A 57671-nucleotide genomic window follows, 5' to 3' on the forward strand; every position below is an offset into this window, starting at 1 on the left:
TACCCCCCCCCCCCCCCCCCCCCCCCCCCCCCCCCCCCCCCCCTCCCCCCCCCCCCCTCCCCCCCCCCCCCCCCCCCCCCCCCCCCCCCCCCGCCGCGCGGTCGACGACCGAGGACCTAGATGAACTCGGCCAGCTCGCGCAGCAGCGCGGCCTTCGGGCGGGCACCGGTGATGGACTTCACCGGCTCGCCGTTCTTGTAGACGATCAGGGTCGGGATGGAGATGACGCCGTACTTGGCGGCCGTCTCCTGGTTGGCGTCCACGTCGAGCTTGGCGATGGTGAGCTTGTCGCCGTGCTCGGCCGCGATGTCCTCCAGGACCGGGGCGACCTGGCGGCACGGGCCGCACCAGGTGGCCCAGAAGTCGACCAGAACGGGCTTGCTGCTGTCCAGGACGTCGGCCTGGAAGGTCGCGTCGGTGACGGTGGTGGTGGCGCCGGCCACGGGAACTCCTCGGGATCGGACGGAGGGGGCTGCTGCCAGGAGAACAACGGGTGGGCCCGTTCTGTTTCTGCCCGGCCGGGGCGGGGGTGTTCCACGGGGAACACCCCCTCGGGGTGGGTCGGTGGCCCGGGGTCAGACCGCCACGGCGGCGGCCTTGGCCTCCAGGTCGTCCAGCGCGGCCAGGTAGCGCTCGGCGTCCAGCGCGGCGGAGCAGCCGGTGCCGGCGGCCGTGATGGCCTGGCGGTAGGTGTGGTCCACGACGTCGCCGGCGCCGAAGACGCCCGGGATGTTGGTCCGGGTCGAGGGGGCCTCGACCTTGAGGTAGCCCTCGGCGTCGAGGTCCAGCTGGCCCTTGAACAGCTCGGTGCGCGGATCGTGGCCGATCGCGATGAACAGACCGGTGACGGCCAGCTCGCGGGTCTCGCCGGTGGTGGTGTCGCGCAGGGTCACGCCGGTCAGCTTCGGGTCGCCGTGGATGGCCTCCACCGCGCTGTCCCACTCGAAGCGGATCTTCTCGTCGGCGAAGGCGCGCTCCTGCATCGCCTTGGAGGCGCGCAGGGTGTCCCGGCGGTGGATGATCGTGACGCTCTTGGCGAAGCGGGAGAGGAAGGTGGCCTCCTCCAGGGCGGTGTCACCGCCGCCGACCACCGCGATGTCCTGGTCGCGGAAGAAGAAGCCGTCACAGGTGGCGCACCAGGAGACGCCGCGCCCGGAGAGCTTGTCCTCGTTCGGCAGGCCGAGCTTGCGGTGCTGGGAACCGGTGGTGACGATCACGGCACGCGCCTTGTGCACGTTGCCCTCGGAGTCGGTGACGGTCTTGACGTCACCGGTGAGGTCGACCGCGACGATGTCGTCCGGAATCAGCTCCGCGCCGAAGCGCTCGGCCTGCGCCCGCATGTTGTCCATCAGCTCGGGGCCCATGATGCCGTCCCGGAAGCCCGGGAAGTTCTCGACCTCGGTGGTGTTCATGAGCGCACCACCGGCGGTGACGGCCCCCTCGAAGACCAGCGGCTTGAGGGAGGCACGGGCCGTGTAGAGCGCGGCCGTGTAGCCGGCCGGGCCGGAACCGATGATGATCACGTTACGGACGTCGCTCACTGCTTCTCCTGGTTCGCATCGCGACCCGCGTTTGCTGCGGGGAGGGCGGTCCTGCTCCGCCGCCCGGGACAACGACTGACCAGTGTCTCGCATTCCCAGGCGGATCAGTACCAGGCGCCCGAACTCCGGAAGCGGCGTGCCGCGCTCGACGTGGATCGCATGGGAACCGCTGGTCAGCGGCTGGGAACGCTCTGGTGCAGGACGACCGGACCGCAGTCGGCGGAGCGCAGGTAGACGTCCACCAGGTCGGGGTGGCCCGGCACCGGGTAGACCAGGACGTCGACCGGGGCACCCTCGTAGCTGCCCCGGTCGGTGGCCAGCGGCGGCCCGGAGGCGGGGGCCGGGCAGGCCGCGGAGGGGGAGGGGGCGGTGGGCTCCGGCCGGGCGCCCGCGCCGGGCAGGACGGTGTTGGGCTTGGCGAGCCCGGTCGGGCCCGCTCCCGGGGTCTGCTCCGTGCGGGCCAGCAGCTGCTGGATCTGGGTCGCGAGCCGGTCGGCGCGATAGGCCGTGCCGGCGCTCGTCGTGTGCGGGGTGCGGGCGCTCTGCTCCGCGGCGGCGCTGCTGTCCGCCGGGGCGCCTGCGGTGACCGTCGGGCCCGAGCGGTCGTCGGGGTGCAGCAGCAGCGCTCCGCCGAGGCCGAGGGCGGCGAGGGCGGCGGCCGCGCCGAGCAGCAGGGCGATCCGACGGCGGCGGGGACGGGCGCGGCCGGGGCCGGTGGCCGCGGCGGGACGGCCGACGGGCCGGGAGGGCGGGCCGGAGGGGCCGGTGGCGGGGCGTCCGGCGCCGGTGGGGGCCGTCTGGGGACGGGCGGCGGCCGCGCGGCCGAGGTCGTCCTCGGCGGTGGAGGCGGAGGCGGTGGCGTCCTCGGCGGCGGCCTGGGCCAGCGCGGCGTCCAGCCGGGCGGCGACGTCGGCGGGCATCGGCGGGGTCTCGACGGTACCGAGCAGCGCCTGGACCTCGGCGAGCGCGTCGACGGTCTCCCGGCACTCGGCGCAGCCGTCCAGGTGCCGGTGCAGCGCCTCGACGGCCTCGGGGGAGTCGACCAACCCCTCGGCGAGGTCGGCCAGCTGCTCGACCGGGGGGTGGTTCCCGGCGTGGTCGGGGGAGGAGAGGGGGGCGGTCATCGCGTGCTCGCGTCTCCTTCCAGAATCGTCCGACCGGTGCTCGGGCCTGTCCCTCTGACGGTGCCGGGGGGCTTCGGGTTCCCCGGGGCGGCTCGTCCCGAGGGGGCGGAGCGGGTCGGGTCCGGTGTTTCACGTGAAACATCCGGCCCGTCGTCGCTCTCCCGCAGGTGCCGCACCAGCGGGAGCAGCCGGGCCCGGCCGCGCGCGCAGCGGCTCTTCACGGTGCCCACCGGGACGCCCAGCAGCTCGGCCGCCTCGGCGACCGGGTAGCCCTGCATGTCGACCAGGACCAGTGCGGCCCTCTGCTCGGCGGGCAGTTCGGCGAGCGCTGCGGTCACCTCGCGGTGCAGCTCGGCCCGGACCACGGGGGAGTCGGCCGGCTCGGCGGAGCCCACCAGGGTGTCCAGCCGCTGCGGGTCCTCGTCCAGCGGGGTGGTGCGGCGGGTGGCGCCGCGCCGGGCGCGGTCGAGGCAGGCGTTGACCACGATCCGGTGCAGCCAGGTGGTGACGGCCGAGCGGCCCTGGAAGCCGGCGGCGGCACGGAAGGCGGAGACCAGGGCGTCCTGGAGAGCGTCGGCGGCCTCCTCGCGGTCGCCCAGGGTGCGCAGTGCGACCGCCCAGAGGCGGTCCCGGTGGCGGTTCACCAGCAGGCCGAAGGCGTCCGGATCGCCGGCGACGTGCCGGGCGAGCAGGGCCGCGTCGTCGTCCGCCACTGTCACCCCTCGGCCTTCCGCGTCGTACCGGGTCGGTCGGCCTCGGTCAGCCGGAGACCTTGACCTCGGCGACGCCGCCCTGGAACTTTCCCTCGGAATTCTTCGGCAGGGCGGTCAGCCAGATCAAGAGGTAGCGGGTGGTGACCGGGTTGTCCAGGGCGAAGTCCGCGGTTCCGCCGGTCTTCTTCCCCAGGATGGTGAAGGCGTCCGGCTTGGCCTGCATCGGGTTGGCGGCGGCCGCCGGGGTGGGCACCCGCAGTTCCGCGGTGGTCTCGCCGGAGAACTGGACGTTCACCGAGGAGACCGACTGCTGGGTGCCGAGGTCGATCAGCAGCCCGGTGCCCGGTCGCAGGGCGGGCGGCTTGGGGCCGAACTGGTCGGCGTACCACTGGGTTTCCCACACGGTGCTCGGGTCGCCGTCGACGGTCTTCGCCGGGTCGTCGGACCCCTCCGACCCGGAACCCGGCACGGTGTACGACTGCGCGCCCTTGATGGTGAGCGGTACCGGCGGGTGCGGGGTGGGGTGCGCGGCAGTCGGCGAGGAGCTGGTGACCGAGGGCAGCGGGGCGGGGACGGACGGCCCGGTGTGGCGCAGGCTGCCGACGAACTGCCAGGAGGCGACGCCGATCGCGCCCAGGGCGACCGTCCAGGCGGTGGCCTTGACCGCGCGGCGCAGCCGCCGCCGGGTGCGCCGGGCCGCCGTCGGCCGGGAGGAGGCGGGCAGCGGGGGGACCGCCGGGTCGGCCACCCTGGTCGGGTTGGGCGCGGTGGGCAGGGCGTGGGTGTTGTGCCGGGGCGGTGCCGGGTAGGCGGGCAGCTCCGGCTCGGGCGGCCGGATCCGCGGCATCTGCGCGATCGCCCGGAACAGCTCCTCCGGGGTGGTGATCGGCTCGGCGTGGTGCGGCGGGTGGTCGAACAGGGCCCGTGCGGCGAGCTCGGACAGGCCCTTGTGGACTCCGGCGCGGACCTGGTCGGGGGCGGCGTTCTGGAGGCCCTTCGGCAGGCCCCGGAGGTCGTAGCGGTCCTCCGGGTACGGCCAGCGGTGGGTGAGCGCGGCGAACAGCAGAGCGCCGATCGCGCGGGTGTCGGTGCGCTGGGCGTCCTCGGTGCCCTCGGCGGAGAGCCCGCGCAGGGCGGCGTCCACCGCGATGCCGTTGATCCGGTACTGACCGCTGTCGGTGCGCAGCACGCAGCGCGGGGTGAGCCGCAGGTGGGCCTGGCCGCGCCGGTGGGCGGCCGCGACCGCGTCGGTGACCTGGCGCACCATCTGGTACGCCTCGTGCGGCTCCATCGGGCCGTTCGCGAGCAGCCTGGCCAGGTCGGAGGAGTGCGGCAGCCACTCCCGCACGACGTAGACCAGCTCGCCCTCCTGGACGGCGTCCAGGACCTGGACGAAGCGCGGGTCGCCGAGCAGGGCGGCGGACTTGGCCGCGGCCAGCACCTTGCGGGCCCGCTGGTGGCCGGAGGCCATCAGGTGGACGCCGACGGCGCGGCGCAGCTTCTCGTCGACGGCGCGCCAGCTGCTGAAGGTGTCGGTCTGGGAGATGCACTCCTCCAGCCGGTACCGGTGGCCGATCATGTCGCCGCTGCGCCGCTGCGGGGCGGGGAGGGTGCGGGGGAGGGTGCCGGTGTCGCGGGGGTCGACCGTGGGCTGAGGGTCGGTGGGGCGGCGCTTGGCGGGCGCGGCGGCGGGCTTCTTCCGGGAGGAGCCGGCGGCCAGTTCGGCGGCGATCTCGTGGACCGAGAGCGGCGCGGTGATCTCGGAGGTCTCCTCGCCGGCCCAGGTCTCCGGGGCGCCGGTCCGCGGGCGGCGCCCCGAGCCGGCCTCGGCGGCGTCGGCGTCGTCGCTGCCGTCGGCTTCGTCGGCCGCGTCGGTCTCGTGGGTCTCGTCGGTCTTCGCCGGGACGACGGTGGGGGTGGCGCTCTGCTCGGCGGAGGCGCCGGCGCGCCCGTCGGTGTCCTTCGCGACCGCGAGCTCGTCGATCGCCGCAGCCAGCGCGGCTTCGTCCGCCGCCGCGTCAGCTGCTGACGTGTCGACGACGGCCTTGGTGCCATCAGCCACCGTGGTCCTGCCTCCCCTTGTGTCGCCCCGGCTGAGAGAGTCGCTGGAGCCCGCGGGTTGGCGGCCCTGTGCTCCAGGACAATTGTGCCCACTCTTCTCCCCCGGGTACGACCGCTGAGGCGTCCGCTCGGTTGCCCATCGGTGGAGAGATGTGGTGCAGATAGGACACCGGGTCGCCATCTCGTGGCCGGGGCGGGCCCGGCCACCGGCGACCCGGCACTCGGCCGGACGAGCGGAGGAGCCCTGCGCTCCGGTTGACGCCCGCTCAGGGCGCCGCTCGTCCGGCCGTCGAAAAGGGGCGGTCAGCGGCCCAGTCGGCCGCGGACCATGCCCAGCATGGCGTTCAGTTCCTCGATCCGCAGGCGCTTCGCGATCAGCACGAAGACGGCCATCTGCAGGCCGCCGGCCACGACCAGGGAGGCGATGCTGCCCGCCCAGCCGCCGAGCACCTGCTGGACCCCGAGGCTGGCGCCGAGGCCGACCAGCGCGGCGGGGACGCAGGCGGCGGCCAGCCGGCTGTAGACCCTGCCGATCCGCTTGGTGTCGAGCCCGCCGATCTTCCTCTTCAGCTTCGGCACGGCCACCATCACCCCGACGGCGTACGCGAGGCCGTAGCCGAAGGCGATGCCGACCACGGTCCACTCGGCGGGCAGCAGCAGCCAGCACAGCAGCGAGAAGCCCGCCTGGCAGACCGCGACCCAGACGGTGTTGGAGAACGGCGTCCGGGTGTCCTCGTAGGCGTAGAAGCCACGCAGCATCACGTACTGGGCCGAGTAGGGGATCAGGCCCAGTGCGAAGGCGGAGAGCATCAGACCGACGTTGGTGGCGTCGTTCAGCACCGACTCGTTGCCGCCGACCGCGTAGATCGAACGGCCGATCACCGGGCCGAGCGACAGGAACAGGAACGCGGCCGGGACGACGGCCACCGCCGTGGTGCGCAGTCCGTAGGAGAGGTCGTCGCGGACCGCGCCGGCGTCCTCGTCGGCGGCCGCCCGGGAGAGCCGGGGGAGCACCGCGCTCATGATCGAGACGGTGATCACGGCCTGCGGGAGCTGCCAGATCAGCAGGGCGTTGGAGAACGCGGCCAGACCGACACCGCCGTGGCCGGCCGCCGCGGCGGCGGCCCCCGCCTTGGTGGACAGCTGGGTGATCACCAGGTAGCCGGCCTGGTTGGCGAGCACGAAGAAGAACGTCCACTTGGCCAGTCGGGCGGCCTTGCCCAGGCCGTGGCCGCGCCAGTCGAAGCGCGGACGGTAGTGGAAGTCGGCCGCCCGCAGGTACGGGATCATCGCCAGTGACTGGACGACCAGGCCGATCAGGGTGCCGATGCCGAGCAGCCGGACGCCCTCGGGCGAGATGGACTCGGGGGTGACGTGGGTGGTGCCGAAGCCGCCGTAGACCCAGATGTAGGCCGAGAAGGTGAAGATCACCACGATGTTGTTCAGGACCGGGGTCCACATCATGGCGCCGAACCGGCCGCGGGCGTTGAGGATCTGGCCCATCACCACGTGGATGCCCATGAAGAAGATCGTGGGCAGGCAGTAGCGGGCCAGCGCCACTGTGGTCTCGGCGCGCTCCGGGTTCGCCATCATCGGGTGGGCGATCAGCTGGACCAGGACGGGCGCCCCGAGCACGGCCAGGAACACCACGCCGCCGAGCCCGACCATCACCAGGGTGAGCAGTCGGCTGGCGTACGCGGTGCCGCCGTCCTCGTCGTTCTTCATGCTGCGCACCAGCTGCGGCACGAAGACCGCGTTCAGCGCGCCGCCGCCGATGAGGATGTAGAGCAGGGTCGGCAGGGTGTTCGCGGCGTTGTACGAGTCACCCATCACGCTGACGCCGATGGCGGTGGTGATGACCATGGTGCGGAGGAAGCCGGTACCGCGGGAGACCAGCGTGCCGGCCGCCATGATCGCGCTGGAGTTCAGCAGGCTGGCGACCTTGCCCCCGCCGCCGGCCGCCGGGGCGGGCGCGGTGGCGGGCTGCCGCTCGGCGCGCTCCTCGGCGAGGTCGTCGGCGACGTCCGCCAGCGGCTCGACCGCCGGGGGCACCGCGACGGCGGCCACCTGCTGGGTGGCCTCCTCCTCGGAGAGCGGCGGGTCGAACTCGATCGGGGGCACGAAGGGGCGCTGCCCGCCGGGACCGCCGGGCTGCGGTCGCCCGGGGTGGCCGCCCATCGGCGGGTACGGCGCGGGGCCGCCGGGCGGCACGGCGCCGGGGACGCCCGGCTGCGGCATCGGGGCCGGCTGCGGGGCCTGGGCGGGCTGCGGCACCGGCGGCTGGCCCGCGGCCTCGACCGGGCGGCCGCCGAACAGCGCGTCCACCCCGACGTACTCGGTGGTCTCGGTGTCCCAGGCCGAGTGCGCCGGGCCGGGCTCCCACTGCTGCTGCGGCTGCTGTGACTGCTGCGGATGCTCGGCAGCGCCCCAGGGGCCGCGGGCCGGTGCCGGGGCCGGCTCCTGCTGCCAGTCGCCCTGCGCCGGGGTGTCCCAGCCGGGCTGCACCGGGGGAACCGGCGGCGAGAACTGGTCCGCCGCCGGGTACGGGGCCGGCGGCACCGGCGTCGGGTAGCCGCCGGCCTGCGGCGGCAGCTGCGGCGGCACGTCGTACGCGGTGGCCGGCTGCTGCGGCGCGGCCGGCCGACCGGCCTGCAGACCGTACGGGTCCTGGCCGTCCTGCGCGGTCCCGTAGGCGTCGGCCGCGTACGGGTCCTGGGCGTAGGTGTCGGCCACGTACCAGTCGCCGGACGGCGACTCGGCACCCGGCCGGCTCTCACCGCGGCCCGGCGGCCGCTCCTCGCTGCGCCCGGTCATGTCACCTCTTCGCTGTCGTTGGGGGGAGACCGGCCCGGCGTCGCGGGGGGTCGGCGGTATCAAGGACCAACCTTCTCATCACTGGCGGCCCTATCCCGGCCATCCGGGCTGCTGGCGCGCGGTGTCTGCGCGGGACCGTCACCGGCGGCGTCGTCCGCGGGCCCGTCCGCGGGGGCGCCGTCGGCTCCGCCGGTCGCCGCGGTCCCGTCCGTGGCGCCAGTGCCGTCCGTGGCGCCAGCGCCGTCCGCGCCGTCCGCCGCCGGCTCGCGGGCCGCGGCCCCGTCCGTCGCGGGGGCGTCGCCGACCGGCTGGTCGCCGTCCTCGTGCGGCCGGCCGCCCCGCCGCTTGCGCTGGCGCACGAAGCGCACCGCGGCCAGCAGCAGGAGCAGGCCGGCGCCCGCGAAGACGTACAGCACGCCGTTGGTCACCGAGGTCACCTGGACCGTGAACTGCTGGGCGGGGCCGTACGGCCGCGGGTTGGGGCCGGTGGTCCACAGCTGGGCGGTCATCTGGACCGGCCCGTTGTTGTGCGCCTCGGCCTGGAAGCGGAGGGTGGCGCTCTGCGAAGCGGGGAGGACCAGCTCCTCCTCCTTCTTCACGTTCAGCCTGTTCGGCTGGCTCGACGTGAGCACCAGCTTCAGGTTGGTGACCGTCTGGGTCAGGTCGTTGCGGACGCTGACCTGCAGCAGGCCGGTGTTGCCGGCCAGGGTGACCTCGGTCTTGTGCGGCACCTGGACGGCGCCGGTCAGCTCCTTCAGGTACTGCTTGACGCCCTTGAGGTAGTCCTCGCCCGCCGAGGGCCGGTCGCGCCACTCGGTGGACAGCGAACGGACCATGGCGGCGTTGAACGGACCGCGCACCCGCTGCGGCAGGGTGAGCACCCGCATCAGGGTGTCCAGGTCGTACTGGACGCGGTCGGTGCTGTCCAGGTGGGCCGCCGACAGCTCCGAGGCACGGGCCTTGGTCGGGTAGTCGGTGGCGGCGGGGAGGCCGGTGTTGGCCTTCGCGTCGGGCGGGGTCTGGGCCACCGCGTCCAGCTTGACCGGGGCGATCCACTTGCCGGACGCCGCCTGCAGGGCGTTCGCCAGCACCTTGGCGGTGGTGACGCTCAGCTCGCGCGGCGGCATGACCAGCAGGCCGCGCTGGTTCTGCGGCTGCTCGTGGGTGATCGCGAAGGTCTCGGCGAGGAAGCGCTGGGTGGACTCGGTCTGCTCCTTCGCGGTGCTCAGGTCCTGCTGGAAGAGCCCGGAGACCGTCTCGTCGGCGACCACGGCGTTCTGCCCGTTGCCGACCGGGCGCACCGCGGTGGGGGTGTAGCTCAGCGCGTCCGGCTCTGGCATGCTCGCCCCGCCGGCCAGCAGCAGCCCGCTGCCGGTCTGCTGGGCGAGGGCGGCGATCTGCTGGTCGACGTAGCCCTCGTACGGCCAGGCGACGTCGGCGCGGGTGTCCACGGAGAGTCGGCCCTCGACGGTCAGCCGGCCGGCCGCGGCCGCCTTGTTCAGCGCGGCCGGCATCCCGGACAGGTCGGCGCCGTTGTGCGCGATGGAGGCGATGTCCGGGTCGGCGTAGGGCAGCGCGACCACCTGGCTGTCCGGCTTGGCGACCGCGGCCCGCAGCTTGTCCAGCCAGGCGCCGGCGGCGGCCGAGGCACCGCGGACGACGGTGTTGTCGTCCTTGGCGGGCTTGCCGCCGGCCTCGGTGCCGGGGTTCTGCACCCGGTACGGCTTGGTCATCGCGAGCGCGGCGTCCAACAGGTCCGGGTCGATCATCCAGGTCAGCCCGGGCAGCTTGGCGCCGGTGTCGACCAGCTCGTACAGCCGCCCGCCCGGCGCGAACTCGGTGGCCAGGCTGTCGTCGCGCAGCACCGGGACGGTCTGCTCGTTGTCGGAGGTGGTCTGCGCGGCGAGCACCGGCGCGTGGACCAGCGGCCAGAGCGTGGCGACCTTGGTGGGCTGCGCCTCGGCGCCGCCCGGGTTGTACGGCAGGAAGCTCCGGGCGATGCCCAGGGCCCGGTCGCGCGGGTTGTCGGCGGTCGAGCCCCAGGCGTCCACCGCGAGCTCGTACACGCCGCTCGACGACAGCCCGAGGTCGTTCACCGCGACGCTCAGCGTGTACGGCAGGGTCTGGCCCGGGTTCAGCTCCGGCAGGGCGTACTGCGGACTCTCCAGCTCGACGCCGTCCTTGGCGTCCGGCGCGGAGCGGCCGGCCACGTTGGCCAGGTCGCTGCGCCGGTCCAGCGGCCTGCCGGAGTACGGCTTGCGGACGGCGGCGTGGGCGCCCTTGAGCGCCGACTTGCCGGAGTTGGTGACGTGCCCGGTGATCGTCACGGTGCCGTTGGGGGCGGCCACCTGCGGGGCCAGCGACTCGATGGTCACGACCACCGGGTACTCGGCCGAGGCGGTGGAGTCGCCGCCGGCCCGGAGGTTGCCGCCGCCCGGCAGCGCACCGGCCGGAGCGGCCGTGAAGAGGGTCAGGGCGGCCGCGCAGGCGGCGGCGAGGCGCAGGCCCGCCCGGCGGACCGGATGGCGTCCGTCGGCGGGGCGCTCGGCCCGTCCAGGCTGTCGGTGCGCCCCCAGGCCCGAGTGCCGTGCCGGCTCACTCACTCGCTTCGCCCTCGCCGTTCTCGATCGCTCGCTGCTGATGCTGTTCGTCCCGTCCGGCGCGGTCCACCCGACGGTCTTCGCTTGAAAATCTTGGAACCCTTGAAAATCCCGGAATTCCGGAACGCCCTTCCGGAACGCCCGGAACGCTCCGCCCGGCGCCGTGCCGCACCGCCACCGCAGGAGGTCCGCGGGCCGTGGCGGCACGCGACACCGCGTCCCCTGTCCGGTGCCCGAGACTCGTCCACCGGCATGGTAACGATGCAGCCCGTGGTGCAGTGTTGCGGGCTGTGGGGTGAGACGCCCAAAACGCGCGGGCGGTTGACCTTCCGCGGCACGTACCCTTGTGAGCCGTGTCCACTGCCAATGAGCCCACCACGCGCACCGACCGTCCCAGCACCGCCGTCCGGGCCGTACCAGGCCTGAGCGAGGCCCAGACCCTGGGGCTGCAAGAACTGCTGCGGGTGTCGCCGGTCGCCGACGAGATCGCCCGCCGCTTCCAGGCGGCCGGTCACCGGCTGGCGCTGGTCGGCGGCTCGGTCCGGGACGCGCTGCTCGGCCGGCTCGGCAACGACCTGGACTTCACCACCGACGCCCGCCCGCAGCAGGTGCTCAAGCTGGTCAAGGGCTGGGCGGACGCGGTCTGGGACGTCGGCATCGCCTTCGGCACGGTCGGGGCCCGCAAGGACACCCCCGAGGGCTCCTTCCTGATCGAGATCACCACCTACCGTTCCGAGGCCTACGACCGCACCTCGCGCAAGCCCGAGGTCACCTACGGCGAGACCATCGAGCAGGACCTGGTCCGCCGGGACTTCACGGTCAACGCGATGGCCGTCGACCTGCCCGGCCGCGGCTTCGTCGACCCGCACCACGGCCTGGACGACCTGGAGGCCCGGGTGCTTCGCACCCCCGCCACCCCCGAGGAGTCCTTCTCCGACGACCCGCTGCGGATGATGCGGGCCGCCCGCTTCGCCGCCCAGCTGGACTTCGACCCGGCGCCCGAGGTGGTCGCCGCGATGACGGCGATGGCCGAGCGGATCACCATCGTGTCCGCCGAGCGGGTCCAGGCCGAGCTCAACAAGCTGCTGCTGTCCGCGCACCCGGTGAAGGGCCTGCGGCTGCTGGTGGACACCGGCCTGGCCGACCACGTGCTGCCCGAGCTGCCCGCGCTGCGGCTGGAGCGCGACGAGCACCACCGGCACAAGGACGTCTACGAGCACTCGCTGACCGTGCTGCAGCAGGCCATCGACCTGGAGCAGGACGGCCCGGACCTCACCCTGCGGCTGGCCGCGCTGCTGCACGACATCGGCAAGCCGCGCACCCGCCGCTTCGAGCCGGACGGCCGGGTCTCGTTCCACCACCACGAGGTGGTCGGCGCCAAGATGACCCGCAAGCGGATGCGCGAGCTCAAGTACTCCAAGGAGCTCACCGAGGACGTCTCCCGCCTGGTCGAGCTGCACCTGCGCTTCCACGGCTACGGCGGCGGCGAGTGGACCGACTCCGCGGTGCGCCGCTACGTGGCCGACGCCGGGCCGCTGCTGGAGCGCCTGCACAAGCTGACCCGCTCCGACTGCACCACGCGCAACAAGAAGAAGGCGGCCGCGCTCTCGCGCACCTACGACGGTCTGGAGACCCGGATCGCCGAGCTGAAGGCGCAGGAGGAGCTGGACGCCATCCGCCCGGCGCTGGACGGCAACCAGATCATGGAGCTGCTCGGCCTCAGGCCCGGCCCGCAGGTCGGCAAGGCGTACAAGCACATGCTCGACCTCCGGCTGGAGAACGGCCCGATGGAGCACGAGGAGGCGGTCGCGGCGCTGCGGGCCTGGTGGGCCGGGCAGCAGCAGGGCTGACGCCGGCTGCGGCTTCCGACACGACACGAGGGGTGGTCCCGGCACTCGGCCGGGGCCACCCCTCGCGCGTCCGCCGGGCTACTTGAGCTTCTTGAGGCAGAGCACGTAGTTCAGCGCGGGGAGGTTGGTGTAGGTGCGGGTGTACCAGCTGTCCGCCTTCGACTGCTTCTCGCAGACCTTCTCGTCGGACGTGGCGAGGTACTTCCAGATCACCTTGTACTGGGCCTTGGCGTCCGTGCAGGGCAGCACCGAGACCTTCGGGTGGGTGTCGGTGGTCTCGCCGACCGGGCCGTTCTCGTTGCGCAGGCAGTCGCCCGCCTTGGCCGCGTCCACGGCGTCCGTGTCGTCGGCCGCGGCGCTCGGCGTGGTGATCGGCGGCAGGGTGATGCTCGGCACCGCCGGCATCGTGAAGGTCGGCGACGGGAAGGCCGGCGGCGGCGACGGCGTGAAGGTGAAGCCGGAGGGGGACGGCGCCGGAGCCGCGGTGATCGGGTCGGACGGGGTGTGCTTGGCAGGGCCGAGCACACCGGTGGCGGCCAGCACGAGGGTGACCGCCAGCGAGACCGGCACCAGCAGCATCGCCATGTGCGGCCGGCTGGTCAGCGGCACGCCCGGGTCGAGCTGCGGACCGTGGCTGCCCGGGACGGGCGGCTGCAGCCGCTTGAACTTGTTGTGCGGGACGAGGTTCAGCAGCAGCGTGATCGGGGTCAGGAACCACGACACCAGGCTCCACCAGCCCTGGACCAGCGTCCGGGCGGACATGTCGCGCACGGTGGCCGTCCCGCAGGTGCGGCAGAACGGGCCGGACATCCGCAGCATCCGGTAGGCCACCAGCAGGCCCTGGTGGCCGCGGACGGTGGCGTTCACCGCCGGGTAGCCCCCGCAGAACCGGCAGGTCACCCCGTCCGTCGGGCCCTGCGGCGGGTACCCGTAGCCGTAGCCCGGCGCGGGCTGCGGGTAGCCGTACGGCTGCTCGGGCGGCGGCGGGGCGCTCGGGTAGCCGTACCCGGGCTGGCCGGGCGGCGGGGGCGGAGCGCCGTAGGCACCGCCGGAGGAGTAGGGGTTGCCGTCGCCGGGTGGCGGACCGTACGGCATCTGGGGCGGTGGCGGAACGGACAAGTGGTCCCCCCGGGGACGGAGTGGCGGACGGGGTCAGGACTTCTTCACGGGCGGGAGGCCGGTGGGGGCGGGGGTCATCGGGCCGAGGCAGAGCACGTACCGCTTCTTGTTCCAGCGGCGGCCGCTCTTGCCCGAGACGGCGCTGGTGGTCTGCGGCGTCTGCTTGCAGCGGTTCACATCGGTGGTGCCTTCGAACTTCGACAGTACGCGGTAATTCGCCTGGGAATCAGTGCACTTGACGATCTCGACGTCACGGGACCCGCTCACCCGCACACAGTCGCCGGGCTTGGCGCTGCTGACGCTCGGCCCGGCGACGAAGTACCCGACCGCCAGGGCTATGCCGCCACCGACCAGGCCGACCGCCTTCAGCTTGGACTTGGTGCCGAGCTTCTTCGCGGGGGCGGTGGGCGCGCCCGGGGCCGGAGCGGCGGGCTGCGGGTAGCCGTACGCCCCGGCCGGCGGCTGCGGCGGTCCGTACGGCGCCTGTCCGTAGGCCGGCTGCCCGTACGGCGGTTGCCCGTACGGCGCCTGCCCGTACGCCGGCGGCGCGCCGTAGCCGGCCGGTGCGGGCTGCGGCGGCTGCCCGTGGGCCGGCGGCGCCCCGTACGGGTTGGCCGGCGGCGGAACGGGCGCGCCGTAGGACTGGGCGCCGGGCGGGCCCGGGGGCGCCGGGTGCGGCGGTCCGTACGGGCTGGGCGGTGTGCTCATCAGTTCGTCCCCCGAGACAGAGTGCTGTCGCTGCGACAGGTCTGACACCTTAGCGACTCGGCCTGACGCCCTCCGTTCCGAGGCCCCGGGGGACTCGTGGAGAACCGGTCAGGGAAGTGGGCGACGGCGTACGGCGCGCAGGTAGAGGACGGCCGTGACGGCGTAGACCGCGGCGACCCCGACGACCACCACGACCGAGCGGCCGGACAGCGGCAGCACCAGCGCGGTGACCATGGCGGCGGCCACGAAGGCGACATTGAACAGCACGTCGTAGATGGCGAAGACCCGGCCGCGGTACTCGTCCTCGACCGTCTCCTGCACCACGGTGTCGGCGCAGATCTTGGTGCCCTGGGTCACCACCCCGAGCAGCAGGGCGGCGATCAGGCACGGCACCAGGGAGAAGCTCAGGCCGAGCGCCGGGACGAAGAGCACCGGGGCGACCAGGCAGGCCGTCATCCAGCCGGCCAGGCCGAGCCGACGGGTGCACCACGGGCTGACCACCGCGGCGATGAAGAACCCGGCGGCGGAGAGGCCGACCGCCTGGCCCAGGGTGACCAGGCCGGCCGAGGGGTCGCCCGGATCATTGAAGGTGTACCGGGCGAGCATCACCACGACCACGATCAGCACGCCGTAGCAGAACCGGGCGGCGGTGACGGCGGCCAGCGCGTGCACGGCGGGCCGGCAGTCCCGCACCAGGTGGCGCACCGCGGCGCCGAGTTCGACGGCGGCCCGGACCAGCGCCTGGCCGAGCGGCGGGCGGTCCTCGTGCTGGTCCGGGCCGAGCAGGTCGCGGTCCATCCGGCGGGCGGCCAGCGCGGCCGACAGGTAGAGCAGCGAGGCCACCGTGACCAGTGCGGCGTCCGCCGTCGGGCCGGGGGCGATCACCTGGTGGAGCAGGAAGCCGACGGCGCCGCCCAGGGCGGCGGCGACCGTCCCGAGGGTGGGCGAGAGCGCGTTGGCGGTGACCAGCTGGTCCTGCTCCACCACCCGGGGCAGGGCGGCCGACAGACCGGCCAGGATGAACCGGTTGAGCGCGGTGACCAACAGGGCGGAGGCGATGAACAGCCAGTTCGGTGCCTTGGCCAGGAGCAGCGCCCCGGTGACCAGGCCCAGGCCGAAGCGGGCGAGGTTGCCGACGTACAGGACCTGGCGGCGGCGCCACCGGTCCAGCAGCACCCCGGCGAACGGACCGATCACCGAGAACGGCAGCAGCATCCCGGCCAGCACCGAGGCGATGTCGGCGGGGGAGGACTGCTTCTCGGGGGAGAAGACCACGTAGGCGGCGAGCGAGACCTGGAAGACGCCGTCGGAGAGTTGGGAGAGCACCCGGGCGGTCAGCAGCCGCCGGAAGTCGCGGCCCCGGAGCAGGTCGAGGAGCGTGGCGCGGTGCGCGGGCTGGTGGGTGCTGCCGTTCTCGGTGATCGCCACCCGCCCAGGGTGCCATGGAACCGGTGGTCGTTTCACGTGAAACATCGTCCACGGAAACGTGAAGGGCCCACGATCCGTAGACCGTGGGCCCTTCTCACGCACTGTCGGAGCTCAGCGCTCGGTGCTCAGCGCTCGGTGCTCAGCGCTCGGTGCTCGACATTCGCGAACCTCGCTGCGCTCAGCGCTCGACCTCGCCGCGGATGAACTTCTCGACGTTCTCCTTGGCCTCGTCGTCGAAGTACTGGACCGGCGGGGACTTCATGAAGTACGAGGAGGCCGACAGGATCGGGCCGCCGATGCCGCGGTCCTTGGCGATCTTCGCGGCGCGCACGGCGTCGATGATGACACCGGCGGAGTTCGGGGAGTCCCAGACCTCGAGCTTGTACTCCAGGTTCAGCGGGACGTCGCCGAACGCGCGACCCTCGAGGCGGACGTACGCCCACTTGCGGTCGTCCAGCCAGGCCACGTAGTCCGAGGGGCCGATGTGGACGTTCTTGTCGCCCAGCTCGCGGTCGCGGATCTGCGAGGTGACGGCCTGGGTCTTGGATATCTTCTTGGACTCCAGGCGCTCGCGCTCGAGCATGTTCTTGAAGTCCATGTTGCCGCCGACGTTCAGCTGCATGGTGCGCTCGAGGATGACACCGCGGTCCTCGAACAGCTTGGCCATCACGCGGTGCGTGATGGTGGCGCCGACCTGGGACTTGATGTCGTCACCGACGATCGGCACGCCGGCCTCGGTGAACTTGTCCGCCCACTCCTTGGTGCCCGCGATGAACACCGGCAGGGCGTTCACGAAGGCGACCTTGGCGTCGATGGCGCACTGGGCGTAGAACTTGGCCGCGTCCTCGGAGCCCACCGGCAGGTAGCAGACCAGGACGTCGACCTGCTGGTCCTTCAGGACCTGGACGACGTCGACCGGGGCCTCGTCCGACTCCTCGATGGTCTGCCGGTAGTACTTGCCCAGGCCGTCGAGGGTGTGGCCGCGCTGGACGGTGACGCCGGTCGGCGGCACGTCGCAGATCTTGATGGTGTTGTTCTCGCTGTTGCCGATGGCGTCGGCCAGGTCGAAGCCGACCTTCTTGGCGTCGACGTCGAAGGCCGCGACGAACTCCACGTCACGGACGTGGTAGTCGCCGAACTGGACGTGCATCAGCCCGGGGACCTTGCTCGCCGGGTCGGCGTCCTTGTAGTACTCGACGCCCTGCACCAGCGACGCGGCGCAGTTGCCGACGCCCACGATTGCTACGCGAACCGAACCCATGTCCGGGCTCCCTGTGATCTCATGAGGACCGCCGAGCCCGGCGGCACTCTCGTGCTTCTATCGATGATGCTTCGAAGGGCGCGAGGCGCCCGATCCTTCCGCGCGGCACAGGGCTGGCGCGGTGTCAGCGCTCCTGGTCGGAGCGCCCCGGGCGGTCGTACGGCGGCCCGGACGGGTCGGAGGACCCGCCCTCCCGGCCACGGCCGTCCGAAGTCTTGGGGGGGCCGGCGGTCGCGTTCCCGCCGCCGGCGGGTCCGGTCCGGCCGGTGCGGTTGGACCGCTCGGTCTCGATCAGCTCGTTGAGCCAACGGACCTCGCGCTCCACCGACTCCAGTCCGTGCCGCTGGAGTTCGACGGTGTAGTCGTCGAACCGCTCGCGGGCGCGGGCCAGCGAATTGCGCATCCGCTCCAGGCGCTCCTCCAGCCGACCGCGGCGCCCCTCCAGGACGCGCATCCGCACGGCGCGGTCGGTCTGGCCGAAGAACGCGAAGTGGACGCCGAAGTGCTCGTCCTCCCAGGCGTCCGGCCCGGAGTCGGCCAGCAGTTCCTCGAAGCGCTGCTTCCCCTCGGCGGAGAGCCGGTAGACGATCTTGGACCGCTTGCCGTTGAGGGCCGTGGCCGGGACGTACTCGACGTCCGGGTTGTCCTCGACCAGGAAGCCCTGGGCGACGAGGCTCTTCAGGCAGGGGTAGAGCGTTCCGTAGGAGAGTGCCCGGAAGGTTCCGAGCAGGATGTTGAGCCGCTTGCGCAGCTCGTAGCCGTGCATCGGAGCGTCATGGAGCAGGCCGAGAACGGCGAACTCCAGCACTCCCGAGCGTCTGCCCACTGCTGTCGTCCTCCTCCCTCTCGGCCGCGGCCCGGCCGCCGTATCCGGCAGTATTCCAGCGTGTCCGGCGGTATTCCGCTTCGATGTATCGGCTCGATATATCGAGAACAGTAAACCCGGCCCAGGGAACCGGCAAGTGGGGCTCGCGTGAATGTGATCACAAGCCGACGCGCGGGTGGGCTTGGCAACGGGCTTGTAATGATCTGTCGCCGTTTTGCGGTTATTGGCGAATTATGCCCGATTAGTTGTATTTCGCTGCTGCGTACGCTGTCGCGTGTGCACGAGGACCACCTCCGGGATCAGGGCGGTTGGCGGGCATCGGACGTGAACCCCTGCCTTCAGGTCGGAAACGCCTGGCGAGGAGTAGCTGGAAGATGAGCGAGCGACGGCGAAGGACGCCCGACCCGGGCGGTGACGGGCAGCAGCCCCCGGGAGGCGGCGGCCGTCGGGGAGGGCCGGGCCCTGACGAGCTGAGCTCGGACGGGATCGGCCGCCGACGCCCGTCGGGCGTCCGGGAGACCGCGCAGCAGCCGCGGATGACCCGCGCGGAGATGCGCAAGGCCGCCCAGAAGGGCGGCAAGGGAGCCGGCGGCGGTGGCCGGCGCGGTGCCGCCGGAGCCGCTGCCGCGGCCGCCGGGCCGGGCAAGAAGCGCTTCATCGACTACCCGCGGTTCGGCAAGACCGGGATCCGGCGCTGGCTGCCGTCCTGGAAGCAGTGGCTGAGCGGCTTCCTGTTCGTCTTCGGCTGCTTCGTCGGCCTGGTCTTCTACCTGTACCAGACCACCGAGATCCCCAACATGAACGAGCTGGTCAAGGGCCAGAACACGATCTACTACTGGGCGGACGGCACCGAGATGACCCGCAAGGGTCAGACCAACCGCCAGATCGTGCCGCTCGAGGAGATCAGCCCGAACCTGCAGAACGCCGTCATCGCCGCGGAGAACCAGAGCTTCCGCGACGACCACGGCATCGACCCCAAGGGCATGCTGCGCGCCCTCTACAACATGGCGAAGGGCGGGGAGACCCAGGGCGCCTCGACCATCACCCAGCAGTACGTCAAGAACGCCTACCTGAGCCAGGAGCAGACGATCTCCCGCAAGGTGCGGGAGTTCTTCATCACGCTGAAGGTCGACCAGAAGCTCGAGAAGAACGAGATCCTCAAGGGCTACCTGAACACCAGCTGGTTCGGCCGCGGCGCGAACGGCGCCCAGGCGGCCGCCCAGGCGTACTACGGCATCGACGCCAAGGACCTCGACGTCTGCCAGAGCGCCATGCTGGCCGGTCTGCTCAAGGGGGCGGCGTACTACGACCCCACCAACCCGGCCAACAAGGAGCGGGCCGAGGGGCGGTGGTCCTGGATCCTCGACCAGATGGTGAAGACCAAGGCCATCACCCCCGAGGAGCGGGCCAAGTGCACCGCGTTCCCGCAGCCGATCGCGCTCAAGCCCAGCTCGAACATGAACGGTGAGATCAGCTACCTGGTCGACACCGCCAACAAGTACGTGATGCAGACCGACAAGACGATCACCCAGCAGGTGCTCGACAAGGGCGGTCTGAAGATCTACACGACCTTCGAGAAGGACAAGGTCGACGCCCTGAAGAAGGCCGTGGACGACGTCAAGGCGGAGAACCTCAACCCGCAGAAGCGTCCGGACAACGACACCTTCATCCAGTTCGGCTCCGCCAGCATCCGCCCCGGCGACGGTGCGATCGTCGCCCTCTACGGCGGCGACGGCGTGGAGAACGGCCACTTCGACAACAACGCCGACGCCACCGGTGTCCAGGTCGGCTCGACCTTCAAGCCCTTCGTGCTGGCCACCGCGATGCAGGTCGGCGTGCAGACCGCGAAGGGCGACGACGGCAAGCCCAAGCGCATCAACGCGGACAGCCGCTACCTCGCCGACGACATGTCGGAGATCCGCAAGCCGGACGGCTCGCTGGTGATCGGCGACGACGGCAAGCCCTACCGGCAGAAGAACGAGGACGCCGGCAAGCGCGGCTACGTCTCGCTGCGGCAGGCCATGCAGTACTCGTACAACGTGCCCTTCGTCCAGCTCAACCAGGACGTCGGCGGGCAGAACGTCGCCGACATCGCGGTGCAGATGGGCGTCAAGAAGGAGAGCCTCGCCGACCCGAAGACCGCGACCTTCCCGCTCGGCACCTCCACCATCAGCCCGATCCGGATGGCCACCGCCTACGGCACCCTGGCGGCCAGCGGCAAGGAGGCCGAGCCGTACTCGGTCACCAAGGTCGAGGTGAGCGGCGTGGAGCGCCCGGGCTTCGGCAAGAAGGAGCCGAAGACCGCGCTGGAGCCGGCCGTCGCCGACAACGTCACCGACGTCCTGGTGAACGTGGCGGCGAAGGGCACCGGTACCAAGACCCTCGCGCTGGGCCGTCCGGTGGCGGGCAAGACCGGTACCACCGACCAGAACAAGTCGGCCTGGTGGGTCGGCTACACCCCGCAGCTGGTGACCAGTGTCGCGATGTGGCGAGAGGACCCGAACAAGCACGACCGGCTCTCGCTGAACGGCACCGGCGGCAAGGCGTCCATCCACGGTGGTGACATCCCGACCGACGTCTTCACCCGGTACATGGCGGCCGCGCTGGCCAACGAGAAGAAGCTGGACTTCCCGAACCCGCAGCCGGTCGGCACCGAGGTCGACTCCTCCGGCGCGCCGTCCACGGCCACGGCGGCCCCGACGCCGACCGCGGCCGACAGCCCGTCGGCCCCGGCCCAGACCCAGCAGCCGACGCAGCCGGTCCAGCCGCAGCAGCCGCAGCCCACCGCGACCTGCGTGCCCGGAGTGGACTGCCCCGGCGACCAGCCGACCCACACGCCGACCAAGAAGCCGGGCCCGACCACCACCTGCCTGATCCCCGGGCTGCCCAGCGGCTGCCAGACCCAGCCGACGCCCACGGACACCACCACCCCGGGCGGTGGCGGCAAGCCGGGCGGTGGCGGCGGCAAGCCGACCACCACACCCACCGGCGCACCGGCCGGGTAGCGGTCCGGCGAGAAGCCGACGGCGGTGGCGGTCCTCCTCGGAGGGCCGCCACCGCCGTTTTCGTCACGGTTCGCGGCCCCGGCCGCCGCGGACCGCCGCAGACCGTCGCGGGGTGCTCCTCGTCCCGGCGGGGATGGTGCGGCAGGATGTCCGGCATGACGTCGAGCGATCGTGACGAAACCGCCGGCCCGGTGGGGCCCGGCGCCGCCGCAGGGCCACCCCCGGCTGCCGTCGTTGCGGCCGCGCCGCCGGCCAACACCGTGGTCGTCCCGGCCGACGAGGACCCGGTGGCGGCGGCCGGCAGCGAGGTGATCGGCGGGCCGCCCGGACGCCGGGCGCTGCTCGGCGTCTCCTGGTGGATCCCGGCGCGCTTCCTGGCGCTCGCGGTGATCGTGGTCTCGGTGCTCGGCATGGTGCAGAAGCTGCCCTGCTACCAGCAGGCCTGGTTCCAGCCGGGCTCGCCGCAGTACATCCACGCCTGCTACAGCGACATCCCGCACCTGTTCTCCGGCCGGGGCTTCGCGGCCGGGCTGCACCCGTACGTGGACCGGATCCCGGGCTCCTCGGGGGACCTGCAGTACCTGGAGTACCCGGTGCTGACCGGCCTGTTCATGCAGGTCGCGGCCTGGCTGACGCCCGGCGGGGGTGACCAGCAGAGCCAGGAGCAGTGGTTCTGGGCGATCAACGCCGGACTGCTGATGGCCTGCGCGGTGGTCGCCGTGGTGGCGCTCACCCGGACCCACCGGCGCCGCCCCTGGGACGCCCTGCTGTTCGCGCTGGCGCCCGTCCTGCTGCTCAACGGCACGGTCAACTGGGACCTGCTCGCGGTCGCGCTCGCCGCCGTGGCGATGGCCTGGTGGGCCGGCTCCCGTCCCGGCTGGGCCGGCGTCTTCATCGGCCTGGCCACCGCCGCCAAGCTCTACCCGCTGCTGCTGATCGGGCCGCTGCTGGTGCTCTGCTGGCGGGCCGGCAAGTGGCGCGCGTTCCGGGCCGTGCTGGGCGGTGCGGTGGGCTCCTGGCTGGTGGTCAACCTGCCGATCATGCTCGCCAACTGGCAGGGCTGGTCGACCTTCTACGTGTTCAGCAAGCACCGCGGCGAGGACTACGGCTCGTTCTGGCTGATCCTGATGCAGATCCGCGGCGTCGGACTGGCCGACCTCGACCTCGTCATCGGCGTGCTGATGGTGCTGGGCTGCCTGGCCATAGCGTGGCTCGGCTTCTCGGCGCCGCGCCGGCCGCGCCTCGCCCAGCTGGCCTTCCTGGTGGTCGCGCTGTTCGTGCTGGTCAACAAGGTGTACTCGCCGCAGTACGCGCTCTGGCTGCTGCCGCTCGCGGTGCTGGCCCGGCCCCGCTGGCGGGACTTCCTGATCTGGCAGGCCTGCGAGGTGCTCTACACCCTGGGCATCTGGTCCCACCTGGGCTTCGTCACCGGGCCCAAGCAGCACGGGATCGGCGAGGCCTGGTACCACTTCGCGATCGGGCTGCACCTGGTCGGCACGCTGTACCTGGTCACCCTGGTCGTCCGCGACGTCCTGTACCCGGACCGCGACCCGGTCCGCTGGGACGGCAGCGACGACCCCTCCGGCGGGGTGCTGGACCGCGCCCCCGACGTGTTCGTGCTGGGCACCGCTCGGCGGCTGCGCGAGGAGGAGAGCTACGCCGCGTACGCGCCGGCCGGCCCCGAGCAGTGGCTCAGCGAGCCGCACCCGCCGGAGCCGGCCGAGAAGCCGTGAACCGGGCGTGAGCCCGGTGGAGGCCGGCCCGGTGAGGGCCGGCCCGGTGAGGGCCGGCCCGGCGAAGGGGTGGGCCTAGCGGTCCACCACGCGGTCGAAGTGCGTGGTGGTGTGGCGGACCTGGAGGCCGAGCTCCTCGCCGATCGCCGGGGGCTTGGTCTCGCCGTCCAGGAACAGCAGCGAGACCTGCATGTGCGGCGGCTCGGCGAACCAGAGCTGCTTGCCGGCCCAGTGGAACGGCGACTTGGTCTTGTTGACCGTCGCCAGGCCGGCCCGGGCGATGCCCTTGGCCCGCGCGCCCATGCTCTGCACGTACTTGGGCGCCTCCAGGCCGATGCCGTGCGCCGTGCCGCCGGCGACCACCAGGATGTGGCCGTCGGTCGGCGCCGGGTGCTGGCGGTAGCCGTAGCGGTCGCCCTTCTTCACCGGGGTGACGTCCAGGACGGTGGCCCGGACCTCCAGCGCGGCGTGGTCGCCCAGCCAGAGCCGGGTGCCGATCCGGGCCCGGAAGACGGTCTGCGGGTAGCGCTGGGCCAGCTGCTCCATGCCGGCCGCGCCGAGGTGGCTGACGAACACGGTGTGCACCGGGACGCCGGCCGCGCGGGCGGTGTCCACCCAGTACGCGACCTCCTCGACCGGGCTGGAGCCGTCCGGCCGGTCCATCGGCAGGTGCAGCGCCAGGCCCTCGAAGGCGACGCCCTCCAGCTCGGCGGCGACGGTGCGCAGGTCGGCCGCGCTCACGCCGTGCCGGCGCATGGTGGTCATGCACTCCAGCACCACCCGGGCGCCGTGCAGCGACCGCAGCGCGTCCACGCTCGCCACCGTCCGGATCACCCGGGCGTGCGGCAGCGGCAGCACCTCCTCGCCGACCCGGTACGGGGTGAGCACCAGCAGCTCGCCGCCGTACCACTCGGCGGCGTCGGCCGCCTCGTACGCGGTACCGACGGCGAGCACACCGGTGCCCAGCAGCGTCGCCTCCTCGGCCAGCCGGTGGTTGCCCAGGCCGTAGCCGTTCCCCTTGGCGACCGGCACCAGGCCGGGGAACTCGGCGAGGACGGAGCGCTGGTGGGTGCGCCAGCGTTCGGTGTCGAGGTAGAGCGACAGCGTCATCGGGTCAGCCTCCTCAGCGGCGGGACATGTAGAGGTCGAGGGCCTTGTGCAGCAGCTTGTTCAGCGGGAAGTCCCACTCGCCGAGGTACTCGGCCGCCTGGCCGCCGGTGCCGACCTTGAACTGGATCAGGCCGAACAGGTGGTCGTTCTCGTCCAGGGTGTCGCTGATGCCGCGCAGGTCGTACACCCCGCCGCCGAGGGCGTAGGAGTCGCGCATCATCCGCCACTGGATGGCGTTCGACGGCTTGACCTCGCGCTTGTGGTTGGCCGAGGCGCCGTAGGAGTACCAGACGTGCTCGCCGACCACGAGCATGGTGGTGGCGGCCAGCGGCTCGCCCTCGTGGTAGGCGATGTACAGCCGCATGCGGTTCGGGTCCTCGGCGGTGAGGGCCTTCCACATGCGCTGGAAGTAGGACAGCGGGCGCGGGGTGAAACGGTCGCGCTCGGCGGTGACCAGGTAGAGCTGGTGGAAGATCGGCAGCTCGTCGTAGCCGCCCTGGAACACCTCGACGCCGCTCTTCTCGGCCTTCTTGATGTTGCGGCGCCACAGCTGGTTGAAGTTCTTGTGGATGTCGTCCAGCGAGCGGTTGGCCAGCGGCACCTGGAAGACGTACCGGGGCTGGACGTCGCCGAAGCCGGCGCCGCCGTCCTCGCCCTGCAGCCAGCCCGACTTGCGCAGCCGGTCGGCCACCTCGAAGGCGCGCGCCTCGTACCAGTCGGGCTCGACGTCGCGCAGGCGCTTGGCCTGCTTGCCGGCGATGGCCTCCTTGATGGTGGGGGCGTTCCAGCGGCGGATGACCACCGGCGGGCCCATCTTCACCGAGAACGCGCCCTGCGCCTTCAGGTGCGCCAGCATCGGGGAGAGCCAGCGGTCCAGGTCCCGGTCGAACCAGTCGATGACCGGGCCCTCGGGCAGGTAGGCGAGGTACCGCTTGAGCTTCGGCAGCTGGCGGTAGAGCACCAGGCCGGCGCCGACGATCTGGTCGGCGTCGTCGAACCAGCCGATCGACTCGGACCGCCACTCGGCCTTGACGTCGCCCCACGACGGCACCTGCATGTGGCTGGCCGAGGCGCGGCTCCTGATGAAGGCGAGGTGCTCCTCGCGGGTGATCGTCCTCAGGCGCAGGCTCATTGCTCGGTGCTCCTCGTCGGTCGGGCTGCGGTGGGCCCCGGGTTCTCGGGCTGACCTTATCGTCCGGGGCCCGGGCGTCCGTCGTGGGCGGGCACGACGGCGCCCCCTTCGCGTACCTGTCTCCTTGCAGATACGCGAAGGGGGCGCCGAGGGTTCCGGACGCGCCCGGCGGGGCCGTTCCGCGGGGGCCGGCTCAGCCCCAGAGGCCGCCGCGGGCGACCCCGAGGTAGAAGCCGAGCGCGGACGCGCCGAGCGTGATCATCAGGACGAAGCGCTCGGCGGTGGTCACCGAGACGAACATGCCGTAGAGCCCCGTCACGATGCCGGCCAGGCCGGTCCACGAGGTCAGCACGTGCAGGTTGTAGAAGAACGAGGTGGTGAAGGCGATCACACCCAGGACCGCGGTGAGGGCGACCAGGGTGTTCTCGCGGGGGTGCGGGTGGCCGTCGGTGTTCAGCGTGAGCGCGGGCATGCGGTGGACGGACTGGGCCATGAGTCCCACCTCCTGGCGTGGAGACGAACGGGCAGGAATCCCGTTCCGTCCAGATTGCGGTGCTTGGGTCGCTCTCACAACCCCTATGCGTTTTGTTCGGCCGTACGGGTGCGGGTAGGCTGTGCCGTCTGCACTGGTGTAGTTGTGCCCCCTTGCGCCCTCTTCCGGGTGACACCCCCTTCCGGGTGGACGGGGCCCGACTGTCGGACCCGCCCGCTACGGTGGGCCGGAGTCGTCACTGCTCCGGTGCCGACGCTACGCACAACCCTCCTGCCACGGAGAGACCGTGGCCGTTGAGTCCAAAGGAGGTGGGTTACCCATGCGTCACTACGAGGTGATGGTGATCCTCGACCCGTCGGTCGAGGAGCGCGCTGTCTCCCCCCTGATCGAGAACTTCCTCACTGTCGTCCGCAACGGCGGCGGCAAGGTGGAGAAGGTCGACACCTGGGGTCGTCGCCGTCTGGCTTACGAGATCAACAAGCAGTCCGAGGGCATCTACTCGGTCATCGACCTGAAGGCCACGCCTGAGGTCGTCAAGGAGCTCGACCGCCAGATGGGCCTGAGCGAGTCGGTTCTGCGGACCAAGGTCCTGCGCCCGGACACCCACTGAGCCACCTCTGAGGCCTTCGGGTCTCGGGTAGCTCGCGTCCGCTGTTTCACGTGAAACAGCGGTGAACGGACATCTTCCCGAGAGGTCATCACCACCATGGCAGGCGAGACCGTCATCACCCTCGTCGGCAATCTCGTCGACGACCCCGAGCTGCGCTTCACCCCGTCGGGTGCGGCGGTCGCGAAGTTCCGCATCGCGTCCACCCCCCGCACCTTCGACCGTCAGACGAACGAGTGGAAGGACGGCGAGAGCCTCTTCCTCACGTGCAACGTCTGGCGGCAGCCGGCGGAGAACGTGGCCGAGTCGCTGCAGCGCGGCATGCGCGTCATCGTGCAGGGCCGACTGCGCCAGCGGTCTTACGAGACCAAGGAAGGCGAGAAGCGGACGGTCTTCGAGGTCGAGGTCGACGAGGTCGGCCCGAGCCTGCGGTCGGCGACCGCCAAGGTCACCCGGGCCAACCGGTCCGGCGGCCCCGGTGGCGGCTTCGGCGGCCAGCAGGGCGGCGGCCAGGGCGGTGGCGGCTGGGGCGGCGGTGGCGGCCAGCAGGGCGGCGGCTGGGGTGGCAACTCCGGCGGCCAGTCCGGCCCCTCCGAGGACCCCTGGGCCTCCAGCGCCCCCTCCGGTGGAAACCAGGGCGGCGGCTGGGGTGCCCCGTCCGGTGGTGGCGGCGGCTACTCGGAAGAGCCCCCGTTCTAAGAGCTGACAGATTTCGTGCGGCCCGGCCGCCGGCGTCCCCGGACGCCCGCCGGGCCGTGAACCCCAAATGGAGCACACAATGGCGAAGCCGCCTGCTCGCAAGCCGAAGAAGAAGGTTTGCGTCTTCTGCAAGGACAAGGTCAACTACGTTGACTACAAGGACACGAACCTGCTGCGGAAGTACATCTCCGACCGCGGCAAGATCCGTGCCCGCCGGGTCACCGGCAACTGCACCCAGCACCAGCGTGACGTCGCCACGGCCGTGAAGAACAGCCGTGAGATGGCGCTGCTGCCCTACACCAGCACCGCGCGCTAAGAGAGGGTGACCGAGTAATGAAGATCATCCTCACGCACGAGGTGCCGGGTCTCGGCTCCGCCGGCGAGGTCGTCGAGGTCAAGGACGGCTACGCCCGCAACTACCTGGTCCCGCGTGGCTACGCCATCCGCTGGACCAAGGGCGGTCAGAAGGACGTCGACGCCATCCGTCGCGCCCGCAAGATCCACGAGATCCAGACCCTCGAGGCCGCCAACGAGGTCAAGGGTCAGCTCGAGGGCGTCCAGGTCAAGCTGGCCGTCCGCTCGGGCGACGCCGGCCGTCTGTTCGGCTCGGTGACCCAGGCCGACGTCGTCGAGGCCATCAAGGCCGCCGGCGGCCCGTCGGTGGACAAGCGCGCCGTCGCGATCGCCTCGCCGATCAAGACCGTGGGCACCCACAAGGTCTCGGTCAAGCTGCACTCCGACGTCCAGGCCAACCTGGACATCGCGGTCGTCGCTGCCTGAGTTCCGTAGCAGTGGCCCGAGGGCCGGACTCCTCCCGGAGTCCGGCCCTCGGTCGTTCCCGCGGCAGGCGGGCGGGAAGGTACGCCCCGAGGCGTGTCCGTCAGCCACGCCTCAGCCGCGCACGGCGCCCGTGACCAGCCACTTGCCGCCGCGCGCCCGCGCGACCAGGAAGGCGGCGCGGACCAGCATGAACAGGTTCATCGCCCACCAGAGCCCGGCCAGCCCGGCGCCGGCGGCCGGGACGGCGAAGGCCGCCGGGGCGAACACCGCCAGGGTCGCGAGCGCGGCCCGGGCCAGGTACGGGCCGTCCCCGGCGCCCATCAGCACGCCGTCCAGGACGAAGACCAGGCCGGCCACCGGCTGGCTGAGCGCGAGCAGCAGCAGGGCGGTGTCCAGCTGGGCGTGGACGGCCGGGTCCGGCGTGAACAGCGGGACGTACAGCGGGCGGGCGGCGACCACCAGCAGGCCGAGCACCACCCCCGAGCCGATGCCCCACTCGACCATCCGCCGGGTGGCGGCCCTGGCGCCGGGGACGTCCGAGGCACCCAGGTAGCGGCCGATGATGGCCTGCCCGGCGATCGCGATGGCGTCCAGCGCGAAGGCCAGGAAGCTGAACAGCGTCATGGCGATCTGGTGCGCGGCCACCTGGTCGTCGCCGAGCCGGGCGGCCACCGCGGTGGCGATCATCAGCACCGCGCGCAGGCTGATCGTCCGGACCAGCAGCGGGCCGCCGGCCCTGGCACTGGCCCGGATGCCCGCCGCGTCCGGCCGCAGCGAGGCCCGCTCCCGGCGGGCGCCGCGGACGACCACGACCAGGTAGGCGGCGGCCATCCCGGTCTGCGCGAGCACGGTGCCCCAGGCCGAGCCGGCCACCCCGAGCCCGGCCCCGTACACCAGGCCCGCGTTCAGGCCGATGTTGGCGGTGAACCCCGCGACGGCCACCACCAGCGGTGTCCGGGTGTCCTGGAGGCCGCGCAGCACGCCGGTGGCGGCCAGCACCATGAGCATCGCCGGGATGCCCAGGGAGCTGATCCGCAGGTACGTCACCGCGTAGGGCGCGGCGGTCGGCGAGGCGCCCAGGACCTCGGCCACCCACGGGGCCGCCAGCAGGGCGGCCAGGACCACCGGGACGGCCAGGCCTAGGGCGAGCCAGATGCCGTCCACGCCCTGCTGCACCGCGCCCCGGCGGTCCCCGGCGCCGATCCGGCGGGCGACCGCCGCGGTGGTGGCGTAGGCGAGGAAGACGAACACGCCGGTCGCGGTGGTGAGCGCGGCCGAGGCGACGCCGACCCCGGCCAGCTGGGGGGTGCCGAGGTGCCCGACGATCGCCGAGTCGGCCATCAGGAACAGCGGTTCGGCGACCAGCGCGCCGAAGGCCGGGACGGCCAGGGAGAGGATCTCCCGGTCGTGCCGGCGCCGGGCGGGGGCCGGCCGGGTGTCGTGGGGCGGCGAGGCGGTCATGGGCTCCAGGCTACTCATCCACAGGTAATGGACGGAAGGCCCATGCAACCATTACTCGAAATCTTGAGCGATGCCGCTCGTCCGCTTGGTGCCCACAGCCGTTCGGAGGTGTGTGAAGAATTTCTCATGCACAGGCCCGGGAAGAGGTAATACCAGGTCAGCAAGTTGACGGTGGATCGATCGTCCGGTTATCCACAGGGACGTCCACAGGGGTGTCCACAGCTTTGCGGCAGTTCTCCACAGGCCCGGGCCACTCATCCACACCCCCTGTGGATAACCGTCTTGGCGCAAGGGCGTCCGGCGCCTTAGCGTGGGCCGTCCGCCCGACACTCCCAGCGCCCCGGCGTCCGATTTGTCGGAGCCGTGGCGTACAAAGAGGAGCGGATCCGCTCCACCCAGCCACCGGCAAGGCCCGCTCCAACTCGCACCACTCGCTGATCGGGGAACACGCGTGACCGGCCCCCAGTACGACGACCACGACGCCCCGCCGCCGGAGGAGGACTGGCAGAACGCCGAGGACCCCTTCCCGGCCGGTGCCTTCGACGACGCCCCCTTCCCGGACGGCCCCGGTGACCGGCTCCCGGTCTCGCGCAGCCGCAGTGGCCAGGGCGGCCAGGGCGGTGGCCGCGACGGCTTCCAGAAGGGCGGCTTCCAGGGCGGCAAGGGCGGCCGGAGCGGCTCGGCGCGCGAGGGCGGCCAGCGGGACGGCGGCTGGCAGCGGCGCGGTGAGGGCGACGGCGAGGGCGGCGTGGACGGCTTCGAGCGCGTCCCCCCGCAGGACCTCGCGGCCGAGCAGTCCGTCCTCGGCGGCATGCTGCTGTCCAAGGACGCCATCGCCGACGTGGTCGAGGTGCTCAAGCCGGCCGACTACTACCGGCCCGCGCACGAGATGATCCACGGCGCGATCCTCGACCTCTACGCCCGGGGCGAGCCGGCCGACCCGATCACCGTGGCCGGCGAGCTGACCAAGCGCGGCGAGCTCCAGCGCGTCGGCGGCGCCTCCTACCTGCACACCCTGGTCAACTCCGTCCCGACCGCGGCCAACGCCGAGTACTACGCCCAGATCGTCCACGAGCGTGCCGTGCTGCGTCGCCTGGTCGAGGCGGGCACCCGGATCGCCGGCATGGGCTACGCCGCCGAGGGCGACGTGGACGAGATCGTCAACGCGGCCCAGGCGGAGATCTACGCCGTCACCGAGCAGCGCACCAACGAGGACTACGCGCCGCTCGCCGACATCATGGAGGGCGCGCTCGACGAGATCGAGGCGATCGGCTCCCGCAACGGCCAGATGTCCGGCGTGCCGACCGGCTTCGCCGACTTCGACCAGCTCACCAACGGCCTGCACCCCGGCCAGATGATCGTCATCGCCGCCCGTCCCGCGATGGGCAAGTCCACCCTCGCGCTGGACTTCGCACGGGCCTGCTCGATCCACCACAAGCTGCCGAGCGTGATCTTCTCGCTCGAAATGGGGCGCAACGAGATCGCCATGCGCCTGCTCTCCGCCGAGGCCCGGGTCGCGCTGCACCACATGCGCTCCGGGAACATGACGGACGACGACTGGACCCGGGTCGCCCGGCGGATGCCCGACGTCAGCGAGGCGCCGCTGTTCATCGACGACTCTCCGAACCTGTCGATGATGGAGATCCGCGCCAAGTGCCGCCGGCTCAAGCAGCGCAACGACATCAAGCTGATCGTCATCGACTACCTCCAGCTGATGCAGTCCGGCGGCTCCCGCCGGGCCGAGAACCGCCAGCAGGAGGTCTCGGACATGTCCCGTAACCTCAAGCTGCTGGCCAAGGAACTGGAAGTCCCGGTCATCGCGCTCTCCCAGCTGAACCGTGGCCCCGAGCAGCGCACCGACAAGCGGCCGATGGTCTCCGACCTGCGTGAGTCCGGCTCGATCGAGCAGGACGCCGACATGGTCATCCTGCTGCACCGCGAGGACGCCTACGAGAAGGAGTCCCCGCGCGCGGGCGAGGCGGACCTGATCGTCGCCAAGCACCGCAACGGTCCGACCGCGACCATCACGGTGGCCTTCCAGGGCCACTACTCGCGCTTCGTCGACATGACCCGGGACTGACCGTACGGACAGCGGTTCGTTCGAGCCCGACCCCGGCCGGGCCGGCCCCACCCGAACGGGCCCACGCCCGGCGGCGCGTCGTGGCGTCGTGGTGTCGTGCCGTCGGAGCGGTGGGGTGTCAGAGGGTGACGGTGGCCCGGAAGAGCGTGGTGCCGGTGCCGGTGAGGCGGGTCGGGGTGCCGGTGGCGGGGAGGAAGGCGGACTGGCCGCGGCCGAGGTCCAGGACGGTGCCGTCGGCGGCGGTGAGGCGGGCGGTGCCCTCGGTGCAGAGCAGGATCTGCGGGGTGCGGCCGTCGATCGCGCGCTCGACGCCGTCCAGCACGAAGCGGGAGAGCCGGAACTCGTCGATCGGGACGGGGTAGAGCTCCTCGCCGGGGGTGGCCTCGACCTCGACGGGGGTCTGCACCGCGGGGGCGCCGGACTCGAAGACCACGACCTTCAGCAGCTCCGGCACGTCGATGTGCTTCGGGGTGAGGCCGGCCCGCAGCACGTTGTCGGAGTTGGCCTGCAGCTCGACGCAGGCGCCGGACAGGTAGGCGTGCGGCACCCCGGCGCCCAGGTAGAGCGCCTCGCCGGCCCGCAGCCGGAAGTGGTTGAGCAGCAGGCCGGCGAGCAGCCCTCGGTCGTCCGGGAAGTCCTTGGCGATCCGGGCGTACGGGGCGTAGGACCGGTCCGGACCACCGGTGTCGTGCTCCGCCAGTGCCGACGCGGTCGCCCGGACGGCCCGCAGGGCGGTCTCGTCGTCCATGGTGAGGATGGCGGCCAGCGTGCCGCGCAGCGCCGCGGTCTCGTCCTCGGCCGCCAGCAGGGCGATCAGCGGGTCCAGCTCGGGCACCGAGAGCCGGGCCATCAGCTCGGCCGCCCCGGTGGCCGGGCGGAACCCGCAGAGGCCCTCGAACTCGCCCAGGGCGCAGATCATTTCGGGCTTGTGGTTGGCGTCGCGGTAGCTGCGCTCGGGGGCGTCCAGCGGGATCCCGAGGGCGTTCTCGGCGGCGAAGCCGGCGCGGGCCTGCTCGATCGTGGGGTGGGCCTGGATCGACAGCGGGGTGCCCGCGGCGAGGACCTTGAAGAGGAACGGCAGGGTCGGGCCGAACCGGGCCACGGTCGCGGCGCCCAGCTCGCCCTCGGGGTCGGCCGCGATCAGCTCGTCCAGTCGGCGCGGGCCGTCCCCCCGGTCGGCGCGGGAGGGGTCGCCGGGGTGGGCGCCCATCCACAACTCCGCCTGTGGTTCCCCGGTCGGCTGCTGCCCGAGCAGTTCGGGCAGGGCCGTGAGCGACCCCCAGGCGTACGGGCGGACGGTGTTGACGAGCCTGTCCATGCGCGCGGTCCTACTCCTTCGCGGTCTGGGCCGGTGTGCCGGATAGCCGGGGGCGGGCCCGGCGCTGCGGGCGGTCCGGGCACGGGCAAGGGCATCGACCCTAGCCGAACGGTGTCACCCACGGGGAAACGGTGGGCATCCGGTGGGAGTGCCTCGGTCGGACCGGTGGTTCCCGGGCTCGGTAGTAGGATGCCAGGACGCAGTAGTCTCCGCCCTGCGCGCAGTCCCCCACCGTGGTCACCCCGCCGGAGGGCTGCCGGTGGAGCCGCGTTCCATGGTGCGGGCGACGGTGCTCCGAGATTCCCCGCCTTCGGCCGAGAGGTTTGTACGTGACCGTGAACCAGCAGAGTTTTGCTGATCTCGGCAGGGTCCTGGTGATCATCCCGACCTACAACGAGGCGGAGAACGTCGAGCGGATCGTGGGTCGGGTGCGCGCTTCGGTGCCCGAGGCCCACGTGCTGGTCGCCGACGACAACAGCCCCGACGGCACCGGCGAGCTCGCCGACAAGCTGGCCGTCGAGGACCCGAACGTGCACGTCATGCACCGCAAGGGCAAGGAGGGCCTGGGCGCCGCCTACCTCGCGGGCTTCCGCTGGGGCATCGACAACGGCTACGACGTCCTGGTCGAGATGGACGCCGACGGCTCGCACCAGCCCGAGGAGCTGGACCGGCTGCTGGGCGCCCTGCGCGGCGCCGACCTGGTGCTGGGCTCCCGCTGGGTGCCGGGCGGCCGGGTGGTGAACTGGCCGAAGTCGCGACTGCTGCTCTCGCGCGGCGGCTCGACCTACTCCCGGCTGATGCTGGGCGTGCCGATCAAGGACGTCACCGGCGGCTACCGGGCCTTCCGCAAGGAGACGCTGCTGGGCCTGGGCATGGACGAGGTCGCCTCGGCTGGGTACTGCTTCCAGGTCGACCTGGCCTGGCGCACGGTGAAGGCCGGATTCAAGGTCGCCGAGGTGCCGATCACCTTCGTGGAGCGCGAGCTGGGCGCGTCCAAGATGAGCCGCAACATCGTGGTCGAGGCGCTGTGGCGGGTGACCACCTGGGGTCTGTCCGACCGGCTGGCCCGGCTGCGCGGCGCCGCGAAGCGCTGAGGCGCCGGAGCGCCGAGAAGAGGAGTCCGAGCGAGGGGCCCGTCCGCTGGTGACAGCGGGCGGGCCCCTCGGCATGTCCGGGGGAGGGCCGGCCGGCTTCAGCAGCCGCCCTTGAGGGCGCTCTCCGGCAGGTAGCGGTCGGCCCAGACGGCCAGCTCGTGCAGCGCGGGCTTCAGCGCGATGCCGCCCTCGGTGAGGCGGTAGCTGACCCGCAGCGGCGGGCCGGCGTCGACTTCGCGGACCACCAGCCCGGCCTCGGCCAGTTCGGTGAGCCGGTCGGAGAGCATCCGCTCGCTGATGCCGGGGACGGCGCGGCGCAGCTCGGAGAAGTAGGCCTGGCCGCCGTTGTTCAGCACGCCCAGCAGCATGCCCGTCCAGCGCTTGCCCAGCAGGGTGAAGACCCGGCCGAGGGCCAGGTCGACGTTCTGGCAGGCGCCCTCGGGTACGGCGCCGCAGGGATCGGGGGCGGTCGCTGCTCCGTCGGTCACTACCTGGTCCTGGGCCATGGCTCCAGGGTACTCGACCCGTCACTAGTGACTGCAGAAAAGTAAGCTGCTACCGTACTTTCAGCTGCAGCGAAAAGAGCAGCAACTTATTCTCTGGAGGTCCGCCATGCCCACGCTTCTGCACATCGACTCGTCCGCGGTCGCCGACGGCTCCGTCTCCCGCGAGGTCACCGCCGCCTTCCGGGCCGCCTGGCAGGCCCAGCACCCCGAGGGCACCGTGATCTACCGGGACCTCGCCGCCGCCCCGGTCCCGCACCTGGACGCGCACGGCATCATCGGCGGATTCGCCCCGGCCGGGGCCCGCACCGCCGAGCAGGCCGCCGCCTTCGCGCTGCGTGAGGAGCTGATGGCCGAGCTGGAGAGGGCCGACGCCGTGCTGATCGGCAGCCCGATGTACAACTTCACGATCCCGTCGACCCTCAAGGCCTGGCTGGACCAGGTGATCCTGCTCGGCCGCACCGCCGGCGAGGCACCGTCCGCCAAGGGCACCCCGGTCACCGTGGTCGCCTCCCGCGGCGGCTCGTACGCGCCCGGCGCCCCGCGCGAGCCGTACGAGTTCGTCACCACCTACCTGGGGAAGGTGCTGGGCGAGCTCGGGCTGGAGGTCGACTTCATCGTCCCCGAGTTCACCATGGCGCCGGTCGTTCCGGCGCTTGCCGACTTCATCCCGAACGCCGCCGAGTCCAAGGCCCGCGCCCTGGAGCAGGCGGCCCGCCGGGCCAAGGAGCTCGCCGTCCGGGTCGCGGCGTGACGCGAAGCGGAAGGCGTGCCCCGCCGGGCGCGCCTTCCGCCGAATCGGGCACCGGTACTCCCATGCTGTAGGGCGCAGGAAATCCGACCGCCGAGCAGAGGGAGCAAGCCCGTGACGTCGTCCCCGCCCGAGGACAGCGCCGGCGCGGAGCGTGCGGACGCCTCGCCCGAGCCGTCCGCGGAGACCGAGCGGGCCGCCCGGCCGCTGGAGGTCGCCGTCTTCACCGGCCCCGAGTCGGCCTTCTTCGCCACCTCCACGCTGGTCCTCGGCGAGCGGACCGCGATCCTGGTGGACGCCCAGCTCACCCGCAGCGCCGGACGCGAACTCGCCGAGTGGGTCGCGGGCAAGGGCCGCCGACTGCTCGCCATCGTGGTCACCCACCAGCACCCGGACCACTACTTCGGCGCCGAGGAGGTGCTGAAGCTCTTCCCCGACGCGCAGCTGCTGGCCGCCCCGGCGGTGGTCGAGGGCATCCTGCGCACCGCCGCCGCCAAGGTCGCGCAGTGGAAGCCGGTGTACGGCGACGACATCCCGGACCACCCGCTGGTCCCCGCTCCGCTGCTGCCGCAGCCGCTCATGCTGGACCGGCAGGTGATCCCCGTCCTGCTGCTCGGCCAGGGCGACTGCGGGAACTCCACCGTCGTCCACGTGCCGAGCATCCGGACCGTGATCGCCGGGGACTTCGCCTACAACGGCACCCACGTCTGGACCGCCGACACCACCCCGGCCCAGCGCGTCACCTGGGGGCACAACCTCCGCCGGATCGCCGACCTCGGCGTGGACCGGGTGATCGCCGGGCACCGCGCCCCCGACCAGGGCGACGACGCCGCCCGGGTGCTCGCCTTCACCGCCGAGTACCTGCAGGACTTCGACCGGCTGCTGGCCGTGCACCCGGACGACCCGGAGGCCCTGGTCACCGCGATGAACGAGCGGTACGGGGAGCTGACGCTGCCGGCCATCCTCGACCTCGGCGCGGAGGCCAACACCGCCCGGGCGGCGGCGCAGCAGCCCTCCGAGGACGCGGAGATCGTGGACGCGGAGATCGTCGAGGACGACCCGACCGACTGAGGCCCCGGCTCCGCCGGCCCGCCCCCGGACCACCGCGGCAGGGCCGATACTGGCCGCATGACGCCGTACGACGTGATCGTTCCGGCGGGTGGCGCCGCCCGGCGCCTCGGCGGAGCCGACAAGCCCGGCCTGACCGTGGGCGGGACCACTCTGCTCGACCGGGTGCTCGCCGCCTGCGCGGGCGCCCGCACCACCGTCGTGGTCGGCCCCACCCGGCCCACCGGGCGGCCCGGCGTCCGCTGGACCAGGGAACGGCCTCCCGGTGGCGGCCCGGTCGCCGCCGTCGCCGCCGGACTCGACCTGGTCACCGCGGACACCGTGCTGCTGCTCGCCGCCGACCTGCCGTTCCTGGACCGGCGGACGGTGGAACGGCTGGCCGGCGCGCTGGACCGGGCGGGGGCGGGCGCGGACGCCGCCGTGCTGGTCGACGCGGGCGGGCGCGACCAGCCGCTCGCCGCCGCGTACCGCACCGCCCCGCTGCGCGGTGCGCTGGCCACCCTCGGCGAGCCTGCGGGGCAGCCGCTGCGCCGCCTGGTCGGCGGGCTGGCCCGGCTGCGGGTCGCCGACACCGACGACGTCGCGTACGACTGCGACACCTGGGAGGACCTGGAGCGGGCCCGGGAGCGCGACCGGAGGTGAGACGGCGTCGGAACCGGGTCTCACCGTGCCCGTCGGCGGCCTGTGAGGGAAACGACGCGCCCCGCACACGGCCCGAACACTCCCGGGAAACCGCCGATCAGGCAGCATGGGCGCATGGAGCGCACGCTGGATGACTGGATCGCCGAGGTCAAGGCCGACCTGGGCATCGACCTGGACGTGGACGTCCGAGGTCTGCTCGACCTGGCCCGGGTGGTCGCGCACGGAGTGGCCCGGCCGGCCGCGCCGCTGACCGCCTTCCTGATCGGCTACGCGGCCGCCCAGCAGGGCGGCGGCCCGGAGGCGGTCGCCGCGGCCGCCCGGCGGACCGCGGCCCTCGCCGACGGGTGGGGCACAGCCGACCGGCCGGGCGAGCGGTGAGCACGGTCGGGCAGACCGCCGTGGCCGCCCCGTCGACCCGCCCCGCCGCACTCGGCTGGCCCCGGGCCCGCGAGACCGCGCGCCGGGCCGGGCTGCGCCCGCTGCCCGGCACCGGGCTGCCGCTGGCCGAGGCGCTCGGGCACACCCTCGCCGAGCCGCTGCGCGCGCTGACCGACCTGCCCGCCTTCGACACCTCCGCGATGGACGGGTGGGCGGTCGCCGGGCCGGGCCCGTGGCGGGTGGCGGGCCGTGTGCTGGCCGGTGCGACCGAGCCGGCGCCGCTGGCCGACGGCACCGCGGTGGAGATCGCCACCGGCGCCCGGCTGCCGTCCGGCGCCACCGCCGTCCTGCGCCGCGAGCACGGACTCGCCGACGGCACGCTGCTGCGCGACCGCGAACCGCGCCGGTTGACCACCGGCCAGGACGTCCGGCCGCGCGGCCAGGAGTGCCACCGGGGCGAGGAGTTGCTGCCGGCGGGCACCCCGGTCGGGCCGGCCGTGCTCGGCCTGGCCGCGGCCTGCGGTCACGACCGGCTGGTCGTGCACCGCCGACCCGTGGCGCAACTCCTCGTACTGGGAGACGAGTTGCTCGCCGAGGGGATCCCCGGGCCGGGTCTGGTCCGGGACGCGCTCGGGCCGCTGCTGCCGCCCTGGCTGCGGTCCGCCGGTGCCGAGGTCGCCGAAGTGCGGCACGTGCGGGACGACTTCGGGCTGCTCCGGGACGCCCTGCGGCACTCCACCGCCGACATCGTGGTCACCACCGGCGCGACGGCCGCCGGCCCGGTCGACTTCCTGCATCGGGCGCTCGACGAGGCCGGCGCCCGGCTGCTGGTGGACGGCGTCGCCGTCCGGCCCGGGCACCCCATGCTGCTGGCCGAACTGCCCGGCGGGCGTCACCTGGTCGGCCTGCCGGGCAATCCGCTGGCCGCCGTCGCCGGGATGGTCACCCTGGCCCTGCCGCTGCTGCACGCCCGCAGCGGGCGCACCGGCGGCGCCCCCGTCCTCGCGCCCGCCGCGGCCGCGCTGTCCGGACACCCGGCGGACACCCGGCTGCAGCCCGTCCGGCGCACCGCGCAGGGCGTCGTCCCGCTCGCCTTCGACGGACCGGCCATGCTGCGCGGGCTCGCCCGGGCCGAGGCGCTGGCCGTGGTCCCGCCCGGCGGGGCGGCGGCGGGGGAGACGGTCGAACTGCTGGAGGTCCCGTGAGGACGCGCCGCGGGGCCGGGGCGGCCGGGTGAGCCGGCGGCGGCGCGCTGCGGCACCGGGGACCGAGCCGTGGGCGGACGCCGGGATCGTGCTGCCCGCCCGCCGGGCCGAACCCGCCGTACGGCAGGTCGGCTCGCGGCTGCTGCTGGCGCTCGCCGTCCTGGTCGCCACCACGCTGATCGTCTACGCCGACCGGGACGGGTACAACGACAACGCCGGGGGCGGGGTCGGCTTCCTCGACGCGGCGTACTACGCCACCGTCACGCTCTCCACCACCGGGTACGGCGACATCACGCCGTTCAGTGACACCGCCCGGCTCACCAACATCTTCGTGATCACCCCGCTGCGCGTGCTGTTCCTGATCATCCTGGTCGGCACCACGCTGGAGGTGCTCACCGAACGGACCCGCCAGCAATGGCGGTTGAACCGCTGGAGGTCCACCGTGCGCGAGCACACCGTCGTCATCGGGTACGGGACGAAGGGCCGCAGCGCCGTCGACACCCTGCTCGGCCAAGGGGTGAAGAAGGAGGAGATCGTCGTCGTCGACCCGCAGCGCAAGGTCATCGAGCAGGCCGCGCAGCACGGCCTGGTCGGGGTGGTCGGCGACGCCACCCGCACCGACACGCTGGTGCGGGCCGGCCTCGCCACGGCGACCCGGGTGGTGGTCGCGCCGGAACGGGACGACACAGCCGTACTGGTGACGCTGACGGCGCGGCAGTTGAACAAGGGCGCCACCGTGGTCGCCGCCGTGCGGGAGGACGAGAACGCCCCGTTGCTGCGGCAGAGCGGCGCCGACGTGGTGGTCACCAGCTCCAGCTCGGCCGGACGGCTGCTCGGGCTGTCGATGCTCAGCCCGCACGCCGGCGCGGTGATGGAGGACCTGCTGACGTACGGCAACGGGCTGGACGTGGTGGAGCGGCCGGTCACCCGGGCCGAGGCCGGGCACAGCCCGCGGGCGTGCGAGGACCTGGTGGTCGCGGTGGTCCGCGGTCGACGGGTGCTCAACTACACCGAGCCGGAGGCCGCCGTGCTGCAGCTCACCGACCGGGTGATCGTCATCAGGTCGGCCGACCGGCCCGGTGTCGGCGGGCCGGGCGGGGCCTGATCTCCGAACTGCCGTGACGCGCAGTAGGTTCGGGGCATGCATGCGATGACGATTCCCGTACCCGGCGGCCCCGAGGCACTGGTGTGGGCCGAGGTGCCCGATCCGGTGCCCGGCGAGGGCGAGGTCCTGGTCGAGGTGGCGGCCACCGCCGTCAACCGTGCCGACCTGCTCCAGCGGCAGGGCTTCTACAACCCGCCGCCCGGCGCCTCGCCCTACCCCGGGCTGGAGTGCGCCGGGCGGATCGTCGCGCTCGGGCCGGGGGTGTCCGGCTGGGCGGTCGGCGACGAGGTGTGCGCACTGCTGTCCGGCGGCGGCTACGCGCAGCGGGTCGCGGTGCCCAGCGGGCAGCTGCTGCCGCTGCCCGCTGGGCTGGGCCCGGAGCAGGCCGCGGCGCTGCCGGAGGTCGCCTGCACGGTGTGGTCCAACGTCTTCCTCACCGCGCACCTGCGGCCCGGCGAGACCGTGCTGCTGCACGGCGGTGCCAGCGGCATCGGGACGATGGCGATCCAGCTGGCCAAGGCGGTCGGCGCGCGGGTCGCCGTCACCGCGGGCAGCACCGGGAAGCTGGCGCGGTGCGCCGAGCTGGGCGCGGACATCGTCATCGACTACCGCGAGCAGGACTTCGTCGAGGTGCTCAAGGAGGCCACCGGCGGGGCCGGGGCGGACGTGATCCTGGACATCATGGGCGCCAAGTACCTGCAGCGGAACGTGGACGCACTGGCGGTCAACGGACGGCTGGTGATCATCGGACTGCAGGGCGGGGTGAAGGGCGAGCTCGACCTCAACGCCCTGCTGCGCAAGCGGGCGGCGGTGATCGCCACCAACCTGCGCGGGCGGCCGCTGGCGGAGAAGGCGGCGATCGTGGCGGCGGTGCGCGAGCACGTGTGGCCGCTGGTCGAGTCCGGGGTGGTGAAGCCGGTGGTGGACCGGGTGCTGCCGCTGACCGACGCGGGCGAGGGGCACCGGGTGCTGGAGGCCGGGGAGCAGGTCGGAAAGGTCGTGCTGCGGGCCTGACGGACGGGTCGTCCCGGTGGTGCGGCCGGGGCGGCGGTGGTACGGCGGACGTCCGAAATGCCTGGATCGTCCGATCGTGCGACGCTGGTCCGGAGCTGTCCCGCCGCCGACCCCGCCCCCCGGGCGCGGGCGGCCGTCGGAAGGACTCCGACCGTGGCCGCATCACCGCACGCCTGCCTCGGGCCGCTGCCCGCGGCGCCGCACCACCGTCGTACCCCTCGCCGCCCCCGCCCGGGCCGTGCCCAGCAGCTGTTCGCGGCGGCCGTGCTGGGACTCTCGCTCCCCCTGGCCGCCGCCTCGGTGGCGGTGGCGGTGCCGTCGCCCTCCGCAGGGCTCTCGCCGTCGCCCTCCTCGTCCGCGGCCGCTCCTTCCCAGGCCGCTCCTCCTCCGGGCGCTCCCGCCTCCCCCGCCTCCCCCGCCGCCCCGATGCCCTCGGGGCCGGAGGCGGGGAGTTCCCCGGGCGCGGAGTGGACCGGCCCGGCGAGCCCGGACGCACCCACCCCGGCGCCCGCGCCGCCGCAGCGCGCGCTGTCCCGGGCGCATCCCGACGGCACCTTCCCCCGGGGCCACCGGCACCGCCCGGCCTCGCTGCCGGAGCACCCCGCGGCCGCCGTGGAGCAGGCGCCGGACCAGGCACCGGACCAGGCCGTCGATCAAGCACCGGACCAGGCCGTCGATCAAGCACCGGACCAGGTCGTCGGCCAGGCGCCCGAGCAGGCCCAGGACCAGGCCGTCGAGGGCGCCGCCCGGCCGGAGGCCGAGCCGGACACCCCGGACCCGGACGCCCCCGGGGACGCCGTCGCACCGGACACCGTCACCACCGCCTCCGGCCTGCCCGTCGCGGCCGCCGCCGGCCCGATCGTCCTGCCCGCCCGCTGGCGGGACGCCTCCACGACCCAGCTCCCGCTGGGCGTCGGCCTGGGCCTGATCGGTTGCGGGCTCGGGCTGGTCGGCCTTCGGCTGCGCAAGGGCTGAGGCTGCGCAAGGGGTGAGAACGGGGCCGGGCCGCGGGTGCGGTCGCCGCTGCGCGCCGCGCACCCGCCGCGCACCCGCCGCGCGCCCGCTGCCGGAAGGGCCGCTGCCGCCGTGGCCGGAGCACGGGCGGGTGGAGGTTCGGTGCGGGTTCGGGCGGGGTGGTCGGTGGGCCGGGCGCGGGATCTGAGGAGCCGTACGGATTCCCGCGCGGCGCGCGGCGGCGTACCGTCGTGACGGGTGGCGCAGGCCGGCGGGACACACGGGGGCTTCCGCCCGACCAACCCCAGTGAGAGAGAATGTTGTTCATGACGAATCCGATGAACGAGCGCTCGTCGCAGGAGCCCTACCAGGCGGCCGGCGGGCAGCCGCAGGACAGCCAGAAGGTGCTGATCGTCGGACCGGACGGGATGCCCGTGGGCCAGGGGTTCGGCGGCCACGCCGGGGAGGGCGAGGACGACGGCGACGTGCCGCGTGAGCTCCCGGTGACCGAGATGGTCGAGCAGCCCGCCAAGGTCATGCGCATCGGCAGCATGATCAAGCAGTTGCTGGAGGAGGTCCGGGCGGCGCCCCTCGACGAGGCGAGCCGGGCCCGGCTGAAGGACATCCACGCGAGTTCGATCAAGGAGCTCGAACTCGGCCTGGCCCCGGAGCTGGTCGCCGAGCTGGAGCGGCTGTCCCTGCCGTTCACCGAGGACTCCATCCCGACCGAGGCCGAGCTGCGGATCGCCCAGGCCCAGCTGGTCGGCTGGCTGGAGGGCCTGTTCCACGGCATCCAGACCGCGCTGTTCGCCCAGCAGATGGCGGCGCGGGCCCAGCTGGAGCAGATGCGGCGGGCCCTGCCGCCCGGTCTGCACGGCGGTGAGCAGGACGAGGACGAGCCGGGCCAGGGCCGCGGCATCCGCTCCGGCCCGTACCTGTAGCCGCACCCGCGTCCGGTACCCGCCGGTAGCTCCGGCGGGCCGCCGGACCGGACGTACCACGACCATCCGCCCCGGGCCGTCGTCGCCGGGATCCGGCGCCGACGGCCCGGACCGAGGAACGGCCCTGGGCCGATCACCGTCGGCGCGAGCCGATACCCTGACCCCTGTCGCAGGCCGGTCGAGCCGCCGCGGCAGGGGTTCGCCGGGCCGGTGGGCCGGGTCACCACGCACGGACGAAGACCGAACGTCAGGTTGCGGCAGCACGGCCGCGCCGAGGGGGAGCAGAGGACCATGAGCGAGCACGGCAACGCGGCGGTCGAGGGCTTCTCCCTGGGCAACGGCCGTTATGTGCTGCAGCGGCTGCTGGGCGAGGGCGGCATGGCGTCCGTGCACCTCGCCTACGACAGCGTGCTGGACCGGCAGGTCGCGCTGAAGAGCATGCACAGCGAGCTGGGCCGGGACGACTCGTTCAAGGAGCGGTTCCGCCGTGAGGCCCAGGCGGTGGCCCGGCTGGAGCACCCGAACATCGTCACGGTGTACGACAGCGGCGAGGACATCGCCCCGGACGGCTCCAGCACGCCGTACATCGTCATGCAGCTGATCGACGGCAAGGGCCTGCGCGAGGCGATCAACGAGGCGATCGCCCAGTACGGCGCGATGCCGACCGAGGACGCCCTGAAGGTCACCATCGGCGTGCTGAACGCGCTGGAGGCCTCGCACGACATGGGCCTGGTGCACCGCGACATCAAGCCCGGCAACGTCATGTTCGACCGCAAGGGCAACGTCAAGGTCATGGACTTCGGCATCGCCCGGGCGCTCGAATCCGGCGTCACGTCGATGACGCAGACCGGCATGGTGGTCGGCACCCCGCAGTACCTCTCGCCCGAGCAGGCGCTCGGCAAGCCGGTGGACGCCCGCTCCGACCTGTACTCGGTCGGCGTGATGCTCTTCGAGATGCTCACCGGCCAGCTGGTCTTCGACGGCGACTCGGCGTTCTCGATCGCCTACAAGCACGTCCAGGAGGAGCCGCCGGCGCCCTCCACCCTCAACCGCTCGGTCACCCCCGAGGTGGACGCGTTCGTCGCCCAGGCGCTGCGCAAGGACCCGGCGCACCGGTTCCAGAGCGCGGCCGCGATGCGGGACGAGGCGGAGCGGCTGATCGAGGCCGCGAAGGGCGGCGGCAACGGGCACAAGCTGCAGGCCAGCACCCCGCTGGTGATCAACGAGGGTCCGCGCTCGGTGCACGCCGCCCCGCAGACCCCGCAGGCCCCGCAGACCCCGCACCCGCAGTTCCTCCAGCAGGGGCAGCCGCAGTACCGGACGCCGCCGCCGGCCTACCAGACGCCCGGTCCGCAGGCCCCGCACACCCCGCACCCGCAGTTCCTCCAGCAGGGGCAGCCGCAGTACCAGACGCCGCCGCCGGCCTACCAGACCCCCGCTCCGCAGGCCCCGCACACCCCGCACCCGCAGTTCCTCCGGCCAGGGGGGCCGCAGCAGGCGCACACCCCGCCGCCGCGGCCGATGCCGCAGCCCATGCCGCCGTACCAGCAGCCGAAGCCCTCCGGGGGCGGCTGCTCGACGGCCGTGGTCGTGATCGGGATCATCGTCGGCGTGCTCGTGCTGGCCGGCATCATCATCGCGATCGTGATCAACAACGCCGACAAGAAGACGAACGGCAAGTACAGCCACGGCGCGGGCCCGGCGAACGTGCTGGTGGTCGACGCCCCGGCCGGCCTCCCGGCCGACCGGAATGGCCTGCTCTGACGGCTTCCGGCCGGTTCGGGCGTGTCACGGTGCGGCCCGGAAGCGGTAGCGTTCGGGGATACGTAAGCGACAGGGCACCGCGATCCGAGCGAACGCCCGGGGCGAGGAGCGATGGCACAGACGCATCAGCCGGACGACGACGCCGGTGCCCGAGCGGCCGGCCGGACCGGCGGGACGCCGAGGATCCCCGAGCCCGGCAGCGAGGCCGCGACCTCGGCGCTGCCGCCCGTCATCGGCGCCGGCGGCCCGCACACCCCCGGCCGCGGCACCGCCGCGCCGCTGGGCACCGTCGGTGAGGGCCGCTACCGGCTGACCCACCGGCTGGGCCGCGGTGGCATGGCCGAGGTGTTCGCCGCCGAGGACGTGCGGCTGGGCCGCACCGTCGCCGTCAAGCTGCTGCGCGGCGAGCTGGCCCAGGACGACGTCGCCCGGCTGCGGTTCACCCGCGAGGCGCACGCCGTCGCGGCGCTCAACCACCACTCGATCGTCTCGGTCTACGACACCGGCGAGGAGTACGTCGGGGACGAGTCCACGCCGTACATCGTGATGGAGCTGGTCGAGGGCCGGACTGTCCGGGAGCTGCTGGCGGACGAGGACGCGCCGCCGGTCGACCAGGCGCTGATCATCATCGCCGGAGTGCTGGAGGCGCTCGCCTACAGCCACCGGAACGGCATCGTCCACCGCGACATCAAGCCCGCCAACGTGATCATCACCAACAGCGGCGCGGTCAAGGTGATGGACTTCGGCATCGCCCGGGCGCTCACCGGCGGGGCCACCACGATGACCCAGACCGGCATGGTCATGGGCACCCCGCAGTACCTCTCGCCCGAGCAGGCGCTCGGCAAGCCGGTCGACCACCGCTCCGACCTGTACGCGGCCGGCTGCATGCTGTACGAACTGCTCACGCTGCGCCCGCCGTTCACCGGCGACACCCCGCTCTCGGTGGTCTACCAGCACGTCCAGGACCCGCCGGTGCCGCCCTCGCAGGCCAACAGCCGGGTACCGGTCGGCCTCGACCCGCTGGTGCTGCGCTCGCTCGCCAAGAACCCGGACGACCGCTTCCAGGACGCCGACGAGTTCCGCGCCCACCTGCAGCACGCGCTGCGCGAGATGCACGGCGCGGCCGGGGCGGGCTGGGTCGGCGCGGCCGGCGCCGCGGGCGACACCGGTGCGACCCAGGTGATCCGGCCGGACCAGACCGCGGCCACCGCGGCCTTCGGGGTGGTCCGCCCCGGCGACCAGACCTCCGCGCTGCCCTACCAGGGCGACCAGCAGACCCCCTTCACCCCCTATTCGGGCGGCGGCGGGGCGTACGGCGGTGGCGGCGACGACGACGGGCACGGTCGGCGGCGCGGGCCGTGGGCCTGGGTGGCCGGCGCGATCGCCGTGCTGGTCGCGGCCGGGGCCGGGATCGCGATCGCCCTCAGCGGCGGGGGCGACGACGGCGGCACCAAGGACCACAACCTGCCCTCGACGCCCCCGCCGGCGGTCAGCACGACCGAGCCGGCCACGCAGTCCCAGAGCGGTCTGCCGAGCCCGCCGGCCTCGGTCCCCGGCAGCAGGAAGCCGCAGCAGCCGACCGACAACGGCAACAACGGCGGGAACACCTCGGGGAACAACGGCACCAACGTGTCGCCGTCGCCGAGCGCGGGCAAGCACACCCAGGCCCCGACGCCGACGGCGACCGCCACCCACACGGCGACGGGGACGGCGACGAGCACGCCGACCGGCGGGTCGACCGGCGGCTCGACGCCGACCGCGGGCGGCGGGGGCGGGACGCCCACCAACCCGGTGCCGCCGAGCTCGAAGCCGTCGGCGTCGCAGCCTGCGGGGAACTGACCCGGGTCAGTTGGCGAAGGCGTCCAGGACCTGCTCGTACTCCTGGCACCACCACGCCAGTTGGCCCGCCGAGGCGGGGTACAGCGGGTCGGCCCGGTGGTCGCCCCGCTGGTAGCGCCACTGCAGCATCCAGAAGTCGTTCAGCCGCTCCCACCAGACCCGGTGGGCGGCGGCGGCCAGGTGCTCGGCGGTGGCGGCCCCGGAGGCCCGGTAGGCCTGGGAGTACCGGCGGACCCGGACCAGGTCGAGGACGCCGGACGTCCGGTCGTTGAAGAGCAGCGTGGCGGCCCGGACGGCCTCCTCGGCGCGCGGCTGCGGGCCGAGCTTGTCCCAGTCCAGGACGGCCGCCACCCGGTCGCCCGCCGGGCCGTCGCCGTACAGCAGGTTGAGGCCGTGGAAGTCGCCGTGGGTCCAGCCGGTGGGCGGGGCGGCCTGCGGGGCGGGGCGGCGGTGGGCGTGTTCGGCGAGCAGTTCCAGCCGTTCCGTGAGGCGTTGCTCGACCAGCGCGTCCAGGTCCCCGTACGGGCGGTGCTCCCGGGCGCTGCGCCGCAGGTCGCGGGCGAGCGCCGCGCTGTCGGCGGGGTCGGCGCTGTGGTAGCCGGCGGGCTGGTCGAAGGGGGCGCAGACGTCGTCGAGCGCGCCGTGCAGGCGGCCGAGCAGCGCGCCGAGCCCGTCGCACTGCGGCAGGTCGAGCTCCGTACCGTGCCGGTGTCGGCCATCGGTCCACGGGAAGAGGGCGAACAGCCGGCCGCCCGCCCCGGCCACCGTGCCGGAGCGTTCGGCGCAGGCCAGCGGGGGTGCGACGGGCAGTCCGAGGGTGTGCAGCGCGGCCATCGCGCGGTGGTGGGCGAGGATCTTCGGGCGGCTGGCGGTGGCGGTGTCGACGTAGCACTTCAGGAAGTACCGACCGGCCTCGGTGGTGACCCGGTACCCCCGGTTCAGCAGGCCCTCGGCGACCGGTTCGGCGGTCAGCAGCCGCCCCACCGGGTAACGGGCCAGGACCTCGGCGAGCGCGGTGTGCGGGACGGGTGGGCTGAGTGTCCCCATCGGCGGAGCGGAGAGGTCGGGGCGGGCCGGGGCGCAGGCGAGGGTCTGGCTGAAAGTCACAGCCAGAGGTTAGGGCCCCCTGGCGGGGGCCCTTGACAAGTCGTCAGATGTGTGCAGTCGGCTGGTCAGTACTGGTGGTCGGCCTGGTGCCGCGCCACGAAGGCGGCCGCCTGGGTGCGTCGCTCCATGCCCATCTTGGCGAGCAGACTGGAGACGTAGTTCTTCACCGTCTTCTCGGCCAGGTGCAACTCGTTGCCGATCTGACGATTCGTCATCCCCTCGCCGATCAGATCGAGGATCCGCCGCTCCTGCTTGGTGAGTTGGGCCAGTCGCTCGTCCTCCTTCTCGCCGCCGTCGCGCAGCCGGGCGAGCACCCGGCTGGTGGCGACCGGGTCGAGCAGCGAGCGGCCGGCCGCGACGTCCCGGACGGCGGTGATCAGGTCGGTGCCGCGGATCGCCTTCAGGACGTAGCCGGAGGCGCCCGCCATGATCGAGTCGAACAGCGCCTCGTCGTCCGAGAACGAGGTCAGCATCAGGCACTTGAGCCCCGGCAGCCGGGACCGGATCTCGCGGCAGACCTCGACCCCGTTCCCGTCCGGCAGCCGGACGTCGAGCACGGCGACGTCGGGGTGGACCGCGGGGATCCGGGTGAGCGCCTCGGCGGCAGTGCCGGCCTCGCCGACCACCTCGATGTCGTCCTCGACCGAGAGCAGATCGTGCACGCCCCGCCGGACGACCTCGTGATCGTCGAGCAGGAATACCCTGATTTGTCCGTTATCAGTCACGACCAAAGCCTCCCATATCACCGTAGGAAAGACCTATCGCCCGCCCAGTCGTCACGGCGTGATCCGGCCAGAGCCATCCAAAACCGATATCGAGAACCCCCTTACGCACAGGCGTCCGCCCGGATAACGTGCGCTGGTGTCCTGAAGGCGCTCGAATTGAGAGCTGCGTCACGCCGTCCGTCACCCCCACCCTTCCGACGGCGGTCCGAGCGCGGCACCCTCGGGGTTGTAGGCCCTGAACAAGTAGGACGTCCTAGCGCAAGCGCGCCAAGGGCGGACGCTGGGTAACGTTCTCGTGAGGGTGCCGTCGGAACAGGATCACCACCTGCCCCGCAGTAGGTGCGCACACCCACGCGCGCCCCGCGAGGCGGTGACCGGACCGGTCACCGGCGACCCCGGGCGGCCGGACAGACCGAGGAGTGAACGTGACCGTCAAAAGCACGGCGAGGGCCCGCAAGAAGGCGGCCCCCGCTGTCCCTGACACCCTCCGCGCCACGGGTAAGGACGCCCAGCCGGAGCTCGTCCAGCTGCTCACCCCGGAAGGCGAGCGGGTCGAGCACCCGGACTACCCCCTCACCACCACTCCGGAGGAGCTGCGCTCCCTCTACCGGGACCTGGTGCTGGTGCGCCGGTTCGACGGCGAGGCCACCGCGCTGCAGCGCCAGGGCGAGCTGGGCCTGTGGGCCTCGCTGCTGGGCCAGGAGGCCGCCCAGGTCGGCTCCGGCCGCGCCATGCGCACCGGCGACTACGCCTTCCCCACCTACCGCGAGCACGGCGTGGCCTGGTGCCGCGACGTCGACCCGCTGAACCTGCTCGGCATGTTCCGCGGCGTGAACCACGGCGGCTGGGACCCGAACGAGAAGAACTTCCACCTGTACACCATCGTGATCGGCGCGCAGACCCTGCACGCCACCGGGTACGCGATGGGCATCACCAAGGACGGCGCCGACGACGCGGTCATCGCGTACTTCGGCGACGGCGCCTCCAGCCAGGGCGACGTCAACGAGGCCTTCACCTTCGCCTCGGTCTACAACGCGCCGGTGGTGTTCTTCTGCCAGAACAACCAGTGGGCGATCTCCGAGCCCACCACCACCCAGACCAAGATCCCGCTGTACCGCCGCGCCTCCGGCTTCGGCTTCCCCGGCGTACGGGTCGACGGCAACGACGTGCTGGCCTGCCTCGCGGTCACCCGCTGGGCGCTCGACCACGCCCGCAGCGGCAACGGCCCGGTGCTGATCGAGGCCTTCACCTACCGGATGGGCGCCCACACCACCTCGGACGACCCCACCCGCTACCGGCACTCCGAGGAGACCGAGGCCTGGAAGGCCAAGGACCCGATCAGCCGGCTCCGCGCCCACCTGGAGAAGGAGGGCCTGGCCGACGAGGAGTTCTTCGCCGCCGTCGACGCCGAGAGCGAGCAGCTGGGGCTGCGGGTGCGCGAGGGCGTGCGCGGCATGCCGGACCCGGACCCGACCCTGATCTTCGACCACGTGTACAGCGAGCCGCACGCGCTGGTCGATGAGGAACGGGCCGAGTACGTCGAGTACGCGGCCTCCTTCGAGGCGGGGGAGAACCTCTGATGGCCGGTCAGCTGAGCATCGCCAAGGCGCTGAACGGGGCGCTGCGCAAGTCGCTGGAGAACGACCCGAAGACCCTCCTCATGGGCGAGGACATCGGCAAGCTCGGTGGTGTCTTCCGGATCACCGACGGCCTGCAGAAGGACTTCGGCGAGGACCGGGTGATCGACTCCCCGCTCGCCGAGTCCGGCATCGTCGGCACCGCGATCGGCCTGGCCCTGCGCGGCTACCGCCCGGTGGTGGAGATCCAGTTCGACGGCTTCGTCTACCCGGCCTTCGACCAGATCGTCTCCCAGCTGGCGAAGATGCACGCCCGCGCGCTCGGGCACGTCAAGATGCCCGTCACGATCCGCATCCCCTACGCGGGTGGCATCGGCGCCGTCGAGCACCACAGCGAGTCGCACGAGGCGTACTTCGCGCACACCGCCGGTCTGCGCGTCGTCACCCCGTCCAGCGCGCACGACGCGCACTGGATGCTGCGGCAGGCGATCGAGTCGGACGACCCGGTCGTCTTCCTGGAGCCCAAGCGGCGCTACTGGGACAAGGGCGAGGTCGGCGACGCCGCCGACCTGGGCCTGCACGAGGCCCGGATCGTCCGGCCCGGCACCGACGCGACGCTGATCGCGTACGGCCCGATGGTCAAGGTCTGCCTGGAGGCCGCCGCGGCCGCCGAGGAGGACGGCCGCCGGCTGGAGGTCGTCGACCTGCGCTCGCTCTCCCCGGTGGACTTCACCACCCTGGAGGAGTCGGTCAAGCGCACCGGCCGGGCCGTCGTGGTGCACGAGGCACCGGTCTTCCTGGGCATGGGCGCCGAGCTGGCCGCCCGGCTCACCGAGAAGTGCTTCTACCACCTGGAGGCACCGGTCCTTCGGGTCGGCGGCTACTACGCGCCGTACCCGCCGTCCCGCGTCGAGGAGGCCTTCCTCCCCGACCTGGACCGCGTGCTCGACGCCGTCGACCGCGCGCTCGCGTACTGATCCCGGGGAGCGAAGATGACCACCGAAGTTCGCTCGCTCCGCGAGTTCAAGATGCCCGACGTGGGCGAGGGCCTCACCGAGGCCGAGATCCTCAGCTGGTTCGTCAAGCCCGGTGACACCGTCACCGACGGGCAGGTCGTCTGCGAGGTGGAGACCGCCAAGGCGGCGGTGGAGCTGCCCATCCCGTTCAACGGGGTGGTCGAGAAGCTGCACTTCCCCGAGGGCACGACGGTCGACGTCGGCACCGTGATCATCTCCGTCGCGGTCGCCGGGGAGGCGGGGGCCGCGGCTCCGGCCGCCCCGGTCGCCGCAGCTCCGGCCGCGCCCGCCGCGGCCGAGGAGGCCGAGCCGGAGCGCCGCGAGGTGCTGGTCGGCTACGGCCCGCGCACCGGCACCGCCCAGCGCCGGGCCCGGCGGACGACCACCACCACGGTCACCGCGACCAAGCCGGCCCCGGCTCCGGTCGCGCCCGCCCCGGTCGCTCCGGCGCAGGCTCCGGCTCCGGTCGCGCCCGCCCCGGTCGCCGAAGGGCCGACCGGGGAGCGGCCGTTGGCGAAGCCGCCGGTGCGCAAGCTGGCCAAGGACCTGGGTGTCGACCTGCGGGACGTCACTCCGACCGGCCGGGACGGCGTGATCACCCGCGAGGACGTGCACGCCCACGCGGCGGCCCAGGCCGAGCCGGTCGCTCCGGTCGCTCCGGCCGGCGAGACCGCGGTGGCCGAGCCGGTCGCGGTGCCGGCGCTCGTCCCCGCCGCGGGCGATGTCCGGGTGCCGATCAAGGGCGTCCGCAAGGCGACCGCGCAGGCGATGGTGGCCTCGGCCTTCACCGCTCCGCACGTCACCGAGTTCGTCCAGGTCGACGTGACCCGCACGATGAAGTTCGTCCGCCGGCTCAAGGAGAGCGGCGAGCTGGGCCGGGACGTCCGGGTCAGCCCGCTGCTGCTGGTCGCCAAGGCGCTGCTCACCGCGATCAAGCGGCACCCCGAGATCAACGCCCAGTGGGACGAGGCGGCCCAGGAGATCGTCATCAAGGGCCAGGTGAACCTCGGCATCGCCGCGGCCACCCCGCGCGGCCTGATCGTCCCCAACATCAAGGACGCCGGGTCCAAGACCCTCTCGGGACTGGCCGTCGCGCTCGGCGAGCTGGTCGAGACCGCCCGCCAGGGCAAGACCTCGCCGGCCGACATGCAGGGCGGGACGGTCACCATCACCAACGTCGGCGTCTTCGGCGTCGACACCGGCACCCCGATCCTCAACCCGGGCGAGGCGGCCATCCTCGCCTTCGGCGCGGTCCGGGAAATGCCGTGGGTGCACAAGGGCAAGGTGGTCCCGCGTCAGGTGACCACGCTGGCGCTCTCCTTCGACCACCGCCTGGTGGACGGGGAGTTGGGCTCCAAGGTGCTGGCCGACGTGGCCGCCCTGCTGGAGTACCCGAAGCGCCTGATCACCTGGGGCTGACCGGTCACCGGAGCGGCCCGCGGAATGACGGAAGGGGCCCTTCCCCGCACCTGTGTGCGGGGAAGGGCCCCTTCGTCGTGACCGGCCGTCGACCAGGTCCTGTCGCCGGACAGGGCCTACCGCTGGGGACGGAGTCGCCGGACGGCGATCAGGACGCCGACGCCGAGGGCGAGGAGTACGGCGGAGGAGACGGCGAGGAAGGTGTCGGTGGAGGAGGCGCCGGTCTGCGCGAGCTCCGGGGTGCCGGCGGGCGCGGTGGTGGCCGGTGCGGCGGTGGGAGCGGCGGACGGGGTGGCGGCGGGCGCCGTGGTGGGCTCGGCGGCCTTGACGGGGGCCTTGTCGGCGGCGGGCTCGGCCTTCTTGGTCTCCTTGGCCGGCGCGGCGGGCTTGGCGGGCTTGGCGGGCTTGGTGGGCGCCGGCGTGGCCGGGGTGGTCGGCTGCGCGGGGGCGGCGGTTCGGGCCACGTGGTAGGTGTGGCTCTCGCCCACCACGTCCGGGAAGCCGGGAGCCTGGGCGAGCGTGCTGATCTGGATCTCCCTCAGGTCCTTCGGTGCCTTCGCGGAGAGGCCCACGCGGAACATGAAGTTGGCCGCGTGGCCGGTCTCCAGGCGCGCGGTGGTGGTGGCGGGGGAGACGACGGTGAAGAGCGTCGGGTCGCAGCCGTGGCGGAGGGCGACGGGCTTCCAGCCGCCGGCGGTGGCCACCTCGACCGTGAAGTCCTCGGTCCGGAGGTTGGCGTTCTCCAGGTCGACGCCCTGCTCCGGGTGGCTCGACGCGGGGTTGTACAGCGCCAGCACCGCGGAGACGTTCTGGTACGGCGCGCCGGTGAAGTTGGTGACGCCGACGCCGACCTCGACCTTGGGGCCGCCCGCGGTGATGGTCTGGCCGTCCGGCGTCATGTGGAAGCCGGACTGGTAGGTGCCGTCGTGCTTGGCCGGGTCGGCGGCCGGGGCGGTGACGGCGGTGGTGTCGCCGGTCTCGTCGCCGCACGCCCAGGCGGTGTCGGTGGCGAGGAACTGGAGGCCGCCGGCGAGGACGGTGGTGGCGGCGAGGACGGCGATGCGGCGGCCGGAGAAGGCGCGGTCGTTCTTCGCAAAACGGTTGATAACGGGCGTGCGCATGACGTGACTCCCCAGGGTCATGTGACGGGCGGTGTGGTGGGTGAAGACGACCGGCCCCGCTCCTCGTGAGCGGAAGCTCCCCCCGGCTCTGCCGGTCTCGCTCTCCGTGCCTTCATCCGTCTAGACGCGCATCCCCGTCGGGGGTTGCAGGTGGGTTCAGAACTTTTTTCGGAAGTCTTCGGAGGGGCGCTTCGGGATACTGCCGGGATGACGGATGAGCTGACGATCAGGCCGGAGTCGACGCCGGTCGAGGGCGGGGAACGTCGGTCGCTGCGGCGGGACGCGTCGGGGCCGGCGCTGCTGGCCGGACTGGTGTGCGTCGCGGTGTCCTTCTCGGGGCCGCTGGTGGTGGTGCTCGCCGCGGCGGCCGCCGGACGGCTGGACGCGGCCCACACCGCGTCCTGGATCTGGGCGGTCGCGATCGGCAGCGGGGTGAGCGGCTTCGCGCTGAGCTGGTGGACCCGGACGCCGGTGATCACCGCCTGGTCCACGCCGGGGGCCGCGCTGCTGGTGACCAGCCTGGGCGGCTACCCGTACCGGGAGGCCGTCGGGGCGTTCCTGGTGAGCGCGGCGGTGGTGACGCTGTTCGGCGTGACCGGCTGGTTCGGCCGGCTGATCGGGGCGGTGCCGGTCGGGATCGTGAACGCGATGCTCGCGGGCATCCTGTTCTCCTTCGGCGCCGGGATCTTCGGCGCCGTGCACAGCGCCCCGGTGCTGGTGGTGGGCGGTTTCGCGGCCTTCCTGCTGGCCAAGCGCTTCGCGCCGCGGTACGCCGTACCGGCCGCGCTGCTGGTCGGCGGGGTGCTGGCGGCGCTGACCGTCGGACTGCCGCTGCACCTGGGCTCGGGCGGGCCGACCGTGCCGGTGCTGACCGTCCCGGCGTTCTCCTGGTCGGCCCTGGTCGGACTGGCGCTCCCGCTCACGATCGTCACGCTGGCCTCGCAGAACGCCCCCGGGCTCGGGGTGATGCGGGCCTTCGGCTACCGCGCGGACGACCGGCTGCTGATCGGCTCGACCGGCGCGGTGTCGATGCTGCTGGCGCCGTTCGGCTCGCCCGGGGTGAACCTGGCGGCGATCACGGCGGCGATCTGCTCGGGCCCGGAGGCCCATCCGGACTCGCGCCGCCGGTACGTCGCGGGGATGTCCTCGGGCGTGCTGTACGTGCTGGTGGGCAGCTTCGGCGGGGTGCTGGTGAGCCTGTTCACGGGGCTGCCGAAGGAACTGATCGCGGTGATCGCCGGCGTCGCTCTGCTGGCCTCCCTGCAGGGCAGCCTGACCGCGGCCGTCGCGGAGGAGCGCGGACGGGACGCGGCGGTGGTGACCTTCCTGGCGAGTGCCTCGGGGATGAGCCTGTTCGGGATCGGCTCGGCCTTCTGGGGGCTGCTCTTCGGGTTGGGCACCCACCTGGTGCTGGGGTTCCGGAAGCGGTGAGCGCTCCGGGCGTCGGGCGGTGGTGGTCGGGCGCGGGCCCTGCCCGCGCGAAGTGATTGGTATGACAGGTATGGCTGGGAGGATGCGGATCGTTCGGCCAGGTCGGTGACATTTGCGGCCGTCGGTGGGGGCGACACGCCGGTCCGGGTACGTCTCCGCTCCACCACCCGGGCGACGCCGGGTGACCGGAACCCCGAGGACGCACCCGTATGCCGCCTGGCAACCCTGGCCGTCTCGTTCGGAGTCTGGCCGCGCTCGTGCTGGTGTCCACCGCCCTGCTCCCCGCCGCCCTGGAGCTGGCCGGCCCCTCGCCGTTCGGGGTGATCGGCCCCGGGGCCCCCGCCGACCGGGCGGTGCCGCCGCACACCGCGGTCCGCGCCGACCAGCGGATACCCGCGGCCGCCCCGACCGTCGACATACGCCGCACCGGGGACCCCTCCAACCGGATCACCCTGGTCCTGCTCGGAGACGGCTACACCGCCGACGAGCAGGACCTCTTCCGGCAGCAGGCCGACCGGGCCTGGCACTCGCTGATGGAGATCGAGCCCTTCCGCACCTATCAGGGCTTCTTCAACATACGGCGGGTCGAGGTGGTCTCCCCGGTCTCCGGGATAGCCGAGACCGAGAGCCGCGGCCGCAACCCCGGCACCCCGCTCGGCATGCACTTCTGGTGCGAGGGCACCGCCCGGCTGCTCTGCGCCGACGAGGCCGCCACCGCCCGGTACGCGGGGGACAGCGCCGGGCCGCAGTATCTGATCGCGCTGGCCAACTCCACCGAGTACGGCGGCGCCGGCGGCACCGGCGTGACCACCCTCGCGGGCGGCAGCCAGGACGCCGGGCGGATCATCCAGCACGAGATCGGCCACACCGTGGGGGACCTCGGCGACGAGTACGACAGCGCCCCGGACGACGCCGACTACCCGAACCTCTCCACGCTCAACGCCGACGACATGCGCAGGAAGCAGACCAAGTGGTGGCGCTGGCTGGGTGCCGAGTCCCCGGACGGCGCCGGCGTCGTCGGGGCGTACCGCGGCGCCAACGGCCTGTACCGGCCCACCCAGGACTCGGTCATGCGCACCCTGGGCAGCGCCTACAACCTGCCCTCGCGCGAGGCGATCATCGAGGAGCTGTACCGCAAGGTCCGTCCGACCGACCCCCCGCACCCGGCGCCCGGCGAGGTGACCGGCCGGCCCCGGCTCGACGTCCGGCCGCTGCCGCTGACCGGGCCGCGGCAGCTGAAGGTGGAGTGGACGGTGGACGGGACCCCGGTGACGCCGCAGTCCGCCGACGGCTCCTGGCTGGACACCGCGCAGCTGGAGCTGGCCCCGGGCCGGACGGCCACCGTGACGGCCACCGTCCGGGACACCACCGACTGGGTGCGGGACGAGGCCTTCCGCGACCGCTACATGACCCGGTCGGTGTCCTGGACGCTGACCGGCTGAGGCCGGGGAGGACGGAACCGGCCGCGGGGGAGCGCACCGGCGGATCCATGGGCCCGCGGGGGCGCGGGTTCGCGTCCGCACGACCGAACCCCGCCCTGGGCCTCCCATCATGGGATGACTAGTCTGGTCGCACTATGACCGTGGAGCCCGCCCGTTCAGCCGCGCCCCCGTCCGCCCCCGCTCCCCGAACCTCCGCCGAACCCCCGGCCGTCCCTGCGTCCGTGCCCGCGCTCGCCCCCGCGTCCGTGCAGCCCGTGCAGCCGGGGCCGCCGGGCGGCCGCGCGGCCTGGCTGGCCTGGTCCGTCGGCGTCAGCGTCTACGTCCTGGCGGTCATCCACCGCACCAGCCTGGGGGTGGCCGGACTCGACGCGGCCGACCGCTTCGGGATCGGGGCCTCGGCGCTCTCCACCTTCTCGATCCTCCAGGTGCTGGTCTACGCGGCCATGCAGATCCCGGTCGGCCTGCTGGTCGACCGGTTCGGGCCGCGCCGGGTGCTGCTGCTCGGGGTCGTGCTGCTGAGCACCGGCCAGCTGGCCTTCGCGTTCAGCTCCTCCTTCGCCCCCGCACTGGCCTCCCGGGCGGTGCTCGGCTGCGGCGACGCGATGACCTTCATCAGCGTGCTGCGGATCGCCGCCCGCTGGTTCCCGGCGGCGAAGAACCCCTTCGTCGCCCAGCTGACCGGCCTGGCCGGGATGGGCGGCAACCTCATCACCACCGTGGTGCTCGCGCAGGCGCTGCACAGCGAGGGCTGGACGCCGACCTTCGCCGCGATCGCGCTGCTCGGCGTCGCGGTGTTCGCGCTGGTCGCGCTCTTCCTCCGGGAGTCCCCGGCGGCGGCGGAACCGATCCGTCCGGTGGAGCACCGGGAACGGCCCCGGACCGGCCGGCAGCTCCGGGACTGCTGGCGGGAACCCGGCACCCGGCTCGGGCTCTGGATCCACTTCACCACCCAGTTCCCCGGCAACGCCTTCGGCCTGCTCTGGGGCCTGCCCTACCTGGTGCAGGCGCAGGGCATGTCCAGGGCCGGGGCCGGCGGGCTGCTGACCCTGCTGGTGCTCAGCAACATGAGCTTCGGGTTCCTCTTCGGCCGACTGCTCTCCCGCACCGCGCGGGCCAGGATGCCGATCGTCCTCACCGTCATCGCCACCACCGGCCTCGGCTGGGCCCTGGTGCTCGCCTGGCCCGGCGGGCACCCGCCGACGTGGCTGCTGGTCGGCATCATCCTGGTGATGGGCAGCAACGGCCCGGCCTCGCTCGTCGGCCTGGACTACGCGCGCTCACGGAACCCCGCGGAACGGCTCGGCACCGCCTCCGGGATCGTCAACATGGGCGGCTTCATCGGCACGATGATCACCCTCTTCGGCGTCGGCGTCCTCCTGGACGCCCTCACCCCGGAAGGCACCGACGGCTACCCCGCCGATGCCTTCCGCTGGGCGTTCTGCTGGCAGTACGTCCCCCTGGCGGTGGGGACGCTGATGATCCTCCGGCTGCGGCGCAAGGTCGCCGCAGCGGAGGCGTAGGGTTTCCGACCTGCGAAGACGCGCTAGCCCTCACGGAAAGTGATGGTCGGCGACGGCATCATCGGCCGTACTCCCGGATGAACGCGGCCATCTGCCGCGGCGTCCCGACGACGCGGGCGCCGTGCAGCTCCGCATACATCGACCCGGGCCCCGGCGCCGACCCGTGGCCGGGGGCGGACCGCGCTGCGCGGTGCAGACGGATCAGGTCCACCAGCTTCAACTTCGGGCAGCCCGGGACGATCCGGCTTCCCCGGATCCCGACCCGCTCCCCACCCCGGCAGGCGAAGTACGCGCCGAACGGTGGCCCGCTGTCCTCCTCCCGGTCCGGCAGGTGGAGGACCATCTCCCCGTGGCGGCAGTGGACCGTCCCGTCCGAGTGGACGGTCAGCCCGGGCCAGTCCTCGTGGTCGATCTCGGCGACGATCCGCACCTGCTGCCCGATCGCCTCGGCCAGGGTCTCCGCCATCCGGCGCTGCTGGGTCGGGACGTCGGTGTCCCCTCGGCGGATGGAGGGGAGCAACTCCTCGGTGACCCAGTCGCGGAACGGCTTCGTGGTGGGTTTGTTCGACCGCATGATCAGCGTGTACAGACC

At 73.1% G+C, this 57671-nt stretch carries 46 protein-coding genes and 2 pseudogenes (1 of these 48 only partly in view); 26 read left to right on the plus strand and 22 right to left on the minus strand.

Going from position 1 to position 57671, the window contains the following annotated elements:
* Positions 1 to 116: 116 nt before the first annotated feature.
* The 7 genes from trxA to ACZ6Y7_RS01490 all read right to left on the minus strand — a co-directional run bounded on the left by trxA (position 117) and on the right by ACZ6Y7_RS01490 (position 10856).
* Positions 117 to 443, minus strand: a complete 327-nt coding sequence (gene trxA / locus ACZ6Y7_RS01460; protein WP_465755835.1) for a thioredoxin — start codon at positions 441 to 443, stop codon at positions 117 to 119.
* A gap of 132 nt (positions 444 to 575) precedes the next feature.
* Positions 576 to 1541, minus strand: coding sequence for a thioredoxin-disulfide reductase (gene trxB / locus ACZ6Y7_RS01465; RefSeq protein WP_465755836.1), 966 nt, complete (start codon positions 1539 to 1541; stop codon positions 576 to 578).
* Between the two features lie 173 nt (positions 1542 to 1714).
* On the minus strand, positions 1715 to 2665 hold the full coding sequence (locus ACZ6Y7_RS01470) for a hypothetical protein (protein ID WP_465755837.1): 951 nt from the start codon (positions 2663 to 2665) through the stop codon (positions 1715 to 1717).
* A complete protein-coding gene (sigM, locus tag ACZ6Y7_RS01475; RefSeq protein WP_465755838.1) occupies positions 2662 to 3378 on the minus strand; it encodes an RNA polymerase sigma factor SigM in 717 nt (238 codons plus the stop codon). The genes ACZ6Y7_RS01470 and sigM overlap by 4 nt, the downstream gene beginning before the upstream one ends.
* 46 nt (positions 3379 to 3424) lie before the next feature.
* Positions 3425 to 5440 (minus strand): protein kinase family protein, encoded by a 2016-nt coding sequence (locus tag ACZ6Y7_RS01480; RefSeq protein ID WP_465755839.1) that lies wholly within the window; start codon positions 5438 to 5440, stop codon positions 3425 to 3427.
* A gap of 302 nt (positions 5441 to 5742) precedes the next feature.
* On the minus strand, positions 5743 to 8253 hold the full coding sequence (murJ, locus tag ACZ6Y7_RS01485; RefSeq protein WP_465755840.1) for a murein biosynthesis integral membrane protein MurJ: 2511 nt from the start codon (positions 8251 to 8253) through the stop codon (positions 5743 to 5745).
* A gap of 59 nt (positions 8254 to 8312) precedes the next feature.
* On the minus strand, positions 8313 to 10856 hold the full coding sequence (locus ACZ6Y7_RS01490) for a DUF6049 family protein (protein WP_465755841.1): 2544 nt from the start codon (positions 10854 to 10856) through the stop codon (positions 8313 to 8315).
* A gap of 419 nt (positions 10857 to 11275) precedes the next feature.
* Here ACZ6Y7_RS01490 and ACZ6Y7_RS01495 point away from each other — a divergent pair, with 419 nt between their 5' ends.
* The gene (locus ACZ6Y7_RS01495) at positions 11276 to 12703 is read left to right on the plus strand and encodes a CCA tRNA nucleotidyltransferase (protein ID WP_465756458.1); all 1428 of its coding nucleotides are present in this window, start codon (positions 11276 to 11278) and stop codon (positions 12701 to 12703) included.
* 78 nt (positions 12704 to 12781) lie between these two features.
* Here the strand turns inward: ACZ6Y7_RS01495 and ACZ6Y7_RS01500 are convergent, their stop codons facing one another.
* From ACZ6Y7_RS01500 to ACZ6Y7_RS01520, 5 genes are all read right to left on the minus strand, one after another.
* Positions 12782 to 13822, minus strand: coding sequence for an LppU/SCO3897 family protein (locus ACZ6Y7_RS01500; protein ID WP_465755842.1), 1041 nt, complete (start codon positions 13820 to 13822; stop codon positions 12782 to 12784).
* A 33-nt stretch (positions 13823 to 13855) separates the two neighbouring features.
* A complete protein-coding gene (locus ACZ6Y7_RS01505; RefSeq protein ID WP_465755843.1) occupies positions 13856 to 14530 on the minus strand; it encodes an LppU/SCO3897 family protein in 675 nt (224 codons plus the stop codon).
* Positions 14531 to 14638: 108 nt separating this feature from the next.
* A complete protein-coding gene (locus ACZ6Y7_RS01510; protein ID WP_465755844.1) occupies positions 14639 to 15958 on the minus strand; it encodes an MFS transporter in 1320 nt (439 codons plus the stop codon).
* Positions 15959 to 16136: 178 nt separating this feature from the next.
* Complete coding sequence (locus tag ACZ6Y7_RS01515) at positions 16137 to 17219, minus strand: inositol-3-phosphate synthase (RefSeq protein ID WP_402223754.1); 1083 nt, start codon at positions 17217 to 17219, stop codon at positions 16137 to 16139.
* 124 nt (positions 17220 to 17343) lie between these two features.
* A complete protein-coding gene (locus tag ACZ6Y7_RS01520; protein ID WP_465755845.1) occupies positions 17344 to 18045 on the minus strand; it encodes a PadR family transcriptional regulator in 702 nt (233 codons plus the stop codon).
* Positions 18046 to 18419: 374 nt separating this feature from the next.
* On the opposite strand from ACZ6Y7_RS01520, the gene ACZ6Y7_RS01525 reads away from it, so the two are divergent.
* Positions 18420 to 21050 carry a transglycosylase domain-containing protein gene (locus tag ACZ6Y7_RS01525; RefSeq protein WP_465755846.1) on the plus strand — a complete coding sequence of 877 codons (2631 nt, stop codon included), beginning with the start codon at positions 18420 to 18422 and terminating at the stop codon, positions 21048 to 21050.
* 155 nt (positions 21051 to 21205) lie between these two features.
* Complete coding sequence (locus ACZ6Y7_RS01530) at positions 21206 to 22783, plus strand: glycosyltransferase family 87 protein (protein WP_465755847.1); 1578 nt, start codon at positions 21206 to 21208, stop codon at positions 22781 to 22783.
* Between the two features lie 75 nt (positions 22784 to 22858).
* Here ACZ6Y7_RS01530 and ACZ6Y7_RS01535 read toward each other — a convergent pair whose 3' ends face one another.
* From ACZ6Y7_RS01535 to ACZ6Y7_RS01545, 3 genes are all read right to left on the minus strand, one after another.
* Positions 22859 to 23893, minus strand: coding sequence for an alanine racemase (locus ACZ6Y7_RS01535; RefSeq protein WP_465755848.1), 1035 nt, complete (start codon positions 23891 to 23893; stop codon positions 22859 to 22861).
* 13 nt (positions 23894 to 23906) lie between these two features.
* Positions 23907 to 25025 carry a lipid II:glycine glycyltransferase FemX gene (locus tag ACZ6Y7_RS01540; RefSeq protein WP_465755849.1) on the minus strand — a complete coding sequence of 373 codons (1119 nt, stop codon included), beginning with the start codon at positions 25023 to 25025 and terminating at the stop codon, positions 23907 to 23909.
* 193 nt (positions 25026 to 25218) lie between these two features.
* A complete protein-coding gene (locus ACZ6Y7_RS01545) occupies positions 25219 to 25518 on the minus strand; it encodes a hypothetical protein (protein ID WP_465755850.1) in 300 nt (99 codons plus the stop codon).
* A 319-nt stretch (positions 25519 to 25837) separates the two neighbouring features.
* On the opposite strand from ACZ6Y7_RS01545, the gene rpsF reads away from it, so the two are divergent.
* The 4 genes from rpsF to rplI all read left to right on the plus strand — a co-directional run bounded on the left by rpsF (position 25838) and on the right by rplI (position 27604).
* Positions 25838 to 26128, plus strand: a complete 291-nt coding sequence (gene rpsF / locus ACZ6Y7_RS01550; protein WP_030233085.1) for a 30S ribosomal protein S6 — start codon at positions 25838 to 25840, stop codon at positions 26126 to 26128.
* Between the two features lie 96 nt (positions 26129 to 26224).
* Positions 26225 to 26824, plus strand: a complete 600-nt coding sequence (locus ACZ6Y7_RS01555) for a single-stranded DNA-binding protein (protein ID WP_465755851.1) — start codon at positions 26225 to 26227, stop codon at positions 26822 to 26824.
* Positions 26825 to 26903: 79 nt separating this feature from the next.
* Positions 26904 to 27140 (plus strand): 30S ribosomal protein S18, encoded by a 237-nt coding sequence (gene rpsR / locus ACZ6Y7_RS01560; RefSeq protein ID WP_030059640.1) that lies wholly within the window; start codon positions 26904 to 26906, stop codon positions 27138 to 27140.
* 17 nt (positions 27141 to 27157) lie between these two features.
* Entirely contained in the window at positions 27158 to 27604 is a 447-nt protein-coding gene (rplI, locus tag ACZ6Y7_RS01565; RefSeq protein ID WP_402223738.1) for a 50S ribosomal protein L9, read from the plus strand.
* A gap of 111 nt (positions 27605 to 27715) precedes the next feature.
* Here the strand turns inward: rplI and ACZ6Y7_RS01570 are convergent, their stop codons facing one another.
* Positions 27716 to 29065: an MATE family efflux transporter gene (locus ACZ6Y7_RS01570; protein WP_465755852.1), complete on the minus strand. Its 1350-nt coding sequence runs from the start codon at positions 29063 to 29065 to the stop codon at positions 27716 to 27718.
* Positions 29066 to 29516: 451 nt separating this feature from the next.
* Between ACZ6Y7_RS01570 and dnaB the strand changes: the two genes are divergently transcribed.
* Entirely contained in the window at positions 29517 to 31145 is a 1629-nt protein-coding gene (gene dnaB / locus ACZ6Y7_RS01575; RefSeq protein ID WP_465755853.1) for a replicative DNA helicase, read from the plus strand.
* 118 nt (positions 31146 to 31263) lie between these two features.
* On the opposite strand, the gene manA is transcribed toward dnaB, so the two are convergent.
* A complete protein-coding gene (gene manA, locus ACZ6Y7_RS01580) occupies positions 31264 to 32463 on the minus strand; it encodes a mannose-6-phosphate isomerase, class I (protein WP_465755854.1) in 1200 nt (399 codons plus the stop codon).
* 329 nt (positions 32464 to 32792) lie between these two features.
* Between manA and ACZ6Y7_RS01585 the strand changes: the two genes are divergently transcribed.
* Positions 32793 to 33557 carry a polyprenol monophosphomannose synthase gene (locus tag ACZ6Y7_RS01585; protein ID WP_465755855.1) on the plus strand — a complete coding sequence of 255 codons (765 nt, stop codon included), beginning with the start codon at positions 32793 to 32795 and terminating at the stop codon, positions 33555 to 33557.
* 98 nt (positions 33558 to 33655) lie between these two features.
* Here ACZ6Y7_RS01585 and ACZ6Y7_RS01590 read toward each other — a convergent pair whose 3' ends face one another.
* Positions 33656 to 34063, minus strand: coding sequence for a winged helix-turn-helix transcriptional regulator (locus ACZ6Y7_RS01590; protein WP_465755856.1), 408 nt, complete (start codon positions 34061 to 34063; stop codon positions 33656 to 33658).
* Positions 34064 to 34169: 106 nt separating this feature from the next.
* Here ACZ6Y7_RS01590 and ACZ6Y7_RS01595 point away from each other — a divergent pair, with 106 nt between their 5' ends.
* The 11 genes and pseudogenes from ACZ6Y7_RS01595 to ACZ6Y7_RS01645 all read left to right on the plus strand — a co-directional run bounded on the left by ACZ6Y7_RS01595 (position 34170) and on the right by ACZ6Y7_RS01645 (position 45721).
* Positions 34170 to 34814, plus strand: a complete 645-nt coding sequence (locus tag ACZ6Y7_RS01595; RefSeq protein ID WP_465755857.1) for an FMN-dependent NADH-azoreductase — start codon at positions 34170 to 34172, stop codon at positions 34812 to 34814.
* A 111-nt stretch (positions 34815 to 34925) separates the two neighbouring features.
* Complete coding sequence (locus ACZ6Y7_RS01600; protein ID WP_465755858.1) at positions 34926 to 35882, plus strand: MBL fold metallo-hydrolase; 957 nt, start codon at positions 34926 to 34928, stop codon at positions 35880 to 35882.
* Between the two features lie 57 nt (positions 35883 to 35939).
* Positions 35940 to 36509: pseudogene (mobA, locus tag ACZ6Y7_RS01605) on the plus strand (molybdenum cofactor guanylyltransferase); the annotation flags it as partial.
* 108 nt (positions 36510 to 36617) lie between these two features.
* Positions 36618 to 36899 (plus strand): annotated as a pseudogene (locus ACZ6Y7_RS01610) (DUF6457 domain-containing protein); the annotation flags it as partial.
* The gene (locus tag ACZ6Y7_RS01615; protein WP_465755859.1) at positions 36896 to 38104 is read left to right on the plus strand and encodes a molybdopterin molybdotransferase MoeA; all 1209 of its coding nucleotides are present in this window, start codon (positions 36896 to 36898) and stop codon (positions 38102 to 38104) included. The pseudogene ACZ6Y7_RS01610 and the gene ACZ6Y7_RS01615, both read left to right, overlap by 4 nt.
* Before the next feature lie 28 nt (positions 38105 to 38132).
* Positions 38133 to 39209: a potassium channel family protein gene (locus ACZ6Y7_RS01620; protein WP_465755860.1), complete on the plus strand. Its 1077-nt coding sequence runs from the start codon at positions 38133 to 38135 to the stop codon at positions 39207 to 39209.
* A 36-nt stretch (positions 39210 to 39245) separates the two neighbouring features.
* Positions 39246 to 40223 carry an NAD(P)H-quinone oxidoreductase gene (locus tag ACZ6Y7_RS01625; protein ID WP_465755861.1) on the plus strand — a complete coding sequence of 326 codons (978 nt, stop codon included), beginning with the start codon at positions 39246 to 39248 and terminating at the stop codon, positions 40221 to 40223.
* 153 nt (positions 40224 to 40376) lie between these two features.
* On the plus strand, positions 40377 to 41198 hold the full coding sequence (locus tag ACZ6Y7_RS01630; protein ID WP_465755862.1) for a hypothetical protein: 822 nt from the start codon (positions 40377 to 40379) through the stop codon (positions 41196 to 41198).
* Positions 41199 to 41503: 305 nt separating this feature from the next.
* Positions 41504 to 42118, plus strand: coding sequence for a bacterial proteasome activator family protein (locus ACZ6Y7_RS01635; protein WP_465755863.1), 615 nt, complete (start codon positions 41504 to 41506; stop codon positions 42116 to 42118).
* Between the two features lie 291 nt (positions 42119 to 42409).
* Positions 42410 to 43882, plus strand: a complete 1473-nt coding sequence (locus ACZ6Y7_RS01640) for a protein kinase domain-containing protein (RefSeq protein ID WP_465755864.1) — start codon at positions 42410 to 42412, stop codon at positions 43880 to 43882.
* Between the two features lie 111 nt (positions 43883 to 43993).
* Positions 43994 to 45721 carry a protein kinase domain-containing protein gene (locus ACZ6Y7_RS01645; protein WP_465755865.1) on the plus strand — a complete coding sequence of 576 codons (1728 nt, stop codon included), beginning with the start codon at positions 43994 to 43996 and terminating at the stop codon, positions 45719 to 45721.
* A gap of 6 nt (positions 45722 to 45727) precedes the next feature.
* Here ACZ6Y7_RS01645 and ACZ6Y7_RS01650 read toward each other — a convergent pair whose 3' ends face one another.
* On the minus strand, positions 45728 to 46828 hold the full coding sequence (locus ACZ6Y7_RS01650; protein ID WP_465755866.1) for a phosphotransferase: 1101 nt from the start codon (positions 46826 to 46828) through the stop codon (positions 45728 to 45730).
* A 65-nt stretch (positions 46829 to 46893) separates the two neighbouring features.
* Entirely contained in the window at positions 46894 to 47553 is a 660-nt protein-coding gene (locus ACZ6Y7_RS01655; RefSeq protein ID WP_465755867.1) for a response regulator, read from the minus strand.
* Between the two features lie 425 nt (positions 47554 to 47978).
* Here ACZ6Y7_RS01655 and pdhA point away from each other — a divergent pair, with 425 nt between their 5' ends.
* Genes pdhA through ACZ6Y7_RS01670 form a run of 3 tightly spaced genes read left to right on the plus strand, consistent with a single transcriptional unit; the run spans position 47979 to position 51565 of the window.
* A complete protein-coding gene (pdhA, locus tag ACZ6Y7_RS01660; RefSeq protein WP_465755868.1) occupies positions 47979 to 49133 on the plus strand; it encodes a pyruvate dehydrogenase (acetyl-transferring) E1 component subunit alpha in 1155 nt (384 codons plus the stop codon).
* Positions 49133 to 50107: an alpha-ketoacid dehydrogenase subunit beta gene (locus ACZ6Y7_RS01665; protein WP_465755869.1), complete on the plus strand. Its 975-nt coding sequence runs from the start codon at positions 49133 to 49135 to the stop codon at positions 50105 to 50107. The genes pdhA and ACZ6Y7_RS01665 overlap by 1 nt, the downstream gene beginning before the upstream one ends.
* A 15-nt stretch (positions 50108 to 50122) precedes the next feature.
* Positions 50123 to 51565 (plus strand): dihydrolipoamide acetyltransferase family protein, encoded by a 1443-nt coding sequence (locus tag ACZ6Y7_RS01670; RefSeq protein WP_465755870.1) that lies wholly within the window; start codon positions 50123 to 50125, stop codon positions 51563 to 51565.
* 116 nt (positions 51566 to 51681) lie between these two features.
* Here ACZ6Y7_RS01670 and ACZ6Y7_RS01675 read toward each other — a convergent pair whose 3' ends face one another.
* The gene (locus ACZ6Y7_RS01675) at positions 51682 to 52686 is read right to left on the minus strand and encodes a hypothetical protein (RefSeq protein ID WP_465755871.1); all 1005 of its coding nucleotides are present in this window, start codon (positions 52684 to 52686) and stop codon (positions 51682 to 51684) included.
* Positions 52687 to 52893: 207 nt separating this feature from the next.
* On the opposite strand from ACZ6Y7_RS01675, the gene ACZ6Y7_RS01680 reads away from it, so the two are divergent.
* From ACZ6Y7_RS01680 to ACZ6Y7_RS01690, 3 genes are all read left to right on the plus strand, one after another.
* Positions 52894 to 54117, plus strand: a complete 1224-nt coding sequence (locus tag ACZ6Y7_RS01680; RefSeq protein ID WP_465755872.1) for a benzoate/H(+) symporter BenE family transporter — start codon at positions 52894 to 52896, stop codon at positions 54115 to 54117.
* Positions 54118 to 54326: 209 nt separating this feature from the next.
* Complete coding sequence (locus tag ACZ6Y7_RS01685) at positions 54327 to 55559, plus strand: M64 family metallopeptidase (protein WP_465755873.1); 1233 nt, start codon at positions 54327 to 54329, stop codon at positions 55557 to 55559.
* A gap of 134 nt (positions 55560 to 55693) precedes the next feature.
* A complete protein-coding gene (locus tag ACZ6Y7_RS01690) occupies positions 55694 to 57079 on the plus strand; it encodes an MFS transporter (RefSeq protein WP_465755874.1) in 1386 nt (461 codons plus the stop codon).
* A 58-nt stretch (positions 57080 to 57137) separates the two neighbouring features.
* Here ACZ6Y7_RS01690 and ACZ6Y7_RS01695 read toward each other — a convergent pair whose 3' ends face one another.
* Positions 57138 to 57671, minus strand: partial view of a BRO-N domain-containing protein gene (locus ACZ6Y7_RS01695; protein ID WP_465755875.1) — the 3' portion only. Its footprint extends 300 nt past the window's final position; the window shows 534 of its 834 coding nt (coding positions 301–834); its start codon lies off the right edge, out of view; the stop codon is at positions 57138 to 57140.

It is taken from the genome of Kitasatospora sp. NPDC053308, from assembly GCF_055585785.1.

Bases quoted from the DNA above. Each gene is read 5' to 3' on its own strand.
- ACZ6Y7_RS01470 (WP_465755837.1), bottom strand. From the start codon at position 2,665: ATGACCGCCCCCCTCTCCTCCCCCGACCACGCCGGGAACCACCCCCCG.
- murJ (WP_465755840.1), bottom strand. From the start codon at position 8,253: ATGACCGGGCGCAGCGAGGAGCGGCCGCCGGGCCGCGGTGAGAGCCGG.
- ACZ6Y7_RS01505 (WP_465755843.1), bottom strand. From the start codon at position 14,530: ATGAGCACACCGCCCAGCCCGTACGGACCGCCGCACCCGGCGCCCCCG.
- ACZ6Y7_RS01515 (WP_402223754.1), bottom strand. From the start codon at position 17,219: ATGGGTTCGGTTCGCGTAGCAATCGTGGGCGTCGGCAACTGCGCCGCG.
- ACZ6Y7_RS01525 (WP_465755846.1), top strand. From the start codon at position 18,420: ATGAGCGAGCGACGGCGAAGGACGCCCGACCCGGGCGGTGACGGGCAG.
- ACZ6Y7_RS01530 (WP_465755847.1), top strand. From the start codon at position 21,206: ATGACGTCGAGCGATCGTGACGAAACCGCCGGCCCGGTGGGGCCCGGC.
- ACZ6Y7_RS01535 (WP_465755848.1), bottom strand. From the start codon at position 23,893: ATGACGCTGTCGCTCTACCTCGACACCGAACGCTGGCGCACCCACCAG.
- ACZ6Y7_RS01540 (WP_465755849.1), bottom strand. From the start codon at position 25,025: ATGAGCCTGCGCCTGAGGACGATCACCCGCGAGGAGCACCTCGCCTTC.
- ACZ6Y7_RS01545 (WP_465755850.1), bottom strand. From the start codon at position 25,518: ATGGCCCAGTCCGTCCACCGCATGCCCGCGCTCACGCTGAACACCGAC.
- rpsF (WP_030233085.1), top strand. From the start codon at position 25,838: ATGCGTCACTACGAGGTGATGGTGATCCTCGACCCGTCGGTCGAGGAG.
- ACZ6Y7_RS01555 (WP_465755851.1), top strand. From the start codon at position 26,225: ATGGCAGGCGAGACCGTCATCACCCTCGTCGGCAATCTCGTCGACGAC.
- rpsR (WP_030059640.1), top strand. From the start codon at position 26,904: ATGGCGAAGCCGCCTGCTCGCAAGCCGAAGAAGAAGGTTTGCGTCTTC.
- rplI (WP_402223738.1), top strand. From the start codon at position 27,158: ATGAAGATCATCCTCACGCACGAGGTGCCGGGTCTCGGCTCCGCCGGC.
- ACZ6Y7_RS01570 (WP_465755852.1), bottom strand. From the start codon at position 29,065: ATGACCGCCTCGCCGCCCCACGACACCCGGCCGGCCCCCGCCCGGCGC.
- manA (WP_465755854.1), bottom strand. From the start codon at position 32,463: ATGGACAGGCTCGTCAACACCGTCCGCCCGTACGCCTGGGGGTCGCTC.
- ACZ6Y7_RS01590 (WP_465755856.1), bottom strand. From the start codon at position 34,063: ATGGCCCAGGACCAGGTAGTGACCGACGGAGCAGCGACCGCCCCCGAT.
- ACZ6Y7_RS01595 (WP_465755857.1), top strand. From the start codon at position 34,170: ATGCCCACGCTTCTGCACATCGACTCGTCCGCGGTCGCCGACGGCTCC.
- ACZ6Y7_RS01625 (WP_465755861.1), top strand. From the start codon at position 39,246: ATGCATGCGATGACGATTCCCGTACCCGGCGGCCCCGAGGCACTGGTG.
- ACZ6Y7_RS01635 (WP_465755863.1), top strand. From the start codon at position 41,504: ATGACGAATCCGATGAACGAGCGCTCGTCGCAGGAGCCCTACCAGGCG.
- ACZ6Y7_RS01640 (WP_465755864.1), top strand. From the start codon at position 42,410: ATGAGCGAGCACGGCAACGCGGCGGTCGAGGGCTTCTCCCTGGGCAAC.
- ACZ6Y7_RS01645 (WP_465755865.1), top strand. From the start codon at position 43,994: ATGGCACAGACGCATCAGCCGGACGACGACGCCGGTGCCCGAGCGGCC.
- ACZ6Y7_RS01665 (WP_465755869.1), top strand. From the start codon at position 49,133: ATGGCCGGTCAGCTGAGCATCGCCAAGGCGCTGAACGGGGCGCTGCGC.
- ACZ6Y7_RS01670 (WP_465755870.1), top strand. From the start codon at position 50,123: ATGACCACCGAAGTTCGCTCGCTCCGCGAGTTCAAGATGCCCGACGTG.
- ACZ6Y7_RS01675 (WP_465755871.1), bottom strand. From the start codon at position 52,686: ATGCGCACGCCCGTTATCAACCGTTTTGCGAAGAACGACCGCGCCTTC.
- ACZ6Y7_RS01680 (WP_465755872.1), top strand. From the start codon at position 52,894: ATGACGGATGAGCTGACGATCAGGCCGGAGTCGACGCCGGTCGAGGGC.
- ACZ6Y7_RS01685 (WP_465755873.1), top strand. From the start codon at position 54,327: ATGCCGCCTGGCAACCCTGGCCGTCTCGTTCGGAGTCTGGCCGCGCTC.
- ACZ6Y7_RS01690 (WP_465755874.1), top strand. From the start codon at position 55,694: ATGACCGTGGAGCCCGCCCGTTCAGCCGCGCCCCCGTCCGCCCCCGCT.